Genomic DNA, 47,365 nt, shown 5'->3' with positions numbered 1-47,365 from the left:
GGCGGCTGGGCCTCGACCTACCTGATCGACCAGTCCAAGACCCGCCTGGAGCGCCTGGGCTTCTTCAAGGAAGTCAACGTCGAGACCCCGGCCGTGCCGGGCACCGACGACCAGGTCGACGTCAACTACAGCGTCGAGGAGCAGGCCTCCGGCTCGATCACCGCCAGCGTCGGCTTCGCCCAGAGCGCCGGCCTGATCCTCGGTGGTTCGATCAGCCAGAGCAACTTCCTCGGTAGTGGTAACAAGGTGTCGATCGGTCTGACCCGGTCGGAATACCAGACCCGCTACAACTTCGGCTTCGTTGATCCCTACTTCACCGCCGACGGCGTGAGCCTGGGCTACAACGCCTTCTACCGCAGCACCAACTACGACGACCTCGACGTCGACGTGGCCAGCTACGCGGTGGACAGCCTCGGTGCCGGCGTCAGCCTCGGCTACCCGATCAGCGAGACGTCGCGCCTGACCTACGGCCTGACCGTGCAGCAGGACAAGATCAAGACCGGCCGCTACACCGTCGACGAGATCTTCGACTTCCTCGAGAATGAAGGCGATAACTTCCTCAACTTCAAGGCTTCGATCGGCTGGTCCGAATCGACCCTGAACAAAGGTGTGCTGGCGACCCGTGGTCATTCCCAGAGCCTGACCCTGGAAACCACCGTGCCGGGCAGCGACCTGTCCTTCTACAAGCTCGACTACCGTGGCCAGTTGTTCAAGCCGCTGAGCCAGGACTACACCCTGCGCCTGCATACCGAACTGGGCTATGGTGATGGCTTTGGTAGTACTTCGGGCCTGCCGTTCTACGAGAACTACTACGCGGGTGGTTTCAACTCGGTACGTGGCTTCAAGGACAGCAGCCTGGGGCCGCGCAGTACGCCGAGCCGTGGTGCAGCAGTGACCGGCAACCAAGGTACTGTCGCCGACCCGGACCAGGATCCGCTGCCGTTCGGTGGCAACGTGCTGGTGCAAGGTGGCGTCGAACTGCTGTTCCCGCTGCCGTTCGTCAAGGACCAGCGCTCCCTGCGGACCTCGGTGTTCTGGGACGTGGGTAACGTGTTCGACACCAATTGCGGCAGCAAGCCGGATTGCGAGAAGGTCGGCTTCTCGGGCATGGCCAGTTCGGTCGGCCTGGGTGTCACCTGGATCACGGCCCTGGGCCCGTTGAGCTTCAGCCTGGCGATGCCGGTGAAGAAGCCGGACGATGCCGATACTCAGGTGTTCCAATTCTCTCTGGGCCAGACCTTCTAAGGTCGGCCCCTGCTCAACGACAACGGTTTATCCAGGAGTGCATCGTGCGTAAATTGGCTCAACTGGCCGTAGTGGCCGCGGCGCTGGTCGCCACCCCGGCGTTCGCCGAAATGAAGGTCGCCGTGCTGAACTATCAGATGGCCCTGCTCGAATCCGATGCGGCCAAGAAGTACGCCGTGGATGCCGAGAAGAAGTTCGGCCCGCAGCTGACCAAGCTCAAGTCCCTGGAAAGCAGCGCCAAAGGCATCCAGGACCGCCTGATCAAGGGTGGCGACAAGATGCAGCAGCCGGAGCGTGAACGCCTCGAGCTCGAATTCAAGCAGAAGGCCCGCGACTTCCAGTTCCAGTCCAAGGAGCTGAACGAAGCCAAGGCCGTGGCCGACCGCGACATGCTCAAGCAGCTGAAGCCGAAGCTCGATGGCGCCGTCGAGGAAGTGATCAAGAAGGGCGGTTACGACCTGGTTCTCGAGCGTGGCGCGGTCATCGATGTCAAGCCTCAGTACGACATCACCCGCCAGGTCATCGAGCGCATGAACCAAGCCCGTTGATATGACCGTGACCATGACGCTCGGCCAGCTGGCCGAGGCCCTCGGGGCCACTCTACAAGGTCCCGAGGCGCTGCAGATTACCGGTCTGGCCACCTTGCAGGAGGCCGGCCCCGGTCAATTGAGCTTCCTCGCCAACCCGCAGTATCGCAAGTACCTGGATAGCTGCCAGGCTGCTGCGGTGCTGCTCAAGGCTGCGGATGCCGAAGGCTTTGCCGGCAATGCCCTGATCGTGGCCGACCCGTACCTGGCCTACGCACGCATCTCCCACCTGTTCGACCCCAAACCCAAGGCTGTGGCGGGCATACATCCCAGCGCCGTGGTGGCGGAAGACGCCCAGGTCGATGCCAGCGCCAGCATCGGGCCGTTCGCGGTCATCGAAAGCGGTGCGCGCATTGGCGCCAACGCCAGCGTCGGCGCGCATTGCTTCATCGGTGCGCGTTGCGTGATCGGCGAGGGTGGCTGGCTGGCGCCGCGGGTGACGTTGTATCACGACGTTACCATCGGCAAGCGCGTGGTCATCCAGTCCGGTGCGGTGATCGGCGGCGAGGGCTTCGGCTTCGCCAACGAGAAAGGCGTCTGGCGCAAGATCGCGCAGATCGGCGGCGTCACCATTGGTGATGACGTGGAAATCGGTGTCAACACTGCCGTTGACCGTGGCGCCCTGTCCGATACCCGGATCGGCGACGGGGTCAAGCTCGACAACCAGATCCAGATCGCCCATAACGTGCAGATCGGTGACCACACGGCCATGGCTGCCTGTGTCGGCATCTCCGGCAGCACGCGCATCGGCAAGCATTGCATGCTGGCAGGTGGCGTTGGCCTGGTGGGCCACATCGATATCTGCGATAACGTATTCATCTCCGGCATGACCATGGTGACCCGTTCGATCACCGAACCAGGGTCGTATTCATCCGGTACCGCCATGCAGCCCCTGGCTGACTGGCGCAAGAGCGCTGCGCGTATCCGCCAGCTGGATGACATGGCCAAGCGTCTCCAGCAGCTGGAAAAACGTGTCGATACCGTGACCTCAGGTGGCCTGCCGACATCAGAAGGCTGATACCATTTCCTGAGCGAGAGTGAACAGTCGCTAGCTGGCTCCTCTTTGGATTGCAAAAGGAGCGTGTGGTCAGCACCTGCGCTCCCTATTCTTATTACAGGCTTCCCCCCGAAATGATGGACATCAACGAGATTCGCGAATACCTGCCTCACCGCTACCCGTTCCTGCTGGTAGACCGTGTGACGGATCTGGACTTCGAGGCCCAGAGCATTCGTGCCTATAAGAATGTCAGCATCAACGAGCCGTTCTTCAACGGCCATTTCCCGGCGCATCCGATCATGCCGGGCGTCCTGATCATCGAAGCCATGGCCCAGGCGGCTGGCATCCTCGGTTTCAAGATGCTCGACGCCAAGCCGGCCGATGGCACCCTGTACTACTTCGTCGGCTCCGACAAGCTGCGCTTCCGCCAGCCGGTGCTGCCTGGCGATCAGCTGGTGCTGGAAGCCAAGTTCCTCAGCCGCAAGAGCATGATCTGGAAGTTCGAGTGCCGTGCGCTGGTTGACGGCAAGCCGGTCTGCTCGGCCGAAATCACCTGCGCGGAACGCTCCCTGTGAGTTCGATTGACCCACGGGCGATCATCGATCCTTCGGCCAGGCTGGCCGACGGCGTCGAAGTCGGCCCGTGGTCGATCATCGGCCCCGACGTCGAGATCGGCGAGGGGACCATCATCGGCCCCCATGTTGTGCTCAAGGGCCCGACCCGGATTGGCAGGCACAATCGCATCTACCAGTTTTCCTCGATCGGCGAGGATACCCCTGACCTCAAGTACAAGGGTGAGCCGACGCGGCTGGTGATCGGTGATCACAACGTGATCCGCGAGGGTGTGACCATCCACCGCGGCACCATCCAGGATCGCTCGGAAACCACCTTGGGCGACCACAACCTGATCATGGCCTATGCCCACATCGGCCACGACAGCGTGATTGGCAACCATTGCATCCTGGTCAACAACACCGCGCTGGCCGGGCACGTGCATGTCGGCGACTGGGCGATCCTGTCCGGTTTCACCCTGGTGCACCAGTACTGCCACATCGGCGCGCATGCGTTTTCCGGCATGGGCACCGCCATCGGCAAGGACGTGCCGGCGTTCGTCACCGTGTTCGGCAGCCCGGCCGAAGCCCGCAGCATGAACTTCGAGGGCATGCGCCGCCGTGGCTTCAGCGATGAAGTGATCCGCGAGCTGCGTCGTTCCTACAAGATCGTCTACCGTCAGGGCCTGACCGTGGAAGAAGCGATCAAGGAGCTCGACGAGCTGGCCAGCCAGCATCCAGAGGTCGAGCTGTTCCGCCAGTCGATCGCGAACTCCGCCCGCGGCATCACCCGCTGACATGGCCCAGCTTTGCGTAGCCCTGGTCGCGGGTGAGGCCAGCGGCGACATTCTCGGTTCCGGCCTGATGCGCGCCCTCAAGGCGCGCCATCCCGATGTGCGTTTCATCGGTGTCGGCGGCCCGCTGATGGAAGCCGAGGGTCTGCAGTCGTACTTCCCCATGGAGCGCCTGGCGGTCATGGGCCTGGTCGAGGTGCTGGGGCGTCTGCGCGAATTGCTCAAGCGGCGCAAGGAACTGATCCAGACCCTGATCGCGGAAAAGCCCGATGTGTTCATCGGCATCGACGCGCCTGATTTCACCCTCAACATCGAACTGAAGCTGCGTCAGGCCGGGATCAAGACCGTGCACTACGTCAGCCCGTCGGTCTGGGCCTGGCGCCAGAAGCGCGTGCTGAAGATCCGTGAAGGCTGCGACCTGATGCTTACCCTGCTGCCGTTCGAGGCGCGTTTCTACGAAGAGCAGGGAGTACCGGTGCGCTTTGTCGGCCACCCGCTGGCCGACACTATTCCCCTGGACGCCGATCGCCAGGCCGCACGCCGCGAGCTGGGCCTGGGCGACGGGCCGGTGGTGGCGTTGATGCCGGGCAGCCGCGGTGGCGAGGTCGGGCGCCTGGGGGCGCTGTTCCTCGATACTGCCCAGCGCCTGTGCGCTCAACTGCCAGGTGTGCGCTTCGTGCTGCCATGTGCCAATGCGGCGCGGCGTGCCCAGCTCGAGCAGATGCTCGCCGGGCGCGACCTGCCGCTGACCTTGCTCGACGGCCAATCGCACCAGGCCCTGGCGGCCTGTGACGCAGTGCTGATCGCCTCCGGCACCGCCACCCTGGAGGCGCTGTTGTACAAGCGCCCCATGGTGGTGGCCTACCGCCTGGCTCCGCTGACCTACTGGATTCTCAAGCGCCTGGTGAAAAGCCCCTACGTGTCGTTGCCCAATTTGCTGGCCCAGCGCGAACTGGTGCCCGAGCTGCTGCAGGACGCCGCTACCAGCGAAGCCCTGGCGCAGGCCCTGTTGCCGCTGGTCGCCGACGGCGCCCGGCAGACCGAGCGTTTCGACGAGATTCACCGTACCTTGCGCCGCGATGCCTCCAACCAGGCGGCCGACGCGGTGCTGGCCTTGCTCAAGGACCACTGAAATGCAGATTGGACTGGACTTCAACCTGGTCGAGGACCTGGTCGCCGGTGTCGACGAGGTCGGTCGCGGCCCGCTGTGCGGCGCCGTGGTCACGGCGGCGGTGATCCTCGACCCGGCGCGGCCGATCCTTGGCCTGAACGACTCGAAGAAACTCACCGAAGCCAAGCGCGAAGCGCTGTTCGACGAGATCTGCGAAAAGGCCCTGAGCTTCTGCATCGCCCGTGCCGAGGTCGAGGAAATCGACCGCCTGAACATCCTGCAGGCCACCATGCTGGCCATGCAGCGCGCGGTGGAAGGTTTGCACGTGACCCCGAAGCTGGCCCTGATCGACGGTAACCGCTGCCCGAAACTGGCGGTGCCGGCGGCACCGGTGGTCAAGGGCGACAGCCAGGTGCCGGCCATCGCCGCCGCATCGATCCTGGCCAAGGTCACCCGCGACCGGGAGATGAGCGCGTTCGAGCTGATCTACCCAGGCTACGGGATCGGCGGGCACAAGGGGTACCCGACGCCGGTGCACCTCGAGGCCCTGGCGCGGCTCGGGCCTACGCCCATCCATCGGCGCTCGTTCGCGCCGGTGCGCGCGGCTTGGGAAGCCCGTCTGGGCGTTACCGATTCGCTGATCTGAGGTATGGGGCCGCCTTGCGGCCCAATCGCTTGTGTAGGAGCGGCTTCAGCCGCGAACACCGGCAGAGCCGGTGCCATCCACCGCGTCGCCTGGTTCGCGGCTAAAGCCGCTCCTACAGAGATCCGGTTGCAAAACCGCCCGTAAAACCCCCACGCAATTACGCTACAATCCCGCCCTTGTCGTTCAGCACTGCTACAGGACTTTCCATGTCGGTTCCCTTCGTTCACCTGCGCGTCCACTCCGAATTCTCGCTGGTCGACGGCCTGGTGCGGATCAAGCCGCTGGCCAAGGCGCTGGCGGGCATGAACATGCCAGCGGTGGCGATCACCGACCAGAGCAACATGTGCTCCCTGGTGAAGTTCTACAAGACCGCCATGGGTGCCGGGATCAAGCCGATCTGCGGTGCCGACCTGTGGCTGGCCGCTGCCGACCCGGAGGCACCGCTGTCGCGCATCTGCTTCCTGGCCATGGACCCCAAGGGTTATCGCAACCTCACCGAGCTGATCTCGCGTGGCTGGACCGACGGCCAGCGCAACGGCCTGGTGATCCTCCAGCGTGAGTGGATCGCCCCCGCCAGCGAAGGCCTGATCGCCCTGTCCGCCGGCAAGGAAGGCGATATCGGCATGGCCCTGCTGAACGGTCGCGAGGATGAAGCCCAAGCGCTGCTGCGCGACTGGATGGGCATGTTCCCCGAGCGCTTCTACGTCGAAGTGCAACGCACCAACCGTGCCGGTGACGAGGAGTACGTGCACGCCGCCGTGGCCCTGGCCGACCAGCTCGGCGCGCCACTGGTCGCCACCAACGACGTGCGTTTCATCAAGCAGTCCGACTTCGACGCCCATGAAACCCGCGTGTGCATCGGCGAGGGCTGGACCCTCGACGACCCGCGCCGCCCGCGTGGCTACAGCGACCAGCAATACCTGAAGTCGGCCGAGGAAATGGCCGAGCTGTTCAGCGACCTGCCCGACGCCATCGCCAACACCGTCGAGATCGCCAAGCGCTGCAACATCCAGGTGCAACTGGGCAAGTACTTCCTGCCCGATTTCCCCACGCCCAACGGCATGGGCATCGACGACTACCTGCGCCACGTGTCCCACGAAGGCCTGGAAGAGCGCCTGGCGGTGCTCTGGCCAAAGGAGACCACGCCCAATTACGAAGAGAAGCGCCAGGTCTACCTGGACCGCCTGAAGTTCGAGCTGGACATCATCATCCAGATGGGCTTCCCCGGTTACTTCCTGATCGTCATGGACTTCATCAAGTGGGCCAAGAACAACGACGTGCCGGTCGGCCCGGGCCGGGGTTCGGGTGCCGGCTCGCTGGTGGCCTACGTGCTGAAGATCACCGACCTCGACCCGCTGGCCTACGACCTGCTGTTCGAGCGCTTCCTCAACCCTGAACGTATTTCCATGCCCGACTTCGACGTCGACTTCTGCATGGACGGCCGCGACCGGGTGATCGACTACGTGGCCGAAGCCTACGGGCGCAACGCGGTGAGCCAGATCATCACCTTCGGCACCATGGCCGCCAAGGCGGTGGTGCGCGACGTGGCGCGGGTGCAGGGCAAGTCCTACGGCCTGGCCGACCGCCTGTCGAAGATGATCCCGTTCGAAGTGGGCATGACCCTGGACAAGGCCTTCGAGCAGGAAGAGATCCTGCGCGACTTCCTCAAGGGCGACGAAGACGCCCGCGAGATCTGGGACATGGCGCTCAAGCTCGAAGGCGTCACCCGCGGTACCGGCAAGCACGCCGGTGGCGTGGTGATCGCCCCGACCAAGCTCACCGACTTCTCGCCGATCGCCTGTGACGAAGAGGGCGGCGGCCTGGTGACCCAGTTCGACAAGGATGACGTCGAGGCGGCGGGCCTGGTGAAGTTCGACTTCCTCGGCCTGCGTACCTTGACCATCATCAAGTGGGCGATGGAGATCATCAACCGCGAGCAGGCCAAGCAGAACCTGCCCGATCTCAACATCGACTTCATCCCGCTGGACGACCGCAAGACCTACGAGCTGTTGCAGAAGGCCGAGACCACGGCGGTGTTCCAGCTCGAATCCCGCGGCATGAAGGAGCTGATCAAGAAGCTCAAGCCCGACTGCCTGGAAGACCTCATCGCACTGGTGGCACTGTTCCGCCCAGGCCCGCTGCAGTCGGGCATGGTGGATGACTTCATCAACCGCAAGCACGGCCGCGCCGAGCTGGCCTACCCGCATTCGGACTACCAGTACGAAGGCCTCAAGCCGGTGCTGGCACCGACCTACGGCATCATCCTGTACCAGGAACAGGTGATGCAGATTGCCCAGGTGATGGCGGGCTACACCCTCGGCGGCGCCGACATGCTGCGTCGAGCCATGGGTAAGAAAAAGCCCGAGGAGATGGCCAAGCAGCGCGGTGGCTTCATCGAAGGTTGCGTTGCCAACAATATCGATGCGGATCTGGCCGGTAACATCTTCGACCTGGTAGAGAAGTTCGCGGGTTACGGCTTCAACAAATCCCACTCCGCTGCCTATGGCCTGGTGTCGTACCAGACCGCGTGGCTTAAGACACACCACCCGGCACCGTTCATGGCTGCGGTACTCTCGGCGGATATGCACAACACCGACAAGGTGGTGGTGCTGGTCGAGGAAGTGCGCAGCATGAAGCTGCGCCTCGATGCGCCGGACGTGAACTTCTCCGACTTCAAGTTCACCGTGAACAACGACGGCCGTATCGTCTACGGCCTTGGTGCGATCAAGGGTGTCGGCGAAGGCCCGGTGGAGGCCATCGTCGAGGCGCGTGCCCAGGGTGGCCCGTTCAAGGACCTGTTCGACTTCTGCGAGCGCATCGACCTCAAACGGGTCAACAAACGTACCCTCGACGCCCTGATCCGCAGTGGTGCGCTGGACCGCCTGGGCCCGCACTTCCATGACGAGATCAAGGCCTACCAGGCCAACATCGACATCAACCGCGCAACCTTGCTTTCGGCCCTTGCCGAGGCGATCAAGGCGGCCGAGCAGGCCGCCCACACCGCCGACAGTGGTCACGTCGACCTGTTCGGGGGCATGTTCGACGCTGCGGATGTCGACGTCTACGCCAACCACCGCAAGGTGCGCGAGCTGACCCTCAAGGAGCGTCTCAAAGGCGAGAAGGACACCCTGGGCCTGTACCTCACCGGCCACCCGATCGACGAGTACGAGACCGAGATCCGCCGTTTCGCCCGCCAGCGCATCATCGACCTCAAGCCGTCGCGCGAGACCCAGACCATCGCCGGGATGATCATCGCCATGCGGGTGATGAAGAACAAGAAGGGCGACAAGATGGGCTTCGTCACCCTGGACGACCGCTCAGGGCGCATCGAAGCCTCGTTGTTCGCCGATGCCTATATCGCGGCACAGTCCTTGCTGCAAGCCGATGCCATGGTGGTGGTCGAGGGCGAGGTCAGCAACGACGACTTCTCCGGTGGCCTGCGCCTGCGGGTCAAGCAGGTGATGACCATGGAGGATGCGCGCACCAAGCTGGCCGAAAGCCTGCGCCTGAGGGTCGCCCATGAAGCACTCAAGGGCGACCGGCTGAAGTGGCTGGGCGAGCTGATCACCCGTCACCGCGGCGCCTGCCCGATCACCCTGGAGTACACCGGCAGCGACGCCAAGGCCATGCTGCAGTTCGGCGAGCAGTGGGCGATCGACCCGGCAGATGGGCTGATTCAGGCGCTGCGTGACCAGTTCGGGCGTGAGAACGTCTTCCTGCAATATCGTTGAATCGACGAAATTTAATCTCGACCTATATGCGCCTGATCCCTTAAGGTAGGGCGCCAAACGGATCAACCGGCCGGCCGCCTGGCCGTAGACCCAAGACGGATGACTATGAACCCGAATTTTCTCGATTTCGAACAGCCGATTGCCGACCTGCAAGCCAAGATCGAAGGCCTGCGCCTGGTAGGCAACGACAACTCGCTGAACATCAGCGATGAAATTGCCCGTCTGCAAGACAAGAGCAACACCCTGACCGAAAGCATCTTCGGCAACCTGACCAGCTGGCAGATCGCCCGTCTGGCCCGTCATCCACGTCGTCCATACACCCTGGACTACCTGGAGCACATCTTCACCGAATTCGAAGAGTTGCACGGCGACCGTCACTTCTCCGACGACGCCGCCATCGTCGGTGGTACTGCGCGCCTGGACGGCAAGCCGGTCATGGTCATCGGCCACCAGAAGGGCCGTGAAGTGCGCGAGAAGGTCCGCCGCAATTTCGGCATGCCGCGCCCCGAGGGCTACCGCAAGGCCTGCCGCCTGATGGAAATGGCCGAGCGCTTCAAGATGCCGATCCTGACCTTCATCGACACCCCGGGCGCCTACCCGGGCATCGACGCCGAAGAGCGCAACCAGAGCGAGGCGATCGCCTGGAACCTGCGCGTGATGGCGCGCCTGAAGACCCCGATCATCGCCACCGTGATCGGTGAGGGTGGTTCGGGCGGCGCACTGGCCATTGGCGTGTGCGACCAGCTGAACATGCTGCAGTACTCCACCTACTCGGTGATCTCGCCGGAAGGCTGCGCCTCGATCCTGTGGAAGACTGCCGACAAGGCTGCCGATGCCGCGGAAGCGATGGGCATCACCGCCGAGCGCCTGAAGAGCCTGAACATCGTCGACAAGGTCATCCCGGAGCCGCTGGGCGGCGCTCACCGTGACCCGGCCAAGATGTCCGAAAGCATCCGCGCCGACCTGGTGCAGCAACTGGACATGCTCGGCAAGCTCGACAACGACGCGCTGCTGGCCCGTCGTTACGACCGCCTGATGAGCTACGGCCTCTGATAGGTCCCGGGGCCGTCCTGCGGCCCCGGTGTTTCATGGCACCGGCTTCGCCGGTGTTCGCGGGTAAACCCGCTCCCACAGGAACCGCGCCGAACCGAAAGGCAGCGCAATACCTGTGGGAGCGGGTTTGCCCGCGAATGCATTCTTGAAATGGGCGAGGGTCCGATGATCAACCTCACTCCCTGGCTCAACGCCCCCACCTGGTACATCGCCTTCTCCGGCGGCCTCGACTCCACCGTCCTCCTGCACCTGCTGGCCAACCACGCCCGCAACCACCCATCCCCGCCACTGCGCGCGCTGCATGTTCACCACGGCCTGCAATCCGCCGCCGACGCCTGGCCTGGTCATTGCCAAGCCATTTGCGATCAGCTCGGTATCGAACTCCAGGTCATCCATGTTCAGGTCGCTTCCGGTGCAAGCCTGGAACAAGCTGCCCGAGAGGCCCGCTACGCCGCCTTCGCGCAGGTCCTCGGCCCCGGCGACATCCTGTTCACCGCCCAGCACCGCGACGACCAGGCCGAAACCTTGCTCTTGCGTCTGCTGCGTGGTGCCGGCCTGCGCGGCCTGGCGGCGATGCCTTCGCGGCGGCCGCTGGGGCAGGGCAGCCTGGCCAGGCCATTGCTGGGCATCGCGCGCGAGCAGTTGCACGACTACGCCACTGGCAATGGGCTGGCGTGGATCGACGATCCTTCAAACGCCGATAGCGTCTTCGACCGCAACTACCTGCGCGCCGAGGTGTTCCCCCCTTTGCAGCGGCGCTGGCCGCAGGCAACCCAGAACTTCGCCCGCTGCGCCGAGCATCTGGGCGAGGCGCTTGGCTTGCTCGATGAACTGGCGTCGAGCGATCTGGCCTCGGCCGGGGAGGGCGCTGCGCCTGCCTGGGGTGGCCTGGACTCACTGGACCTGAGCGTGCTCGCCGGGCTGTCGCCGGCCCGCCAGCGCAATGCCCTGCGACACTGGCTCGGCAGCCGAACCCGCCTGCCGGATACTCGCCACTGGGCAGGCTGGGCGGACCTGCGCGAGGCTGCCGTGGATGCGCAGCCCGTCTGGCGGCTTGCCGACGGTCGGTTGGTGCGCAGCCATGGCCGCATCTGGTGGTTGAGTGGCGACTGGCTGCAGCAACCCACGGGCGAGCATGCCTGGGTCGACCCGGGTGTGGCGCTGGCGTTGCCGGCCAATGGCAGCGTGCGTCTTGATGTCGCCGGGCCGCTCGGGCCACTGCACGTCGCCTACCGCCAGGGCGGCGAAGTACTGGAGATCCCGGGCCGCGGCCGGCGCGACCTCAAGCGCCTGCTCAACGAGCTGCACGTCCCGCACTTCGTGCGCCCGCGCCTGCCGCTGCTGTATTGCGGCGAACGCCTGCTGGCGGTGGCCAACCTGCCCGAACTGGCGCAGGCGAATTGCCAGTTGCATTGGCAACCGCCGACGAACGCGCAAGGTTTGAGCTGAAGGGTACATTCCGGTAGACTACCCTCCCTTCTTGATACAACTTCTGTGGCTTCCCCGGAAACACAGCAGTTGCCGATTACCAAGCAGTTTTTTGCTGGGCTGATTCTGGAAATGACGAGCGAGCTCCATGCCGGGGATGCCCCCGGTCTGTACAGACGCGGCAGTTTTTCGAGATGCACTGTGATTGACGCGGGTGATCGGGGGCTTCGGCCTTCCTTCGCTTTCTCCGGCGGCGCTGGCCGCCTTAACGCAGACTTCTAGGGTTTTTCATGACGCGCTACATATTCGTCACGGGCGGTGTTGTTTCTTCATTGGGGAAAGGCATTGCCTCGGCTTCCCTGGCGGCCATCCTGGAAGCGCGGGGCCTGAAGGTCACCATGCTCAAGCTGGATCCGTACATCAACGTCGATCCGGGCACCATGAGCCCGTTCCAGCACGGTGAAGTGTTCGTCACCCACGATGGCGCCGAGACCGACCTCGACCTGGGTCACTACGAGCGGTTCATCCGCACCACCATGACCCAGAACAACAACTTCACCACCGGCCGCATCTACGAGCACGTGCTGCGCAAGGAGCGTCGTGGTGACTACCTGGGCGCGACCATCCAGGTCATCCCGCACATCACCGACGAGATCAAGCGTCGCATCATCAAGGGCGCCGGCGATGCCGACGTGGCCCTGGTGGAAATCGGCGGTACCGTGGGCGACATCGAGTCGCAGCCGTTCCTCGAGGCGATCCGTCAGTTGCGTGTCGAAGTGGGCTCCAAGCGCGCCATGCTGATGCACCTGACCCTGGTCCCGTACATCGCCACCGCTGGCGAAACCAAGACCAAGCCGACCCAGCACTCGGTCAAGGAACTGCGCTCGATCGGCCTGCAGCCGGACGTGCTGATCTGCCGCTCCGACCACCCGGTCGATGCCTCGTCGCGCCGCAAGATCGCACTGTTCACCAACGTCGAAGAGCGTGCGGTCATTTCGCTGGAAGACGTCGACACCATCTACAAGATCCCAGGTGTACTGCACGCCCAGGGCCTGGACGACTTCGTCGTCGAGCGCTTCGGCCTGCAGTGCAACAGCGCCGACCTGTCCGAGTGGGACAAGGTGGTGGACGCCAAGCTCAACCCTGAGCAGGAAGTCACCATCGCCATGGTCGGCAAGTACATGGAACTGCTGGACGCGTACAAGTCGCTGATCGAAGCGATGAGCCACGCCGGCATCACCAACCGCACCAAGGTCAACCTGCGCTACATCGATTCCGAAGACATCGAGAACCAGGGCACCAGCCTGCTCGAAGGCGCCGACGCGATCCTGGTGCCGGGCGGTTTCGGCCTGCGCGGCGTGGAAGGCAAGATCACCGCGGTGCAGTACGCCCGTGAGAACAAGGTGCCGTACCTGGGCATCTGCCTGGGCATGCAGGTGGCCGTGATCGAGTTCGCCCGTAACGTGATGGGCTGGAAAGACGCCAACTCCACCGAGTTCGACCGCAACAGCGGCCACCCGGTAGTCGGCCTGATCACCGAGTGGGCCGATGCCACCGGTGCCGTCGAGACCCGTACCGAAGCCTCCGACCTGGGCGGCACCATGCGCCTGGGCGCGCAGGACTGCCAGCTGGCTGCCGGTTCCAAGGTTCACGACTGCTATGGCAAGGACATCATCACCGAGCGTCACCGCCACCGTTATGAAGTGAACAACAACCTGCTGCCGCAACTGGTCGATGGCGGCCTGGTGGTTTCCGGTCGTTCCGAGGACGGCGCGCTGGTCGAAGTGGTCGAGGCCAAGGATCACCCATGGTTCGTTGCCTGCCAGTTCCACCCGGAGTTCACCTCCACCCCGCGTGACGGTCACCCGCTGTTCAGCGGCTTCGTCAAGGCGGCCCTGGCCCAGAAGAACAAGGCCTGATTTTTTCAGGTCTTTGATGAGTTTTCCGACGGTTAAAACCGCGCAAGGCTCATTTCTCGGGTAAAGTACGCCCCAATCTGCCCCTGACCGCTCGGTCAGGGGCTGCTTTTGCCAGGCCTGCCTGCTGCATCCCCGCCCGGTGAAAGGCAAGAATTCCCTAAAGCTGCGTTGTTTTCGTCAATTCTGGAGTGCTTACAACAATGGCAAAAATCGTCGACATCAAAGGTCGTGAAGTTCTCGATTCGCGTGGCAACCCCACCGTGGAAGCCGATGTACTGCTCGACAACGGCATCATCGGCAGCGCTTGCGCGCCGTCCGGTGCTTCCACCGGCTCGCGCGAAGCGCTGGAGCTGCGTGATGGCGACAAGAGCCGTTACCTGGGCAAGGGCGTGCTGAAGGCCGTCGCCAACATCAACGGCCCGATCCGCGAGCTGCTGCTGGGCAAGGATCCTTCGGACCAGAAGGCTCTGGACCGCGCCATGATCGAACTGGACGGCACCGAGAACAAGGCCAAGCTGGGCGCCAACGCCATCCTGGCCGTGTCCCTGGCTGCTGCCAAGGCCGCCGCCCAGGACCAGGACCTGCCGCTGTACGCGCACATCGCCAACCTCAACGGCACCCCGGGCCAGTACTCGATGCCGGTTCCGATGATGAACATCATCAACGGTGGCGAGCACGCCGACAACAACGTCGACATCCAGGAGTTCATGGTGCAGCCGGTTGGCGCCAAGACCTTCTCCGATGGCCTGCGCATGGGCACCGAGATCTTCCACCACCTCAAAGCCGTGCTCAAGGCCCGTGGCCTGAACACCGCCGTCGGTGACGAAGGTGGTTTCGCCCCTAACCTGGCTTCCAACGAAGACGCCCTGGGCGCCATCGCCGAAGCCGTGGAAAAAGCCGGCTACAAGCTGGGCACCGACGTGACCCTGGCCCTGGACTGCGCGGCTTCCGAGTTCTACGAAGACGGCAAGTACAACCTGTCCGGTGAAGGCAAGTCGTTCGACGCCGAAGGCTTCGCCGATTACCTGAAAGGCCTGACCGAGCGCTTCCCGATCATCTCGATCGAAGACGGCCTGGACGAGTCCGACTGGGCCGGCTGGAAAATCCTGACCGACAAGATCGGTGAGAAGGTACAGCTGGTCGGCGACGACCTGTTCGTGACCAACACCAAGATCCTCAAGGAAGGCATCGAGAAGGGCATCGGTAACTCGATCCTGATCAAGTTCAACCAGATCGGCTCGCTGACCGAAACCCTGGAAGCCATCCAGATGGCCAAGGCTGCCGGCTACACCGCAGTGATCTCGCACCGCTCCGGTGAAACCGAAGACTCGACCATTGCCGACCTGGCCGTGGGTACCGCTGCCGGCCAGATCAAGACCGGCTCGCTGTGCCGCTCCGACCGCGTCTCGAAGTACAACCAACTGCTGCGCATCGAAGAGCAACTGGGTGCCAAAGCGGTTTACCGTGGTCGTGCCGAGTTTCGCGGCTAAGCAAGAGATGGTAAAAAGACAGCAGCCGAGGCTGTCGGGCCTTTAGTACTGAACTTTCGTACTGAATCCTCCGACGCTTCATGCGGGTTTCTGTCGACGAAGCCTGGCCTCGGCCAGGCTTCGTGCTATATGACGCCCGAGTGCGGTCTTTAACCTGGATACCTTGATGCGCAGTCCCTATTGGTTGTTCCTTGTCCTGCTCCTGCTGCTCGGTGGCCTGCAGTACCGCCTTTGGGTGGGTAACGGCAGCCTGGCGCAAGTGACCGAGCTCAAGCAGCAGATCGACGAACAGCATGCCGAGAACGAACGGCTGCTGGAGCGTAACCGCGTGCTCGATGCCGAGGTGCTGGAGCTGAAGAAAGGTATGGAGACCGTCGAAGAACGGGCTCGTCATGAACTGGGAATGGTCAAAGAGGGCGAAACCCTCTTCCAGCTGCCGCAAAAATGATTGAAACGCTACCGGCCTTCTGGGCCGTGATTCCTGCTGCGGGCGTGGGTGCCCGCATGGCTGCCGACCGCCCCAAGCAATACCTGGAGCTGGCCGGGCAGACGATTCTCGAGCATAGCCTCGACTGTTTTCTTGGCCACCCTGCGCTCAAGGGCGTGGTGGTCAGCGTTGCCGAAGATGACCCTTACTGGCCGGCCCTGCATTGCGCCAGCGACCCACGCATCCAGCGTGCGCCGGGTGGTGAAGAGCGTGCCGACTCGGTGCTCAATGCCTTGCTGATGCTGCATGCCCGGGGCGCGGCGGACAGCGACTGGGTGCTGGTGCACGATGCCGCGCGGCCGAACCTGGCACGCAGTGACCTGGACAAATTGTTGTCGGAACTGGCCGATGATCCGGTCGGTGGGCTGCTGGCAGTGCCTGCGCGTGACACGCTCAAGCGGGCCGATGCCCAGGGTCGCGTCGCGGCGACGGTGGATCGCAGCACCATCTGGCAGGCGTACACGCCGCAGATGTTCCGCCTGGGGGCGTTGCACCGGGCGCTCGCCGAGTGTCTGGTGTCGGATGTGGTGGTGACCGATGAAGCCTCGGCCATCGAATGGTCGGGGCAGGCGCCGCGGCTAGTCGAAGGGCGCAGTGACAATATCAAAGTCACCCGGCCCGAAGACCTGGAGTGGTTGCGCCAACGCTGGGCGGGGCGGCGTTGATATCCTGTGCCTGCCTCTTCGCGGGTAAACCCGCTCCCACAGGATTTGCACCGGTCGTGAGGTCTGTGCTGTCCCTGTGGGAGCGGGTTTACCCGCGAAGAGGCCGTTAGCGCCGGCACATCAACCCTGCCTGTACTCCGGCAACCCCGCCAACCCTTCCTTCAGATAATCCACCAGCCGGCGAACCTTGGGCGACAGATGCCGCTGCTGCGGATACAACGCCCACACCGCCGTGTTCGGCGGCTGGTGCCCCTCCAGCAACGACACCAGCGCGCCGCTGTGCAAGTGCTCGAGCACGTAGTAGTCCGGCAACTGGCACAGGCCGATCCCCTGCAACGCCGCATCCAGCACCGCCTGGCCACTGTTGCAGCGCCAGTTGCCCTGCACCCGCTGGCTGATCTCGCGGCCATCCTGCTGCAATGCCCACAGGTCCGAACTGCCGATCAGGCAGTTGTGCCGGGCCAGTTCCGACAAGCTGTGCGGTCGCCCGTAGCGTTCAAGGTAAGCGGGTGAGGCGCACAGGTACATGCGCCGCGGTGCCAGGCGGGTGGCCACCAGCCGCGAGTCGGCAAGCCTGCCCAGGCGGATCGCCAGGTCCATGCCTTCATGCAGCAGGTCGAGTGTGCTGTTGCTCAGCTCCACCTCCACCCGCAGCTGCGGGTACAGCGCCATGAAGCGCGTCACCAGCGGCACGATGAAGCGCTCGCCGTAGGCCACCGCGCAGGTCATGCGCAGCAGCCCCTTGGGCTCGCTGGCCAGGTCGCCCATGGCCCGCAGCGCCTCCTCGCGGCCGTCCTGCAGGCGCTGGCAATGCTGCAGGAAGGTCTGCCCGGCCTCGCTCAGGGCCACCCGCCGGGTGCTGCGGTACAGCAGGCGGGTCTGCAGGCGCTCTTCCAGGCGGGCGATCTGCCGGCTGATATGCGACGACGACACACCCAGGCGCTCGGCTGCCGCGGTGAACTGGCCCATTTCTGCCACGGCGACGAATTCGTCGATGCCTTCCCAGCGGCTGCTCATGGATTATCCCTGTGTGGCAATAATGTTTTGACTTTGCCCGGATTATTCACCAAAAGCGCCTGCTTTACACTGGGGCACTGAATCGATCTTCTTTCTGGAGTCCCTTTGATGATCAAGTCCCGTGCCGCCGTCGCCTTCGAGGCCAAGAAACCCCTGGAAATCGTCGAAGTCGACGTGGCCATGCCCAAGGCCGGCGAAGTGCTGCTGCGCGTGGTCGCCAGCGGTGTCTGCCACACCGACGCCTACACCCTGTCGGGTGCCGACCCGGAAGGCATCTTCCCGTCGATCCTCGGCCATGAAGGCGGGGCGATCGTCGAGGCGGTGGGCGAGGGCGTCACCTCGGTGGCCGTCGGTGACCACGTGATCCCGCTGTACACCCCGGAGTGCGGCAAGTGCAAATTCTGCCTCTCGGGCAAGACCAACCTGTGCCAGGCCATCCGTGCCACCCAGGGCAAGGGCCTGATGCCGGACGGCACCACGCGCTTCTCTTACAAGGGCCAGCAGCTGTTCCACTACATGGGCACCTCGACCTTCTCCGAGTACACCGTGCTGCCGGAAATCTCCGTGGCCAAGATCCAGAAGGAAGCGCCGCTGGAAAAGGTCTGCCTGCTCGGTTGCGGCGTCACCACCGGTATCGGTGCGGTGCTCAACACCGCCAAGGTCAAGCCGGGTGACACCGTGGCCATCTTCGGCCTCGGCGGCATCGGCCTGTCGGCGGTGATCGGTGCGGTCAAGGCCAAGGCCTCGCGCATCATCGCCATCGACATCAACCCGGCCAAGTTCGAGATTGCCCGCCAGCTGGGCGCCACCGACTGCATCAACCCGAAAGACTACGACCGCCCGATCCAGGAAGTGATCGTCGACCTCACCGACGGCGGCGTGGACTTCTCCTTCGAGTGCATCGGCAACGTGCAACTGATGCGCGCGGCCCTGGAATGCTGCCACAAGGGCTGGGGCGAGTCGGTGATCATCGGCGTTGCCGGTGCCGGCCAGGAAATCGCTACCCGTCCGTTCCAGCTGGTGACCGGCCGCGTCTGGCGCGGGTCGGCGTTCGGCGGCGTGCGTGGCCGCAGCGAGCTGCCGAGCTACGTGGAAATGTCCGAGAAGGGCGAGATTCCGCTGGATACCTTCATCACCCACACCATGGGCCTCGAAGACATCAACAAGGCCTTCGACCTGATGCACGAAGGCAAGAGCATCCGCAGCGTGATCCACTTCTGAGGTCAGCCATGAGCCTGGATAACATCTCCTGCCAGAAGAGCTTCGGCGGCTGGCACAAGCGTTACCGGCATCACTCCAGGGTGCTGGGCTGCGACATGGTGTTCGCCGTCTACCTGCCGCCGCAGGCCGAGCAGGGCGAGAAGCTGCCGGTGCTGTACTGGCTCAGCGGCCTCACCTGCACCGACGAGAACTTCATGCAGAAGGCCGGCGCCCAGCGCCTGGCCGCCGAACTCGGGCTGATCATCGTCGCCCCCGACACCAGCCCGCGTGGCGAGCAGGTGCCGGGCGATCCTGAGGGTGCCTACGACTTCGGCCTCGGCGCCGGTTTCTACCTGAACGCCACCCAGCAACCCTGGGCCCAGCACTACCGCATGCACGACTATGTGGTGCAGGAGCTGCCGGCACTGATCGAGGCGCACTTCCCGGCGTCCGAGCAGCGCAGCATCAGCGGCCACTCCATGGGCGGCCACGGCGCGCTGGTGTGCGCCTTGCGCAACCCGGGGCGCTACCGCTCGGTGTCGGCGTTCTCGCCGATCAGCAACCCGATGGACTGCCCGTGGGGCGAGAAGGCCTTCAGCCGCTACCTGGGTGAAGACCGTGCGCGTTGGCGCGAGTGGGATGCCAGTGTGCTGCTGGCCGAGACCCCGGCCGGCGAGTGTCCGCCCTTGCTGGTGGACCAGGGCGACCGCGACGACTTCCTCGAGAAGCAGCTCAAGCCCGAGGCGCTGGAGCAGGCCGCACGCAAGGGCGGCCATGCCCTGACCCTGCGCCTGCAGCCTGGCTACGACCACAGCTACTACTTCATCGCCAGCTTCATCGACGAGCACCTGCGCCATCATGCGATGGCACTGGGGCGGGTGTAACGGCCTGGTCCAAAAGCCGCCAAAGCGCCTGCAAAGCAGGTAGAATCACGCCCTGACTCAATCAGGGCGTTTTTCTATGCGTATTGGCCACGGCTACGATGTGCACCGTTTCTGCGACGGTGATTTCATTACCCTGGGTGGGGTGCGTATCCCCCACAAATACGGCCTCCTGGCCCATTCCGATGGTGACGTGCTGCTGCACGCCCTGAGCGATGCCCTGCTCGGCGCCGCCGCGCTGGGTGACATCGGCAAGCACTTCCCCGACACCGACCCGCAGTTCAAGGGGGCCGACAGCCGCGTGCTGCTGCGGCACGTGGTCGCGGTGGTCCGCGCCAAGGGCTGGAAGGTCGGCAACGTCGACGCCACCATCGTCGCCCAGGCGCCGAAAATGGCCCCGCACATCGAAACCATGCGCCAGCTGATCGCCGAAGACCTGCAGGTCGAGCTCGACCAGGTCAACGTCAAGGCCACCACCACCGAAAAACTGGGCTTCTGCGGCCGCGAGGAGGGCATCGCCGTGCATTCGGTCGCCCTGTTGCTGCCAGCATGACCGAACTGGAACTGCTGGGCCCGCGCGCATCGGGCGAATCCCTCGGCACTGCCGTGCTCAAGGCCGTGGCCGAAGACTTCCAGGTCGATGAGGTCCTCGACATCCCGCTGTCCGGCCAGGGCGAGCACCTGTGGCTGTGGGTGGAGAAGCGCGACCTCAACACCGAGGAAGCCGCCCGCCGCCTGGCCCGTGCTGCCGGGGTGCCGGTGCGCAGCATCAGCTACGCCGGCCTCAAGGACCGCCAGGCCCTTACGCGCCAGTGGTTCAGCCTGCACCTGCCGGGCAAGGCCGACCCTGACCTGTCGCGTGCCGAAGACCAGACCCTGCGGGTGCTCAAGCAGGTGCGCCACCAGCGCAAGCTGCAGCGTGGCGCCCATTCGGCCAACGGTTTCACCTTGCGCCTGACCGCCCTGGCCGCCGACCGCCAGGCCCTGGATGCGCGCCTTGCAGCGCTCAAGCAGCACGGCGTGCCCAACTACTTTGGCGGCCAGCGCTTCGGTTTCGCCGGCGGCAACGTCCACGATGCCCAGGACTGGGCGGCGCGCAAGGCCCTGCCGGAGCAGCGCAACACGCGTTCGCGGCTGCTCTCGGCGGCACGCAGTTATGTGTTCAACCAGCTGCTGGCGGCCCGCGTGGCCGATGGCAGCTGGCAACGTGCGCAGGTCGGCGACCTGTTGGCGTTCACTGACAGTCGTAGCTTTTTTCCTGCAGGTGAGCAGGAATGTTCGGATCCACGCCTGGCGATTCTGGACCTGCATCCGACCGGCCCGATGTGGGGCGAAGGCCCGTCGCCCGCCGCCGGCGCCACCGGTGCGCTGGAAACGGCCATCGCCGAGCGCCATCCAGCGCTGTGCCAATGGCTGGCCCTGGCGGGCATGGATCACGAACGGCGCATCCTCCGGCTCCCTATTGGCGGCCTGACGTGGCATTATCCCGAGCCTGATATCCTGCAACTGGAATTCGTCCTTCCGGCCGGATGCTTCGCCACCGTGGTGGTGCGCGAACTCGTCGATCTGGTGCCGGCAGGGCAGACGGACAGCCCATGCGTATTCTGATTTCGAATGACGACGGTGTTACGGCACCTGGCCTCGCCGCGCTCCACGGTGCGCTGGCGGATTATGCCGAGTGCGTGGTGATCGCCCCGGACCAAGACAAGAGCGGCGCCGGCAGTTCGCTGACGCTGGACCGGCCGCTGCATCCGCAGGCCCTGCCCAACGGCTTCATCGGCCTCAACGGCACGCCGACCGACTGCGTGCACCTGGGGCTCAACGGCCTGTTGCCGGAGCCTGTGGACCTGGTGGTGTCGGGTATCAACCTGGGTGCCAACCTGGGTGATGACGTGATCTATTCCGGCACGGTGGGCGCCGCGCTCGAGGGCCGCTTCCTGGGCGGCACCTCGCTGGCGTTCTCGTTGGTGTCGCGCCTGCCCGACAACCTGCCGGCGGCGGCCCATGTCGCCCGCCGCCTGGTGGAAGCGCTGCCGCGCCTGCAGCTGCCGCCGCGCACGGTGCTCAACGTCAACATCCCCAACCTGCCGCTGGAGCGCATCCGTGGCATCCAGCTGACCCGCCTGGGGCACCGGGCGCGGGCGGCGGCGCCGAGCAAGGTGGTCAACCCGCGGGGCAAGGAAGGCTACTGGATCGCCGCCGCCGGTGACGTCGAGGACGGCGGGCCGGGCACCGATTTCCACGCGGTGATGCAGGGCTACGTGTCGATCACGCCGTTGCAGCTCGACCGCACCTTCAACGACGCCTTCGAGCAGCTCGACGGCTGGCTGGAGGGCCTGCTCTGATGCGCGACCAGGACGATCTGCAGCGCCGGGGCGGTATCGGCATGACCTCGCAGCGCACCCGCGAGCGGCTGATCCAGCGCCTGAGCGAGGAAGGCGTTGCCAACCCCAAGGTACTCGACGTGATTCGTCGCACGCCGCGCCACCTGTTCGTCGACGAGGCGCTGGCGCACCGTGCCTATGAAGACACGGCGCTGCCGATCGGGCACAACCAGACCATCTCCCAGCCGTTCATGGTGGCGCACATGAGCGAGCTGCTGCTGGAGGCCGGGCCGCTGGACAAGGTGCTGGAGATCGGCACCGGCTCCGGCTACCAGACGGCGATCCTGGCCCAGTTGGTGGAGCGGGTGTTCTCGGTGGAGCGGATCAAGGTCCTGCAGGACCGCGCCAAGGAGCGGTTGGTCGAGCTAAACCTGCGCAACGTGGTATTCCGCTGGGGTGACGGTTGCGATGGCTGGCAGGCGCTGGCACCGTACAACGGCATCATCGTCACCGCGGTGGCTGCGGAAGTGCCGCAGGCGCTGCTCGACCAGCTGGCGCCTGGCGGTCGCATGGTGATCCCGGTGGGCCCGGCGGGTGAGGTGCAGCAACTGATGCTGATCGTGCGCGAGGAGCATGGCTTCTCTCGGCGCGTGCTCGGCGCGGTGCGTTTCGTGCCATTGCTCAACGGCCCGTTGGCCTGAGCCACCAGGAATATTTGCGCCGGCAACGAATTCTTCGGCGGCGGCCCTGTCTATCTGGCGGGGCCTGAACCCTGCCAATGCCGTATGGCTTGGTTATAATTGCAACAATATTGCATATCGTCTTATGGTTTTTCGAGGGGAGCGCGGGTGGGGCACACAGTCATTCGGCAGCGCAAGGATCGGTCGGTGTTCAAGTTTCTGGTGATCGCACTGGCCATGGGCACCCTGCTGACTGGCTGCTCGAGCACCGGCTCGAGCGGCGCGCGCGTGGTCGACCGCAACAATGCCGCGCCCAAGCGGCCGACCGTGACCTCCGGCCAGTACGTCGTCAAGCCGGGTGACACGCTGTTCTCCATCGCCTTCCGCTACGGCTGGGACTACAAGGAGCTGGCCGCGCGCAACGGTATCCCTGCCCCGTACACCATCCGCCCGGGCCAGGCCATCCGCTTCAACAGCGGCTCGACCGGCAGTACCACGGTGGTCTCCAGCCCGTCTTCCTCGAGCAAGACCACGGTCATTCGTCGCCCGGTTGGCGCGCCTATCACGCCTCCGGCAAACGGCGGAAAACCGACGCCAACAACCCCCGCCGCGCCTGCCACGGCGGTTACCACGGTGCCCGCCGCAGAGCGGGCCGTGGGTGGTTGGACGTGGCCGGCCAACGGCGTGCTGATTGGTAAATTCGCTTCAAACGGTAGTTTGAATAAAGGCATTGATATCGCCGGTGATTTGGGACAGCCTGTTTTTGCTGCGTCTGATGGTGCGGTGGTCTACGCCGGGAGTGGCTTGCGGGGCTACGGCGAGCTGATCATCATCAAGCACAGCGATACCTACGTCAGTGCCTACGGTCACAACCGCAGGCTGTTGGTTCGGGAGGGGCAGCAGGTCAAGGCAGGGCAGTCGATTGCTGAAATGGGGTCCACGGGCACTGATCGGGTGAAGCTGCATTTCGAGATTCGCCGCCAGGGCAAACCCGTCGATCCGCTCCAGTTCCTGCCACGCCGTTGATCGTTGTACCCGGCCTGTTCCTGTGATGTAGAGGGGACAGGCTCCAGCGATGCCAGGGAACCAGGTGCCGCTCGAGTCTGAGTTCGAACTCAGCAAAGGACTATAACAATGGCTCTCAATAAAGAAGCGCCGGAGTTTGACATCGACGATGACGTCCTCCTGATGGAGACGGGCATCGTTTTGGAAACGGATGTGGTGTCAGACGAACCTGCTGTATCTTCGGTTCGGACGAGGGCCAAGTCGGGCTCATCGCTCAAGCAACACAAGTACATCGATTACAGCCGGGCGCTCGATGCCACCCAGCTGTATCTCAACGAGATCGGATTCTCGCCTCTGCTTTCGCCGGAAGAGGAAGTCCATTTTGCGCGCCTGTCGCAAAAGGGCGACCCTGCCGGCCGCAAGCGCATGATCGAAAGCAACCTGCGCCTGGTTGTGAAGATTGCCCGTCGCTATGTGAACCGCGGCTTGTCGCTGCTCGACCTGATCGAGGAAGGCAACCTGGGGTTGATCCGCGCGGTCGAGAAATTCGACCCGGAGCGCGGCTTCCGCTTCTCGACCTATGCGACCTGGTGGATCCGCCAGACCATCGAGCGGGCGATCATGAACCAGACCCGCACCATCCGCCTGCCTATCCACGTGGTCAAGGAGCTCAACGTCTACCTGCGCGCTGCGCGGGAGCTGACCCAGAAGCTCGATCACGAACCCTCGCCGGAAGAAATCGCCACCCTGCTGGAAAAGCCGGTCGCCGAGGTCAAGCGCATGCTCGGCCTGAACGAGCGGGTGTCTTCGGTGGACGTGTCGCTGGGCCCGGACTCGGACAAGACCCTGCTCGACACCCTGACCGACGACCGCCCGACCGACCCGTGCGAACTGCTGCAGGACGATGACCTGTCGCAGAGCATCGACCAGTGGCTGGGCGAGCTCACAGACAAGCAGCGCGAGGTGGTGGTACGTCGCTTTGGCCTGCGTGGGCATGAGAGCAGCACCCTGGAGGATGTTGGCCTGGAGATCGGCCTGACCCGCGAGCGGGTACGGCAGATCCAGGTAGAAGGGCTCAAGCGCCTGCGCGAGATCCTCGAGAAGAACGGGTTGTCCAGCGAGTCGCTGTTCCAGTAAGCCTGGCTGTACCGTTTGCCCAGCGCCCCGATGACCTCGGGGCGCTTTTGTTTGTGCCATCCGTGCAATTCTGTGCCGGCCTCTTCGCGGGTAAACCCGCTCCCACAGGTACAGCACCGCTCTTGAGCCTTCCATCAAGCCTGTGGGAGCGGGTAAACCGGCTCCCACAGGTACAGCACCGCTCTGGAGCCTTCCATCAAGCCTGTGGGAGCGGGTAAACCGGCTCCCACAGGTACAGCACCGCTCTTGAGACTTCCATCAAACCTGTGGGAGCGGGTAAACCGGCTCCCACAGGTACAGCACCGCTCTTGAGCCTTCCATCAAGCCTGTGGGAGCGGGTAAACCGGCTCCCACAGGTACAGCACCGCTCTGGAGCCCTCCATCAAGCCTGTGGGAGCGGGTTTACCCGCGAAGAGGCCAGGGCAGGAGAGTGAAAAACTGGAGGCAGACAAGGTGTATGACGCTACCCCAGATGCATAGCGTGTAAGCCTTTGCTTACTCGTTCTGTAAGCTATCCGTGTAACCAGCAGTAAATCAATGTCGTTTTCACCTACTGCAAAATCATAACTAGCTGAAATCAAAGAATTTTCTAGATGTGTGGAAGTGTGTCCCCGGTAATATCTTGAGAGATCTCGCAGTTGCCCGCCTCAGGGAAATCGCTAGTATTCGAACTGTGCACACGGACATGCACAGGCTTTCAGGAAGAAGGCCAGGGACGTCGCAAGAAGCGATTTCATTAAGGACGATGTTTGGGACAAGCAGGGACTACGGAAAAAAATGTGGGCGGGTCAAACCGCCCCTTTTTTTTGCCTGGCAGAAACGAAAAAAGGCCCTCGCGGGCCTTTTTCGTTTCCGGTGCGCTTAGCGCTCCAGGTCGGCAATCTTGCCGGTCTTGCCGTCCCACTCTTCAGCGTCCGGCAGGGCGTCCTTACGCTCGGTGATGTTCGGCCAGATTTCTGCCAGCTCGGCGTTGAGCTCGATGAAGTTCTCCATGCCGGCTGGAATCTCGTCTTCCGAGAAGATCGCCTGGGCCGGGCACTCAGGCTCGCACAGGGCGCAGTCGATGCACTCGTCCGGGTGAATCACCAGGAAGTTCGGGCCTTCGTAGAAGCAGTCCACCGGACAGACTTCCACGCAGTCGGTGTATTTGCATTTGATGCAGTTGTCGGTGACGACGAAGGTCATTTCTAGTTCTCTCCTCAGGCGACGGCGGCGGCCCTTCCTCTCGGGGCCGCGCGGTTTACGGGCATGTGGCTGCAGGCCAGGCTAATAACCTGCAGCACCAGCAAACCGCGGCGGATTCTATCAGCTTGTAGTGGGCGCCGTTATAACAGGTTCTTTAGTTGATATAGCATTTCGATAGCTTGACGCGGGGTCATGTCGTCCAGGTCCAGCTTGCCCAGCTTCTCGATGGCCGGGTGTGGCAGGCTGGCGAACAGGTCGCTCTGGTGCGGGACATGCGGCTCATCCTTGGCCTTCTGCACCACCGGCTGCTCATGTGGCAGGCTGGTGGTCTCCAGACGGGCCAGGTGTTCACGGGCGCGCAGGATCACCGGCTGTGGCACGCCGGCCAGCTGGGCTACCGCCAGGCCATAGCTCTGGCTGGCGGGGCCAGGCAGCACGTGGTGCAGGAAGACGATGCGCTCGTTGTGCTCGGTGGCGTTCAGGTGCACGTTGGCCACCAGCGGTTCACTCTCCGGCAGCACGGTCAGCTCGAAGTAGTGGGTGGCGAACAGCGTGTAGGCACGCAGGTTGGCCAGGCGCTCGGCGGCGGCCCAGGCCAGCGACAGGCCGTCGAAGGTGCTGGTGCCGCGGCCGACCTCGTCCATCAGCACCAGGCTGCGGTCGGTGGCGTTGTGCAGGATGTTGGCGGTTTCGCTCATCTCGACCATGAAGGTCGAACGCCCGCCGGCCAGGTCGTCGCTGGAGCCGATACGGGTGAAGATACGGTCGACCAGCGACAGCTCGCAACTGGCCGCCGGCACGAAGCTGCCGATGTGCGCCATCAGCACGATCAGTGCGGTCTGGCGCATGTAGGTGGATTTACCGCCCATGTTAGGGCCGGTGATGATCAGCATGCGCGTGCTGTTGTCCAGGCCCAGGTCGTTGGCCACGAACGGCGTGGTCAGCACCTGCTCGACCACCGGGTGGCGACCCTGCTCGATGCGCAGGCACGGCTCTTCGACGAAGCGCGGGCAGTTCAGGTCGAGGTTCAGCGCGCGCTCGGCGAGGTTGCTCAGCACGTCGATCTCGGCCAGCGCGGCGGCGCTGTCCTGCAGCGGGGCAAGGTGGCTGATCAGGGTTTCCAGCAGCGCGTCGTAGAGCATCTTCTCGCGCGCCAGGGCGCGGCTCTTGGCCGACAGCGCCTTGTCCTCGAAGGCTTTCAGCTCCGGGGTGATGAAGCGTTCGGCGCCCTTGAGGGTCTGGCGGCGGATGTAGTCGCCTGGCGCCTGTTCGGCCTGCCTGGTCGGCAGTTCGATGAAGTAGCCGTGCACGCGGTTGTAGCCGACCTTGAGGTTGGCAAGGCCGGTGCGGGCCTTCTCGCGGGCTTCCAGGTCGATGAGGAACTGGCCGGCGTTCTCGCTGATCGCCAGCAGCTCGTCGAGCTCGTTGTCGTAGCCGGCCTTGAGCACGCCGCCGTCACGGATCACCGCTGGCGGGTTGTCGATGACCGCCCGCTCCAGCAGGCTGGCCAGCTCCGGGTAGGTGCCGGTGATGGCGGCCAGGCGCGCCAGGTGCGGGGCTTCCAGCTCGGCCATGGCGTTCTGCAGCTCGGGCAGGGCGCCGAGCGCATCGCGCAGGCGTGCCAGGTCACGCGGGCGGGCATTGCGCAGGCCGATACGGGCGAGGATCCGCTCGATATCGCCGATTTCCTTGAGCTGCGGCTGCAGTTTCTCGAAGCGGTAGCTGTCGAGCAGGCAGCGGATCGAGTCCTGGCGTGCCTGCAGCGTCTTCGGATCACGCAGCGGGCGGTTCAGCCAGCGGCTCAGCAGGCGGCTGGCCATGGCGGTCTGGCAGCGGTCGATCACCGACTGCAGGGTATTGTCGCGCCCGCCGGCCAGGTTGATGTCCAGCTCCAGGTTGCGGCGGCTGGCGCCATCGAGGATCACCGTGTCGTCCAGGCGCTCGTGGCGCAGGCTGCGCAGGTGCGGCAGGGCGGTACGCTGGGTTTCCTTGGCGTAGGTCAGCAGGCAGCCGGCGGCGCCGATCGCCAGGGTCAGCTTGTCGCAGCCGAAGCCCTTGAGGTCCTTGGTCGCGAACTGCTGGCACAGGGCCTTGCGCGCCGAGTCTCGGTCGAAGTCCCAAGGGGCACGACGGCGGGCGCCCGGGCGCTTCTCGGCCGGCAGGTCACGCGGCCAGTCGTCGGGGATCAGCAGTTCGACCGGGTTCAGGCGCTCGAGCTCGGCCAGCAGGTTTTCCCAGCCCTTGATTTCCTGCACGCTGAAGTTGCCGCTGGTGATGTCCAGCACGGCCAGGCCGAACAGGCGCTCGTCGCCGAGCAGCGCGGCGATCAGGTTGTCGCGGCGCTCGTCCAGCAACGCCTCGTCACTGACCGTGCCCGGGGTGATGATCCGCACCACCTGGCGCTCCACCGGGCCCTTGCTGGTGGCCGGGTCGCCGATCTGCTCGCAGATCACCACCGACTCGCCGAGCTTGACCAGCTTGGCCAGGTAACCTTCCAGCGAATGGAACGGAATCCCGCACATGGGGATCGACTGGCCGGCCGACTGACCGCGCGCGGTCAGGGTGATATCCAGCAGTTTCGCGGCTTTTTTCGCATCTTCGTAGAAGATTTCGTAGAAGTCGCCCATGCGGTAGAACATCAGCTGGTCCGGGTGCTGGTTTTTCAGCTTCCAGTACTGCTGCATCATCGGGGTGTGTGCGGAAAGATCAGACATTCAGGGCCTTACAGCGGGTGATCTGGTTGGCGATTGTGAAACCGGCAATGGTACAGGCTTTTTCACCGAGATGCAGGCGCAGGCCATGGGCCAGTCAGGTGCATTGCATTTCTGCGCAAGGCCCTGCATTATGCATTTTATGCAAAAGCGCAACGTAGCCTCCGTACTCAAAGAACTGCTCGACCGCCACGGCCTGTCCCCGACGGAGCTGTACCGGCGCACGGGCGTCCCGCAATCCACCTTGTCGCGGATCCTCAGCGAAAAGATCGTCGACCCTTCCGACAAGCATGTGTCGAAAATCGCCGAGTACTTCGGCGTGAGCACCGAACAGCTGCGCGGCCGTGCCGAACTCGGCGAGCCGCGGGCAGCCGCGTTGCCAGCGGCGGTGCCTGTGCATGGCCACGCCAACCTGGGCGACATCAGCCTGTGGGACGATGAAACCCCCGTCGAGGACGACGAGGTCTCGGTTCCTTTCCTTCGCGAGGTCGAATTGGCAGCTGGATCAGGAAGATTCGTCATCGAAGAAAGCGAGCGCGCCTGCCTGCGTTTCGGCAAGCGCAGCCTGCGCCACAACGGCGTGCAGTTCGATCAGGCCAAGTGTGTGACCGTGCGCGGCAACAGCATGTTGCCAGTGCTGCGTGACGGCGCGACGGTCGGGGTCAACACCGGCAAGTGCTCGATCGGCGACATCATCGATGGTGACCTCTATGCCATCAACCACAACGGCCAGCTGCGGGTGAAGCAGGTCTATCGCCTGCCTACCGGCATCCGCCTGCGCAGTTTCAACCGCGACGAGCACCCTGACGAGGACTACAGCTTCCAGCAGATGCAGGACGAGCAGATCAGCCTGCTTGGGCATGTGTTCTGGTGGGGTATGTACGCCCGCTGATCATCGCCTTCCACAAGAAACCCGCTTCGGCGGGTTTTTTTTCGTCTGCAGAAAAGCCCTACAAGCCAGGCCGTGCATAGCTCTCATGCATTTAAGCAAATTCAGGCGCATAGAAATTTGAAGAAATGCATTGACTGCATATGCACTGATGCATAACCTGTGTCTCAAGCCGGACGGAAACCGGTTGTTACACAGGCAGCGATGGACAGGCCTCAACTGTCCAGAGGGTTGGCAACTGGCCCGGGTGTGCAGCGTAAAGCACCACGATCAGTTATCCGGCGGGCAGGCAGCCGCGGTCGGAGTCACCAATTTGAAGCGGAACCGCATGGCGTCACCAGTCGTGGCCGGCGGTTCGACAACGCATTACTGAAAAGCCTGCAAGGCGGGCTTTTTGGAATGCCGAGTTCAACAACCACTGCCTGCCGGCCAATGCCGGCAGGCATCACTACAGGAGACAGGACAGTGACGAACGAGCAACAGACGTTGCTGGAAATGCCGCTCTGGCTGGTAATCGTCCTGGCATTGCTGGGCGGCCTGAGCGGCGAGATGTGGCGAGCCGACAAGGCCGGCGCCCGGGGCTGGTCGCTGCTGCGGCGACTGGTATTGCGCTCTGGCGCCTGCATGGTCTGCGGGGTATCGACGGTCATGCTGCTGTATGCCGGCGGCCTGTCGATCTGGGCGGCCAGTGCATTTGGCTGCCTGACCGCGGTGGGCGGCGCCGACGTCGCCATGCGCCTTTATGAGCGATGGGCGATCAAGCGCCTGGGCTTGCGTGAAAGTGCCCAGGCCGATGAGCGATAAGGAGGATAAACATGAGCGAACTGGCCATTTTGCATTCAGCCGTGACCGCAACCATTCGTGAGGCAATGCCGGATCTGGCATCAGTCGATGCCTACGCCACTGTAGGCAGCGCCCCTGAGCGCCCGGCCTTGCGCCACGGCATCGTCCAGATGACCGCCGACGCCGCACCGCGTGACGGCCGCTCGGTGCTGGTCGCCACCTTCGAGGCCGACATCACCGCCGACAGCGCCAACCCCGAAGCGCGCCTGCAAGGCAGCCTGCTGGCCGCGCAACTGATGGACCTGCTGCGCCAGCAGCACTGGGCGCTGGACTTCGTCGAAGCCAGCCGCAATGTGCAGGCGCAGTTCGAAGGCAGCGCCTGGACCGTGCGCTGGGACCAGCCGGTGCTGCTCGGCGAGCCGCGCTGGAACTGGCCGGACCAGCCTCCCGGCAGCCTTGTGCTGGGCTTCGCCCCCGACACCGGCCTGGGCAACGAAGCGCATTACATTGCCCCCGAGGACCTGGCATGAGCTACATCAGCGCCATGCATGACCGCATGCTGGCGTGCCTGCTCATTCCCTGTCGGGTGGTGGCCGTGGACCTCGCCGCCGCCCGTGTGCGGGTGTCCGATGGCAGTGGCTGGACCAGCGCCTGGCTGCGCTGGCATGCCCAGGCCGCAGGCAAGGCCCGGCACTGGCGGGCACCGAGCCTGGGCGAGCAGGGCGTGTTGCTCAGCCCCAGCGGCGAGCCGGCCCAGGGCACCTTCATCCCCGGCCTTTATGGCAATGCCGGCAGCGCGGCGGACAACCGCGACCACGTCGAGGTCTGGCGTTTCGACGACGGCGGCTCGCTCAGCTACGACTGGCAGGCCAGCCACTACGACATCCAGCTGCCCGGCGGCAGCGCCACCATCACCGTCGGCGCCAGCACGGTGCAAGTCAGCGACAGTGCGATCAGCCTGCAGGCGGCGGCGATCAAGCTCACCGGCAATGTCAGCGTCGAGGGCCCGTTGCAGGTCAGCGGTGACATCAACGGGGGCGGGCGGATCATCGATACCGCCGGCAACACCGCCAACCACAAACACTGAACCAGGCCCGCCGATGCGGGCCTTTTCACACCCGGAGAATGCCATGCAAACCTATCAACGGAGCGCGGCCAGGGGAGGTGCGCCATGATCGGCATGGACCGCCGCACCGGCCAGCCACTGGCCGGCATCGATCACCTGCGCCAGTCCATCGAAGACATCCTCACCACGCCACTGGGCAGCAGGCGCATGCGCCCTGAATACGGCAGCCAGTTGCGCCGTTTCGTCGACCTGCCGGTCAACGAAGGCTGGAAGAGCGCCGTACAGGCCGAGGTGGCACGTGCCCTGGGCCGCTGGGAGCCGCGCCTGCAGCTCGAACGGGTCAAGGTCGTCGCCGTGCTCGACGGCCAGGTCAGCCTGGCCCTGAGCGGCCGTTATCTGGGCGACGACGCCTTGGTGGAGGTGAGCGTATGAGCCAGGTCGACCTGTCGAAACTGCCCGCCCCGCAACTGCTCGAAGACCTCGACTACGAAGCCCTCTACCAGGCCGACCTGGAGACCTTCCGCGAATACCTGGGCGACGGCTGGACCGCCAACCTGGAAAGCGACCCGGTCACCAAGCTGCTGGAGGTCGGCGCCTACCGCAAGCTGCTCAACCGCGCCCGCATCAACGATGCGGCCAAGGCACTGCTGCTGGGCTACGCCGAAGGCAGCGACCTCGACCAGCTGGCCGCCAACGTCAGCCTGCAGCGCCTGGTGATCCAGGCCGAGGACCTGGCCAGCGTGCCGCCCATCGAAGCCCTGCTGGAAGCCGACGACGCCCTGCGCGAGCGGGTGCAACTGGTCTACGAAGGCCTGACCACCGCCGGCCCGCGCAACAGCTACATCCTGCATGCCCGCAACGCTTCGGGGCAGGTGGCTGACGCCACCGCCGAAAGCCCGTCGCCGGCGGTGGTGGATGTGACCGTGCTGAGCCTGGAGGGTGATGGCAGCGCCAGCGACGAGCTGCTGGCGCAGGTGGCGGCCTACCTCAACGACGACGACATCCGCCCGGTCGCCGACCGCGTCGTGGTGCGCAGCGCCGAAGTACTGCCATACCGCATCGACGCCGTGCTGCACCTGGCCGACAGCGGCCCCGAGTACGAGGCGATCCTCGCCGAGTGCCAGCGCCGCCTGGAAGCCTGGATCAACCCGCGGCGGCGGCTGGGCGTGGAGGTGGCCCGCTCCGGCATCGATGCGCAGCTGCATATCGATGGCGTCAGCCGGGTCGAGGTAAGCGATTGGGCCGACATCCGTCCGAACAAGGCCCAGGCGGCCTGGTGCAGCGGCTTCACCCTGACCAGAGGGGGCTGACGACATGCACAGCCTCTTGCCGCTCAACCGCACACCGCTGGAGCGGGCCATCGAAGTGGCGGCCGATGAAGACCTCAAGGTCAGCCTGCGCCAGCTCTACAACCCGGATACCTGCCCGGCGCATCTGCTTTATCAGCTGGCCTGGGCGTGGTCGGTGGACCGTTGGGATCCATCCTGGTCGGAGGAGGTCCGCCGCTCGGTCATCCGGTCTGCATTTTTCGTGCATGCCTACAAGGGCACCCTCGGCGCGCTGCGTCGAGTGGTCGAGCCCTTCGGCTACCTCATCGAAGTGAATGAATGGTGGCAGGTTGAGCCCCTGGGCGTTCCTGGCACCTTCTCCCTCAAGGTGGGCGTTTCCGAATCCGGCATCAGTGAAGAAACCTATGAAGAACTGGTGCGGCTGATCGATGACGCGAGGCCCGTCTCCCGACAACTGCTGGCCCTGGATATCAGCCTCGAGGCGCGGGTGCCGGCTTACCAGGCGGTGCCTGTGTTCGAAGGCGAACTGCTGGAGGTCTACCCCTGGGAGGCCGCAGACATCGAGGTCAAGGTGGGGGCTTACAGCCTGCTTGCCGATCACACACAAGACTTACTGGACATTTACCTGAATGGCTAACTCAACCACGCAATTCGGCGGTTTCCTGACCAACGTGGGCACCGCCCAGCAGGCCAACAGTGCCATGCTGGGGCTGCCCTGGAACATCACCCACATGCTCATCGGGGATGCGGGCGGCGAGCCGTCGCAAGCCCCGGACCCGGTACCCAAACCGACTCAGACTTCTCTGGTTCGCCAGGTCTATCGGGCCCAACTCAATGCGCTGTATCAATCGCCCGCCGACCCGGCTGTGCTGGTGGCGGAGCTGGTGCTGCCGCCGGAAACCGGCGGTTGGTGGATTCGCGAACTCGCCCTGGAGGACGCCGCTGGCAACTTCGTCGCGGTAGCCTCGCCGGCGCCGAGCTACAAACCGCTGCTGGTGCAGGGCAGTGGCCGCACCCAGACCATTCGCATGCACGTGGTGTTCGGCAACATCGCCAACATCACCCTGAAAGTCGACCCGAGCATCGTGCTGGCCACCCGGGACTATGTGGACAAGGCCCGTGAAGCGGCAGAGCTGTATGCACGCAATCAGCTCAAGGCGCATGTAGATGCAGCCAACCCGCATACCCAGTACCTGCGCCGTGCGGATGTGGCCAAGGATTCGGGGCCGCTGACCTGGCTCGGGGCAGCTGCGGGTACTGACAATGCCTTGCTGTTATCCCTCAAGAGCAGCGAGGCAACGCTGGATGCCTACAAGGCGGGGCAGCGATTCCAGTTTCTGGCAAGTGTTGCCAACACCGGAGCGGTGACCGCGAAAGTTGGTAACCTGGCTGCGGTTTCGGTCAAGAAGTCTGGCGGTAGCGGCGTGGTCGACTTGAGCGCCGGCGATCTGCAGGCGGGTGTGCTGTACACGCTTGTTCACGATGGGGCCAGCTTCCAGGTGGAAGGTGGACTGGGTGGGAACTCGTTACCGGTTGGGGCGATCCTGCCGTTTCCGGTAAATGCTATTCCGCCGGGTTTCATGGAGCTGGATGGCAGCACCAAGAGCGCAGCGACCTACCCAGACCTGTCTGCGTACCTGGGCACTGCCTACAACAATGGCAACGAACCTGCGGGTTATTTCCGCCTTCCTGACTATCGTGGGGAGTTTTTGCGTGGCTGGGACCATGGACGCGGAGTAGACGCCGGTCGGGAGATTGGCAGCAGTCAGGTCGAGGCGCTGAAGTCGCACCGACACGAGAAGCTCAATGTTGACGTAACAGGCGTCAAGTACGGTATTGGATCAGGCTCCGCGAGTGGAGGCGCGACAGGCGGCTTTTATGTAACTGTGGAGAACACTGGGCTGGACGCCGGTTACCCAGGTATCAATACCGGTGCGTTCGGTGGTTCTGAAACCCGCCCTCGCAACATGACGGTGGTGTGGTGTATCAAAGCCTGGAACGCACCAGTGAATGAAGGCCACATCGATGTGGCTGCATTAGTCGAGGAACTAGCGGCGTTAAACTCGTCCACGCCTGTTGGCGCGATCATGTCGTTCCCGAAAACTCAGGTGCCTGCGGGTTTTCTTGAATTGGATGGAAGTGTACAGAGCAAGACAGCCTACCCGGATTTGTACGAGTACCTGGGCACCGCATACAACAAGGGTGACGAAGCAACGGGCTACTTCCGCCTCCCTGATTACCGAGGCGAGTTCCTACGCGGATGGGACCACGGGCGAGGGATCGACGCAGGTCGTACCCTGGGTAGTAGTCAGCTAGGACAGAACGAAGCCCACACTCACACCTATTCACGTGTTCCAGTGTTCGGAAATACCTCCGGTACTGTTGGAAGTGGTCTCGTTGCGGATAACGGCACCCAGGCTGCAACCGCGCAATACAGCAATTACCTCAACGCCTCAGGCGGTAATGAAGCGCGTCCGCGCAATATGGCTGTGATGTGGTGTATCAAAGCCTGGAATACTCCTGTCAATCAGGGGCAGGTAGACGTTGCCGCGCTCATTGCCGAGTTGGATGCTCTCCGCTCATCTACGCCGGTCGGTGCGGTTACTCCGTTCCCGAAAGCGCAGGTGCCTGTTGGTTACCTTGAACTGGATGGAAGTGTCCAGAGCAGTGCTGCCTATCCCGATCTGTCGGCGTATCTCGGTACCACTTACAACAAAGGCGATGAGCCGACAGGTTATTTCAGGCTTCCAGACTATCGCGGCGAATTCCTGCGGGGTTGGGATCACGGGCGCGGCGTCGATTCGGGTCGAACTATAGGTAGCTGGGCCGCAGACTCTCTGCTCGACCACTACCACACAGTGTTATCAGCTGAGGCTGGCACTGCAAAAATGCCGTTCGAGGCCAATGTGGCCGGAAGTGCTACAACGAACCTTGGCGCAACAGGAAGAGCTACAGGCAGCTCTGTTCTCATGGCGACACTTGGGTCGAATGTGTTCGCCCCAGCAGCAGCCAAAGGGGGCACGGAAACCCGCCCGCGCAGCCTTGCCGTAATGTGGTGCATCAAGGCTTGGAGCGCGCCCGTCAACCAAGGCGTGGCAGACGTGGCTGGCTTGGCACCACTGGCGGCACAAGCAACAGAGACTCGGCTAGGCACTGCGAAGATCGCTACTCAATCAGTAACTGATGCGGGTGCTGATAACACCTCATTCGTGACGCCGAAGAAACTGCGCTTCGGCCTGTCGATGCAATTGGCGTCGAACGGCTATATCTGCCTGCCAAGCTGGCTGGGAGGTTTGGTCTTCCAGTGGGGCGCGGCACCTTGTGCGGCAAGCGCGACGACCACAACGAACTTCCCTATCGCCTTCCCCAACACCTGCCTTGCAGCAGTGCTTACGGGTTATCAGAATTCCGGCAACCAGCAGGCCTATGCAACGATTAACGGCCGTACGCGTACGTCCTTCTCCTGGAACGGTTTTCTCGGTACGGGCGGGCAGGTACCAAATCTGGCCAGCACAGCGGGGGCTGTCCAGGCGTGGTACTTCGCAGTCGGCAACTGATCAGGAATAATTCAAATGTTCTACTCGCCCTCTGAAAATACCTGCTACTCACCTGATCTGCGTGAGCGCTACATCAAGGCCGGAACTTGGCCGGCCGATGCCGTAGAGCTTTCGCAAGAGCTGTTTGCCTCCGTGGTTTCGCAAAGACCAGCGGACAAGCTCATGCAGCCTGGCGCTGACGGTCTTCCTGAACTGGTCGACTTCCCAGCGGCCGACTCTGGCCAGATCCTTACCAAGGAGCGCACTTGGCGCGATGCCAAGCTAGCAGAAGTGGTGTGGCTGCGTGACCGCCATCGCGATCAGCTGGAAATCGGTAGTGACACGACGCTGACCGCTGAGCAGTTCAATGCACTGCTCGTCTTCATGCAGGCCCTGCGCGACTGGCCCCAGTCCGACGCCTTCCCTGACGTTTCGCAGCGCCCGGCCCCTCCCGTCTGGCTCGCAGAACAAACTCGATAACGCCCCGCACCGCCGGGGCGTTTTTCTTCCTCTTCAACACCCTTCCAGGCCCTGCACCCGCAGGGCCTTTTCACACCCGAACCCGGAGTAAACCTACATGAGTGGATTCTTCCACGGCGTCACCGTAACCAACGTCGACACCGGAGCCCGCAACATCTCTCTGCCGTCTTCGTCGATCATCGGCCTGGTCGACACCTTCACCGAAGGCGCTGGCGCCACGGCCAAGGCCAACGACCTGGTGCTGATCACCAGCGAACGTGAAGCCGTCGCCGCCTTCGGCGAAAACGCCGCCATCACCAAGGCCTGCCGCGCCATCTACACCCGGGCCAAGGCGGTCATCGTCGCCTGCGGCGTGGCCAGGCTCGACGACGCCGCCGAGCAGACCGCGGCAATCATCGGCACCGTGCAGGCCGACGGCAAGCGCACCGGCCTGCAGGCGCTGCTCGACGGCAAGAGCCGTTTCAACGCTCAGCCGCGCCTGCTGGCCGCGCCGCGCCACAGCGCCACCCAGGCGGTCGGCACCGCGCTGGTGGCCCTGGCCGACAAGCTGCGCGCCATCGCCATCATCGACGGCCCCAACACCACCGATGAAGCGGCCCTGGACTACGCCAAGGACTTCGGCGCCAAGCGCGCCTTCCTGGTCGACCCGGGCGTGCAGTACTTCGACAGCGGCGAAGAAGCCACCGTCGACGCGCCCGGCTCGGCCTGGGTCGCCGGCCTGTTCGCCTGGACCGACAGCGAGTACGGCTTCTGGGCCTCGCCGTCGAACAAGGAGTTCGTCGGCATCACCGGCACCACCCGCCCGGTGGAGTTCCTCGATGGCGACGACAGCTGCCGCGCCAACCTGCTGAACAACGCCAACATCGCCACCATCATCCGCGACGACGGCTTCCGCCTGTGGGGCAACCGCACCCTGTCCAGCGACCCGAAATGGGCCTTCGTCACCCGCGTGCGGACCATGGACATCGTCATGGACGCGATCCTCTACGGCCACAAATGGGCCGTCGACCGCTCCATCACCGCCACCTACGTCAAGGACGTCACCGAAGGCCTGCAGGCCTTCATGCGCGACCTGAAGAACCAGGGCGCGATCATCAACTTCGAGGTCTTCGCCGACACGGAGCTGAACACTGCCAGCCAGCTGGAGCAGGGCAAGGTGTACTGGAACATCCGCTTCACCGACGTGCCGCCTGCCGAAAACCCCAATTTCCGCGTTGAAGTCACCAACCAGTGGCTGACCGAAGTCCTCGATTCCGCTGCTTAAGGAGCACATTTACATGGCAATGATTCCCGAAACCCTGGCCAACCTGAACCTGTTCGTCGACGGCGTCAGCTTCCAGGGCGATGTCCCCAGCCTGACCCTGCCCAAACTCACCCTGAAGATGGAAGAACACCGCCCCGGCGGCATGGACATGCCGGTCGAGATGGACCTGGGCATGGAGAAGCAGGAAGCGGCCTTCAGCACCACCGGCGTGCGCCGCGAAGCGTTGAAGTTCTTCGGCCTGGCCGATGGCAGCGGCTTCAACGGCACCTTCCGCGGCGCCTTCAAGGGCCTCAAGGGCGCGATCACCCCGGTGGTGGTGACCCTGCGCGGCACCCTCAAGGAAATCGACATGGGCGACTGGAAGTCCGGCGACAAGGCCGAGATCAAGCACAGCGTCGGCCTGAGCTACTACAAGCTGGAAGTCGATGGCCGCCTGGTCTACGAGATCGATGCCCTGGGCATGAAGCGCGTGATCGATGGCGTCGACCAACTGGCCGCCCAGCGCGCCGCGCTCGGCTTGTAAGGAGGGCAGCATGGCTCAAGCGAAAAAGCAGCCGCAGTGGCTGACCCTGAGTGCCGACCGCGTCACCGTGCGCCTGTCACGCAGCAGCGAGGCGAACGGCGTGCAGGTCGACAGCCTGTCGCTGCGTGCGCCGACCGTGCGCGATATCCGCAATGCCCAGGCCGGTGGCGACGTCGACGACGAGCAGCGCGAACTGAACCTGTTCGCGTCGCTGGCCGAGGTCGGCATCAAGGACCTCGAAGGCCTCGCCCTGAAGGACTATGGCCGCCTGCAAAGCGGCTACTTTCGCCTGGTGCAGGACGACGAACTTTGACCCGGCCCGGCAGAAGGCCGCCGCCAGGCGGCTGGCCAAGGAGCTGAACTTTTCCGCGAGCGACATCATGACCATGGCGTACAGCGACATGGTCTGGTGGCTCGCGCCGTGACAAGGAGGAACCTATGGCGAACACACAGGTGTTCACCCTCGGGCTCGGCGTCACCGCCATCAACCCCTTGGGCCAGGCCATCGACCTGCTGCGCCGGAATGTCGAAGGCCTGCGCAGGCAGGCCGACGGCACCCGGTTCGGCCGGCTGATCGGCGAGGTGATCGGCCTGGGGTTGGCGCTCGGCAAGGTACGCCAGGTCGAGCGCGAGCTGGCGCTGGACCAGGATCAGCAGCACGAAGAGCAGATTGCCCGGCTGGCAGATGAGGGCGATGCGGTCGAACGTTTGCGTCAGCACTACCTGACGCTGGATCGGGTGATTGCCGGGTTGGCGCGCCTAAAGCCGCTACCTGGCCAGATGACGGTCAATGTCTTTCAGCAATGGCAGGCTGCCGTGCAAGGGCAAGGAGTAGCCGCACCAGGCAAGGTGCAGGCACCCGCGAAGGAGCCCACGCCGCAGGCCGATGGCAACCCGCTGGCCTCCGCCAAAGGCATTGCCATGGCTGCAGGAGGGCTTGGCACATTGGGCCTTGGGGCTGCTTCCGTTCACGCCTACCGCAAACAGTCGCCGGAGAAAAAGCGAGCGATACGCGAGCGTGGGCTGAAGGAATGGCGGGAAAACCGTGCCGAGACCTTGGGCAAGGTCGCCAAGGCCGTGATCACCGGCGAGGACGGTGAAGAGGTGGCGCGCGGTACCGGCGCAGCCCTCGGCGATGTCGGCGGTCGTGTACTGGGCTCGATGGCGGCGATGCTGTTCAGAGGCAAAGGTAAAGCGCTAGGCAGTGCTCTCGGTACAGCGGCAGGCGCAGGCAAAAAAGGACGGAGGGCAGGCAGGAACAAGTACGGATCCAAGAACCAGCGCACAGCCCAAGCCAAATCGCAGCGAGCGGCCGCAAAGAAGCAGGCGGCGCAAAAGGACGAAGAGAACAAGCAGGACGAGGCCAGGCAAGAGCGTTGGGCCAGAACGGGCGGCGTGATTGGCGAGGCCGTGGGGGACAGGGCCGGAGGCGAGCTTTTCAACTGGCTCGCGGAGGATGAGGCGCCCGCGTCGCAAGACAGCGATGAAGCGCCAATGGCCGAGCAACAATCCGAACCCCAGGCTGTGCCGGCGTTGCCCTCGATCGGCACAGGCAAGTCGCTGCCAGCGGCCGGTAAATTGTTCAAGCGTGTCCCGGTGGCCGCGGTGCTCGATACCACGCTGCAGTTGGTCGACACCTACCAGAGCGAAGGTACGCCCGCAGAGAAGCTGGAAGGTTATGGCCAGGCTGTGGGTGGGTTGGGCGGTACCTTGGCCGGGACTTCGGCAGGGTGGGTCGGTGGCGCCGCAGCAGGGGCCATGATCGGTTCGGTGGTGCCTGGCATCGGCACTGCGATCGGTGCCGCCGTCGGTGGCGTGCTGGGGAGCTTGGGCGGTGGCGCATTGGGTGGCATGGCGGGTGAATTCGCCGGTGGCTGGTTCGGCAAAGCCGTGGCTTCCGTCACCGGTAACGATGCGCCTGGGGCAACCCCGGACGCAGAGCGTTCACCGGCCCAGGCAGCCCGTCCTGCGGACAACCCGGCACAGCAGTCACAGGCTGTCGTACCGCCGGTGGTCAACCAGCAATTCACCTTCACCGCCAACATGCCGGTGACCTTCAACAACAGCCTCGACGACCCGACCACCCTGCAACAACTGGAAGCCATCGCCCGGCGCATGCTCGACGACCTGATGCGTCAGGCGCGCTCGGTGCAGATGGCCGATCAACCGCAACCCTGAGGAGGACCCATGACCTACCTGGAACAGTTGCAAGGCGGCTTGCATGCACTGGTCAAGGCGGGCGAGGCGGGGCGTCGGCGTGCCGACGCCATGCTCGACCCGATGAACCAGGCGGTCGGCCACGCCAAGCAGGCGGCCGCCGAACTCGAAGCCCTGCCATGGATCGGCACGGACATCGGCAAGCGCCTGCAACGCACGATGCGCGCCATCGATTCGGCCAAGCAGCGCGTCGACAAGGTGATCGCCAAGTACGACCAGGCCCTGGAGGTGGTGCGCAAGGTGCGTGACCAGGCCGACGCCTTTGCCGAACACCTGGGCAAGGCCGGCGCGGCCATTCGCCAGGTGATCGGCGATGTGAAGGCGGTGGGGCAGGGCGTGCTGTCGACCTTTGGCTTCGCCCCCGAGGCGACGCCGGCAGCGGAGGCGATCAAGCCGTTCCCGCACCTGCTGGTGCTGCAACCCTTGAAGGCCAACGCCGCGCCTTACTACTTCAACCTCGACACCGCCGCCTTCGACCAGTTGCGCCGGCAGACGCGTTTCCGCTGGGCCGGACAGGAGCGCCTGAGCCGGGAAAACGCCCAGCAGGCGGTCAGCCTGGGTGAAGAAACCATCAGCATCCACGGTGCGATCTTTCCCGGTTTCAAAGGCGGCCTCGGACAGTTGCAGGCGCTGCGCGGGATTGGCCGCCAACTGCTGCCGCTGTCGCTGACCACCGGTTACGGCGAGGTGCTCGGCACCTGGTGCCTGACCAGCATCGAGGAAGACCAGGGCGCCTTGCTGGCCGGCGGCATTCCACGCAAACAAGGCTTTTCACTGGAGTTCGTAAGCTATGGACAAGACCTGCAAAACGTCTGAGGGCGACCTGCTCGACACCCTCTGCCACCACTATTACGGGCACCTCGACGGCAGCGTCGAGGCGGTGCTGCAGGCCAACCAGGGGCTGGCCGACGAGGCCCAGCCGTTGCGCAGCGGGGTGAGGATCCGTTTGCCGACGCTGGCGCTGGCGCCGGCCAATGTCGTCCAGCTGTGGGACTGATGCCATGCAACCGATCTTTCGCATCCAGGCCGACGGCCAGGACATCACCGCACTGATCAACGACCGCCTGTTGCTGCTGCGCACCACCGACAAGCCGGGCATGGAGTCGGACGACTTCGAACTGCGCATCGACGCCCGTGACGGCGTCCTGGCGCTGCCCGCGCGCGGTGCGTTGATCGAGGTTCATCTGGGTTACGCCGGCCAGCCGTTGACTCGGTTGGGGCGCTATACCGTGGATGAGGTCGAGCTGTCCGGCCCGCCCGACACCTTGGTGATCCGTGGCAAGGCCAGCGACCTGCGTGGCACCGGCCGGAGCATCCGCAGCGGCAGCTGGGAGGCCGTGCCGCTGCAGCGCATCGTCGCCGACATCGGTGCCCGCAATGGCTGGCAGGCGATCTGCCCGGTGCTGACCCAGGTACCGCGGGTCGATCAGTACAACGAATCGGATTTCAACTTCATCACCCGCCTGGCCCTGCAGTACGACAGCACCGCCAAGCTCGCCAACGGCCAGTTGCTGGTGCTGCCGCGCCAGGGCGGGCAGAGCGCCAGCGGCAAACCCCTGGATGTGGTCGGCATTGCCCGCCGCGATGTCAGCCAGTGGCACTTCCGGCTGGACGACAAATCCGCGCGCAAGGCCGTGCGCACCCGCCACCAGGACAGCGCCAGTGGCGAGCTGAAGACGGTCGAGCTGGCCAACGACGAGGCGGCGGACGGCCAGCGGCCGGTGCACACCGACCGCCATCTGTACCCCAATCGCGCCGCCGCCGAGCAGGCGGCCAGGGCGCGCCTGGCCAGCTTCAACCGCAGCACCGCCCATGTGCGCCTCGAACTGCCCGGGCGCACCGACCTGTTCGCCGAGCGCAGCATCGAGCTGCAGGGTTTTGTCGATGGCCTGGACGGCCAGTACCAGATCGATTCGGTGGAGCAGGTGTTCACCGCTTCGGGCTGGCGCACCACGGTGCAAGGCAACGGTGGCAAGGCGGGCAAGGTCAAGGCCAAGGGCGCGGCGCCGCGCCGTCAGGCTGCGGTCAAGGCTTGAGGGCGCGCAAGCGAAGAAACAAGGAAGGAGGACGGACATGCTCAGCGAAACACAACTGCTACAGATTCTGCCCAACGCCCGCCCCGTCGCGGGCGTTTTTCTGGCTGCACTGAATGTCACGCTGCCGCGCTGGGAGATCGACAACCCCAAGCGCGTGGCGGCATTTCTCGCCCAGGCCGGCCACGAGTCCGGCCAGTTCCGTCATGTGAAGGAACTGGGCAACGACCGCTACCTGGCGCGCTACGACACCGGCAGCCTGGCCATTCGCCTGGGCAATACCCCCGTGGCCGATGGTGATGGCCAGCTGTATTGCGGGCGCGGCCTGATCCAGGTCACCGGGCGCAACAACTACCAGGCCTGCAGCCGTGCGCTGTTCGGTGACGAACGCCTGCTGGCGCAGCCACAACTGCTTGAGCAACCGCGCTGGGCCTGCGAATCGGCAGCCTGGTTCTGGCATTCGCGAGGGCTCAACGCCCTGGCCGACCGGGGCGAGTTCAACCGCATCACCCGCCATATCAATGGGGGGCTGAACGGGTTGGAAGATCGCCTGAGGCTCTGGGCGCGGGCGCGTGAGGTGCTGTGTTGAACCGATGGCAAGCGGGGCTGGGCGTGTTTGTCCTGGTGTTGTCCGTGGCGTTGGCCTGGCAGGTCCAGGGCTGGCGCTACGGGCGACAGTTGGCGCAACAGGCCCAGGTGCAGGCCGATGCCACGGCGGCACGGCTGCTTGCCGAGCGTGGGCAGCGGCAAGCCGTGGAGCAGCGCCTGGAGGAAAGTGAAACCCGTCATTTCAAGGAGCTTACCGATGCGCAACAGGCTCAGGCTCGCCTGCGTGATCGCCTCGCTACTGCCGATCTGCGCCTGTCGGTCCTGGTCGAGCGCGACAGCGCCTGCGCCGCAGTGCCTGCCGCCACCGGCGCCGGCGGCGTGGATCATGCAACCGTACGCGCCCGACTTGAGCCGGCGCATGCTCGACGAATTATCGCCATCACCGATGAAGGGGACCGGGGGTTGATTGCGTTGCGGGCTTGTCAGGATTATGTGCGAGGGGGGCGCGGGGGGCTTTGAGATGTGCATGCCTTGGGGGTTTTGGCGCCTGGCAGATCGAGCGCCGCCCGCGCGGCGCATCGCGAGCAAGCTCGCTCCTACGTTTGTTTCGGGCCAATGTTTCCTGTGAGGTTTGCGCGCGGATGCCTAGGCGCATTACGCAATATCACGTCGTGCCGACAAGGCGGTCGCGCGCGCCTGTCACAGGCGTTACTGGCCCGAAACAGACGTAGGAGCGAGCTTGCTCGCGATGCGCCGCGCGGGCGGCGCTCGATCTCCCACGCGCTGCAAAGCCCAAGGCATGCACCCGCCTGTTCCACATCCCCCCCAAATGCTACGGTGTCCCCATCCCCCAAGGAGTACCCCATGGACCCGATCACCGTTCTCTCCACCCGCCTGGGCGAACACCTGCGCCGCTTCAATGCCCAGGTAACCACCGCCGAGTCCTGCACCGGCGGCGGCATCGCCGAGGCCATTACCCGCGTGCCCGGCAGCTCGGCCTGGTTCGAGGCCGGTTACGTGACCTACTCCAACGCCCAGAAAACCCGCCAGTTGAAGGTACCCGAGGCGCTGTTCGCCGAGGTCGGTGCGGTCAGCCAGGAAGTGGTCGAGGCCATGGTCCGCGGTGCCCAGGCCGCCAGCGGTGCGCGCTTTGCCGTGGCGGTCAGTGGCGTGGCCGGGCCCGACGGTGGCTCGCCAGCCAAACCAGTGGGCACCGTATGGCTGGCCTGGGCCGATGGCAGCCACGTGAGCAGCGAGCGTCGGCACTTCGACGGCGACCGCGAAGCCGTGCGCCGACAGACGGTGATCGCCGCGTTAGACGGCTTGTTACAGCTTGGCGCCGAGTAAATCGACGACAGGGGTTTGCTCGCGCGCTTGCCTGTGGAATAATACTGGCTACTTATACAGGTATTCCGGCCGTCAGGGCCAAGTCGAACACGTGAGGATTTCAATGGACGACAACAAGAAGCGCGCCTTGGCTGCGGCCCTGGGTCAAATCGAACGCCAATTCGGCAAAGGCGCGGTCATGCGCATGGGCGACCATGAGCGCCAAGGCATCCCGGCCATCTCCACCGGCTCCCTGGGCCTGGACATCGCTCTCGGCATTGGCGGTCTGCCTAAAGGCCGTATCGTCGAAATCTACGGTCCGGAATCGTCGGGTAAGACTACGCTGACCCTATCGGTCATCGCCGAAGCCCAGAAGAACGGCGCCACCTGCGCCTTCGTCGACGCCGAACACGCCCTCGACCCTGAATACGCCGGCAAGCTGGGCGTCAACGTCGACGACCTGCTGGTCTCGCAGCCGGACACCGGCGAACAGGCCCTGGAAATCACCGACATGCTGGTGCGCTCCAACGCCGTTGACGTGATCATCGTCGACTCCGTGGCAGCCCTGGTGCCGAAGGCCGAGATCGAAGGCGAAATGGGCGACATGCACGTCGGCCTGCAAGCCCGTCTGATGTCCCAGGCCCTGCGCAAGATCACCGGTAACATCAAGAACGCCAACTGCCTGGTCATCTTCATCAACCAGATCCGCATGAAGATCGGCGTGATGTTCGGTAGCCCGGAAACCACCACCGGTGGTAACGCCCTGAAGTTCTACGCCTCGGTGCGTCTGGACATCCGCCGTACCGGCGCGGTCAAGGAAGGCGACGAGGTGGTCGGCAGCGAAACCCGCGTCAAGATCGTCAAGAACAAGGTTTCGCCACCGTTCCGTCAGGCCGAGTTCCAGATCCTCTACGGCAAAGGTATCTACCGCAACGGCGAAATCATCGACCTGGGCGTGTCCCAGGGCCTGGTGGAGAAGTCCGGTGCCTGGTACGCCTACCAGGGTAACAAGATCGGCCAGGGCAAGGCCAACGCGGCCAAGTACCTGCACGAGAACCCAGCGATTGGTGCCGAGATCGAGAAGCAGATTCGCGAGAAGCTGCTCAAGGCCGGTGCTGTTGCCGAAGCCGGCAAGGCCGCTGCCGCTGAAGCCGATGCCGATGACATGGCTGACGCCGACACCGGTTATTGATCGCTGCTGGCATGTCCGTGGTACTCGACACCCCCGTCGCCGTCAGGCGGACAGCCATGGACCTGCTCGCACGCCGCGAGCATGGTCGTGTCGAGCTGACGCGCAAGTTGCGTCAGCGCGGCGCTCCGGATGAACTGATCGAGCCTGCGCTTGATCGGCTCGCCGAAGAGGGGTTGTTGAGCGAAGCCCGCTATCTCGAAAGCTTCATCCGTTACCGTTCCAGTGCTGGATACGGCCCCGCGCGCATTCGCGAGGAGCTTGGCCAGCGAGGCCTGAACCGAAGCGACATCGACCAGGCCCTGCGCGAGAGTGAAGTGAATTGGTCGGAGTTGTTGCAGGATACCTGGCAACGCAAGTTCGCCGGGCAGCGCCCGCAAGATCCCCGAAGCCGTGCCCAACAAACCCGCTTCCTTGCCTACCGCGGCTTTCCCCTGGACATGATCGGCCGCCTGCTCAGTGGCCGGGATCTCGACGACTACTGATCAGGCAACATCGTCGTGTAGGAGCGGCCTTGTGTCGCGAAAGGGGTGCGTAGCGCCCCCAGTAGTTTCAGCGTTCCTACTGACATTGCTGGGGGCGCTACGCGCCCCTTTCGCGACACAAGGCCGCTCCTACAGGCGATTACGTCCTGCAGCGATCAACTGACCTTCAGCGCCTCCCGTGCCCGCTGAGTAGTGTGCATCGGCTCCGGCTTGGCCCAGTTTTCCGGCAGGTTGATGAAGTCCACCAACTCCCGCAACCGCCCCTGATCACGGCCATTGAAAGCAAATGTCAAACGCGTCAGGTGGCTGAAGTTACCCACCTCGTGCTCGGCTCCGCTGTCGACATGCTGGTGATACCGGCCGCTCAGGCGCAAGTCGGCAAACCCCTCCTGGACGTCCTGCAGCGCCGCTTCGCTGAGCCGGTGATGCATGCGGATCACGAACTGGTTCTTGAGCCAGCGGCTGGAGTGGTAGTTGCTGTAGAACTGGTTGATCTCCTCCACTGCCTCGTCGGCGCTGTGCACCAGGCGCAGCAGTTTCATGTCGCTGGGCAGGATGTAGCGGTTTTCTTCCAGTTGCCGGCTGATGAAGTCCAGGCAATCCTGCCAGAACCTGCCACCGGGGGAGTCCAGCAGCACCACGGGCACCAGCGGGCTCTTGCCGGTCTGGATCAGCGTCAGCACTTCCAGCGCTTCATCGAGGGTGCCGAAACCGCCGGGGCAAAGCACCAGGGCGTCGGCTTCCTTGACGAAGAACAGCTTGCGGATGAAGAAAAAGTGGAAGGGCAGCAACCTGTCGGTGCCGTCTACCGTGGCATTGGCGTGCTGCTCGAAGGGCAGGGTGATGTTGAACCCCAGGCTGTGATCGCTGCCGGCACCTTCGTGGGCGGCGG

At 64.3% G+C, this 47,365-nt stretch carries 47 protein-coding genes (1 of these 47 running past the window's edge); 43 read left to right on the top strand and 4 right to left on the bottom strand.

What is annotated here, in order from left to right; translation table 11 throughout:
* The 14 genes from bamA to ispD all read left to right on the top strand — a co-directional run.
* Positions 1–1,245 (top strand): outer membrane protein assembly factor BamA (bamA, locus tag ACIP21_RS16625; RefSeq protein ID WP_400689478.1); only part of this gene is annotated, 1,245 nt, incomplete at its 5' end.
* A gap of 44 nt (positions 1,246–1,289) precedes the next feature.
* Positions 1,290–1,793, top strand: a complete 504-nt coding sequence (locus tag ACIP21_RS16620) for an OmpH family outer membrane protein (protein WP_313644677.1) — start codon at positions 1,290–1,292, stop codon at positions 1,791–1,793.
* Position 1,794: 1 nt separating this feature from the next.
* Entirely contained in the window at positions 1,795–2,850 is a 1,056-nt protein-coding gene (lpxD, locus tag ACIP21_RS16615) for a UDP-3-O-(3-hydroxymyristoyl)glucosamine N-acyltransferase (RefSeq protein ID WP_400689475.1), read from the top strand.
* A gap of 113 nt (positions 2,851–2,963) precedes the next feature.
* Positions 2,964–3,404 (top strand): 3-hydroxyacyl-ACP dehydratase FabZ, encoded by a 441-nt coding sequence (fabZ, locus tag ACIP21_RS16610; RefSeq protein WP_003252314.1) that lies wholly within the window; start codon positions 2,964–2,966, stop codon positions 3,402–3,404.
* Positions 3,401–4,177 carry an acyl-ACP--UDP-N-acetylglucosamine O-acyltransferase gene (gene lpxA / locus ACIP21_RS16605; protein WP_400689472.1) on the top strand — a complete coding sequence of 259 codons (777 nt, stop codon included), beginning with the start codon at positions 3,401–3,403 and terminating at the stop codon, positions 4,175–4,177. Before fabZ ends, lpxA begins: the two co-directional genes overlap by 4 nt.
* Before the next feature lies 1 nt (position 4,178).
* On the top strand, positions 4,179–5,306 hold the full coding sequence (lpxB, locus tag ACIP21_RS16600) for a lipid-A-disaccharide synthase (RefSeq protein WP_400689470.1): 1,128 nt from the start codon (positions 4,179–4,181) through the stop codon (positions 5,304–5,306).
* Between the two features lies 1 nt (position 5,307).
* Entirely contained in the window at positions 5,308–5,931 is a 624-nt protein-coding gene (gene rnhB, locus ACIP21_RS16595) for a ribonuclease HII (protein ID WP_400689467.1), read from the top strand.
* Positions 5,932–6,137: 206 nt separating this feature from the next.
* Entirely contained in the window at positions 6,138–9,662 is a 3,525-nt protein-coding gene (gene dnaE, locus ACIP21_RS16590; RefSeq protein WP_400689464.1) for a DNA polymerase III subunit alpha, read from the top strand.
* A 105-nt stretch (positions 9,663–9,767) separates the two neighbouring features.
* Positions 9,768–10,715 (top strand): acetyl-CoA carboxylase carboxyl transferase subunit alpha, encoded by a 948-nt coding sequence (accA, locus tag ACIP21_RS16585; RefSeq protein WP_400689462.1) that lies wholly within the window; start codon positions 9,768–9,770, stop codon positions 10,713–10,715.
* 165 nt (positions 10,716–10,880) lie between these two features.
* Positions 10,881–12,164 carry a tRNA lysidine(34) synthetase TilS gene (gene tilS, locus ACIP21_RS16580; protein WP_400689459.1) on the top strand — a complete coding sequence of 428 codons (1,284 nt, stop codon included), beginning with the start codon at positions 10,881–10,883 and terminating at the stop codon, positions 12,162–12,164.
* Positions 12,165–12,433: 269 nt separating this feature from the next.
* Positions 12,434–14,062 (top strand): CTP synthase, encoded by a 1,629-nt coding sequence (locus ACIP21_RS16575; protein WP_079229451.1) that lies wholly within the window; start codon positions 12,434–12,436, stop codon positions 14,060–14,062.
* A 200-nt stretch (positions 14,063–14,262) separates the two neighbouring features.
* A complete protein-coding gene (eno, locus tag ACIP21_RS16570) occupies positions 14,263–15,552 on the top strand; it encodes a phosphopyruvate hydratase (protein ID WP_400689457.1) in 1,290 nt (429 codons plus the stop codon).
* A 166-nt stretch (positions 15,553–15,718) separates the two neighbouring features.
* Positions 15,719–16,000 carry a cell division protein FtsB gene (gene ftsB, locus ACIP21_RS16565; RefSeq protein ID WP_008099637.1) on the top strand — a complete coding sequence of 94 codons (282 nt, stop codon included), beginning with the start codon at positions 15,719–15,721 and terminating at the stop codon, positions 15,998–16,000.
* On the top strand, positions 15,997–16,704 hold the full coding sequence (ispD, locus tag ACIP21_RS16560; protein ID WP_400689455.1) for a 2-C-methyl-D-erythritol 4-phosphate cytidylyltransferase: 708 nt from the start codon (positions 15,997–15,999) through the stop codon (positions 16,702–16,704). The genes ftsB and ispD overlap by 4 nt, the downstream gene beginning before the upstream one ends.
* 120 nt (positions 16,705–16,824) lie before the next feature.
* Here the strand turns inward: ispD and ACIP21_RS16555 are convergent, their stop codons facing one another.
* The gene (locus ACIP21_RS16555; protein ID WP_400689452.1) at positions 16,825–17,721 is read right to left on the bottom strand and encodes a LysR substrate-binding domain-containing protein; all 897 of its coding nucleotides are present in this window, start codon (positions 17,719–17,721) and stop codon (positions 16,825–16,827) included.
* 108 nt (positions 17,722–17,829) lie between these two features.
* Between ACIP21_RS16555 and ACIP21_RS16550 the strand changes: the two genes are divergently transcribed.
* The 8 genes from ACIP21_RS16550 to rpoS all read left to right on the top strand — a co-directional run bounded on the left by ACIP21_RS16550 (position 17,830) and on the right by rpoS (position 24,948).
* Positions 17,830–18,942, top strand: coding sequence for an S-(hydroxymethyl)glutathione dehydrogenase/class III alcohol dehydrogenase (locus ACIP21_RS16550; RefSeq protein ID WP_016712915.1), 1,113 nt, complete (start codon positions 17,830–17,832; stop codon positions 18,940–18,942).
* Positions 18,943–18,950: 8 nt separating this feature from the next.
* Positions 18,951–19,805 carry an S-formylglutathione hydrolase gene (gene fghA, locus ACIP21_RS16545; RefSeq protein ID WP_400689449.1) on the top strand — a complete coding sequence of 285 codons (855 nt, stop codon included), beginning with the start codon at positions 18,951–18,953 and terminating at the stop codon, positions 19,803–19,805.
* A gap of 76 nt (positions 19,806–19,881) precedes the next feature.
* Positions 19,882–20,355 carry a 2-C-methyl-D-erythritol 2,4-cyclodiphosphate synthase gene (gene ispF, locus ACIP21_RS16540; RefSeq protein WP_400689446.1) on the top strand — a complete coding sequence of 158 codons (474 nt, stop codon included), beginning with the start codon at positions 19,882–19,884 and terminating at the stop codon, positions 20,353–20,355.
* A complete protein-coding gene (truD, locus tag ACIP21_RS16535; RefSeq protein WP_400689444.1) occupies positions 20,352–21,410 on the top strand; it encodes a tRNA pseudouridine(13) synthase TruD in 1,059 nt (352 codons plus the stop codon). Before ispF ends, truD begins: the two co-directional genes overlap by 4 nt.
* A complete protein-coding gene (gene surE, locus ACIP21_RS16530) occupies positions 21,398–22,147 on the top strand; it encodes a 5'/3'-nucleotidase SurE (RefSeq protein WP_400689441.1) in 750 nt (249 codons plus the stop codon). Before truD ends, surE begins: the two co-directional genes overlap by 13 nt.
* A 41-nt stretch (positions 22,148–22,188) precedes the next feature.
* The gene (locus ACIP21_RS16525) at positions 22,189–22,827 is read left to right on the top strand and encodes a protein-L-isoaspartate(D-aspartate) O-methyltransferase (RefSeq protein WP_400689505.1); all 639 of its coding nucleotides are present in this window, start codon (positions 22,189–22,191) and stop codon (positions 22,825–22,827) included.
* Positions 22,828–22,974: 147 nt separating this feature from the next.
* Entirely contained in the window at positions 22,975–23,832 is an 858-nt protein-coding gene (locus ACIP21_RS16520; RefSeq protein WP_400689438.1) for a peptidoglycan DD-metalloendopeptidase family protein, read from the top strand.
* Positions 23,833–23,940: 108 nt separating this feature from the next.
* Entirely contained in the window at positions 23,941–24,948 is a 1,008-nt protein-coding gene (gene rpoS / locus ACIP21_RS16515) for an RNA polymerase sigma factor RpoS (protein ID WP_400689435.1), read from the top strand.
* 861 nt (positions 24,949–25,809) lie between these two features.
* Here the strand turns inward: rpoS and fdxA are convergent.
* Positions 25,810–26,133 (bottom strand): ferredoxin FdxA, encoded by a 324-nt coding sequence (gene fdxA, locus ACIP21_RS16510; protein WP_051097441.1) that lies wholly within the window; start codon positions 26,131–26,133, stop codon positions 25,810–25,812.
* Between the two features lie 140 nt (positions 26,134–26,273).
* Entirely contained in the window at positions 26,274–28,847 is a 2,574-nt protein-coding gene (mutS, locus tag ACIP21_RS16505; RefSeq protein WP_400689432.1) for a DNA mismatch repair protein MutS, read from the bottom strand.
* A 130-nt stretch (positions 28,848–28,977) separates the two neighbouring features.
* Here mutS and ACIP21_RS16500 point away from each other — a divergent pair, with 130 nt between their 5' ends.
* From ACIP21_RS16500 to recX, 21 genes are all read left to right on the top strand, one after another.
* Positions 28,978–29,736 carry a S24 family peptidase gene (locus tag ACIP21_RS16500; RefSeq protein ID WP_400689429.1) on the top strand — a complete coding sequence of 253 codons (759 nt, stop codon included), beginning with the start codon at positions 28,978–28,980 and terminating at the stop codon, positions 29,734–29,736.
* A 462-nt stretch (positions 29,737–30,198) separates the two neighbouring features.
* Complete coding sequence (locus ACIP21_RS16495; protein WP_400689427.1) at positions 30,199–30,537, top strand: phage holin family protein; 339 nt, start codon at positions 30,199–30,201, stop codon at positions 30,535–30,537.
* An 11-nt stretch (positions 30,538–30,548) separates the two neighbouring features.
* Complete coding sequence (locus ACIP21_RS16490; RefSeq protein WP_400689424.1) at positions 30,549–31,046, top strand: hypothetical protein; 498 nt, start codon at positions 30,549–30,551, stop codon at positions 31,044–31,046.
* Positions 31,043–31,603 carry a phage baseplate assembly protein V gene (locus tag ACIP21_RS16485; protein WP_400689422.1) on the top strand — a complete coding sequence of 187 codons (561 nt, stop codon included), beginning with the start codon at positions 31,043–31,045 and terminating at the stop codon, positions 31,601–31,603. The genes ACIP21_RS16490 and ACIP21_RS16485 overlap by 4 nt, the downstream gene beginning before the upstream one ends.
* 84 nt (positions 31,604–31,687) lie before the next feature.
* Positions 31,688–32,014: a GPW/gp25 family protein gene (locus ACIP21_RS16480; RefSeq protein ID WP_400689419.1), complete on the top strand. Its 327-nt coding sequence runs from the start codon at positions 31,688–31,690 to the stop codon at positions 32,012–32,014.
* Positions 32,011–32,892 (top strand): baseplate J/gp47 family protein, encoded by an 882-nt coding sequence (locus tag ACIP21_RS16475; RefSeq protein WP_400689417.1) that lies wholly within the window; start codon positions 32,011–32,013, stop codon positions 32,890–32,892. Before ACIP21_RS16480 ends, ACIP21_RS16475 begins: the two co-directional genes overlap by 4 nt.
* Before the next feature lie 4 nt (positions 32,893–32,896).
* The gene (locus tag ACIP21_RS16470; RefSeq protein WP_400689414.1) at positions 32,897–33,508 is read left to right on the top strand and encodes a phage tail protein I; all 612 of its coding nucleotides are present in this window, start codon (positions 32,897–32,899) and stop codon (positions 33,506–33,508) included.
* Positions 33,501–36,428, top strand: a complete 2,928-nt coding sequence (locus ACIP21_RS16465) for a tail fiber protein (protein WP_400689412.1) — start codon at positions 33,501–33,503, stop codon at positions 36,426–36,428. Before ACIP21_RS16470 ends, ACIP21_RS16465 begins: the two co-directional genes overlap by 8 nt.
* A 15-nt stretch (positions 36,429–36,443) precedes the next feature.
* A complete protein-coding gene (locus tag ACIP21_RS16460) occupies positions 36,444–36,887 on the top strand; it encodes a phage tail assembly chaperone (RefSeq protein ID WP_400689409.1) in 444 nt (147 codons plus the stop codon).
* Positions 36,888–36,984: 97 nt separating this feature from the next.
* Positions 36,985–38,151, top strand: a complete 1,167-nt coding sequence (locus ACIP21_RS16455; RefSeq protein WP_400689406.1) for a phage tail sheath subtilisin-like domain-containing protein — start codon at positions 36,985–36,987, stop codon at positions 38,149–38,151.
* Positions 38,152–38,164: 13 nt separating this feature from the next.
* Positions 38,165–38,674, top strand: coding sequence for a phage major tail tube protein (locus ACIP21_RS16450; protein WP_400689403.1), 510 nt, complete (start codon positions 38,165–38,167; stop codon positions 38,672–38,674).
* Between the two features lie 10 nt (positions 38,675–38,684).
* On the top strand, positions 38,685–38,987 hold the full coding sequence (locus ACIP21_RS16445) for a phage tail assembly protein (protein ID WP_400689400.1): 303 nt from the start codon (positions 38,685–38,687) through the stop codon (positions 38,985–38,987).
* A 125-nt stretch (positions 38,988–39,112) separates the two neighbouring features.
* Complete coding sequence (locus ACIP21_RS16440; protein WP_400689397.1) at positions 39,113–40,852, top strand: hypothetical protein; 1,740 nt, start codon at positions 39,113–39,115, stop codon at positions 40,850–40,852.
* Positions 40,853–40,861: 9 nt separating this feature from the next.
* On the top strand, positions 40,862–41,707 hold the full coding sequence (locus tag ACIP21_RS16435) for a phage tail protein (RefSeq protein ID WP_400689394.1): 846 nt from the start codon (positions 40,862–40,864) through the stop codon (positions 41,705–41,707).
* Complete coding sequence (locus tag ACIP21_RS16430; RefSeq protein WP_400689392.1) at positions 41,682–41,888, top strand: tail protein X; 207 nt, start codon at positions 41,682–41,684, stop codon at positions 41,886–41,888. Before ACIP21_RS16435 ends, ACIP21_RS16430 begins: the two co-directional genes overlap by 26 nt.
* Positions 41,889–41,892: 4 nt before the next feature.
* Positions 41,893–42,927 (top strand): phage late control D family protein, encoded by a 1,035-nt coding sequence (locus ACIP21_RS16425; protein ID WP_400689389.1) that lies wholly within the window; start codon positions 41,893–41,895, stop codon positions 42,925–42,927.
* A 37-nt stretch (positions 42,928–42,964) separates the two neighbouring features.
* The gene (locus ACIP21_RS16420; protein ID WP_400689387.1) at positions 42,965–43,513 is read left to right on the top strand and encodes a glycoside hydrolase family 19 protein; all 549 of its coding nucleotides are present in this window, start codon (positions 42,965–42,967) and stop codon (positions 43,511–43,513) included.
* A complete protein-coding gene (locus tag ACIP21_RS16415) occupies positions 43,507–43,992 on the top strand; it encodes a lysis system i-spanin subunit Rz (RefSeq protein WP_400689384.1) in 486 nt (161 codons plus the stop codon). Before ACIP21_RS16420 ends, ACIP21_RS16415 begins: the two co-directional genes overlap by 7 nt.
* Positions 43,993–44,337: 345 nt before the next feature.
* On the top strand, positions 44,338–44,820 hold the full coding sequence (locus tag ACIP21_RS16410) for a CinA family protein (RefSeq protein WP_400689381.1): 483 nt from the start codon (positions 44,338–44,340) through the stop codon (positions 44,818–44,820).
* Positions 44,821–44,923: 103 nt separating this feature from the next.
* A complete protein-coding gene (gene recA, locus ACIP21_RS16405; protein ID WP_400689379.1) occupies positions 44,924–45,991 on the top strand; it encodes a recombinase RecA in 1,068 nt (355 codons plus the stop codon).
* Between the two features lie 11 nt (positions 45,992–46,002).
* Positions 46,003–46,473 (top strand): recombination regulator RecX, encoded by a 471-nt coding sequence (recX, locus tag ACIP21_RS16400; RefSeq protein ID WP_400689376.1) that lies wholly within the window; start codon positions 46,003–46,005, stop codon positions 46,471–46,473.
* A 155-nt stretch (positions 46,474–46,628) separates the two neighbouring features.
* Here recX and ACIP21_RS16395 read toward each other — a convergent pair whose 3' ends face one another.
* Positions 46,629–47,365: the 3' portion of an LOG family protein gene (locus ACIP21_RS16395; protein WP_400689373.1), read on the bottom strand. Its footprint extends 382 nt past the window's final position; only the last 737 of its 1,119 coding nucleotides appear in the window; the start codon falls outside the window, past its right edge; its stop codon occupies positions 46,629–46,631.

The sequence above is a fragment of the Pseudomonas sp. NPDC089401 genome, from assembly GCF_044749485.1.
GTDB lineage: Bacteria > Pseudomonadota > Gammaproteobacteria > Pseudomonadales > Pseudomonadaceae > Aquipseudomonas.
Note: the sequence above shows the minus strand (reverse complement) of the source record. Positions and strands in the feature narration are given on the sequence as shown.

Bases quoted from the DNA above. Each gene is read 5' to 3' on its own strand.
- ispD (WP_400689455.1), top strand. From the start codon at position 15,997: ATGATTGAAACGCTACCGGCCTTCTGGGCCGTGATTCCTGCTGCGGGC.
- lpxB (WP_400689470.1), top strand. From the start codon at position 4,179: ATGGCCCAGCTTTGCGTAGCCCTGGTCGCGGGTGAGGCCAGCGGCGAC.
- lpxD (WP_400689475.1), top strand. From the start codon at position 1,795: ATGACCGTGACCATGACGCTCGGCCAGCTGGCCGAGGCCCTCGGGGCC.
- ACIP21_RS16450 (WP_400689403.1), top strand. From the start codon at position 38,165: ATGGCAATGATTCCCGAAACCCTGGCCAACCTGAACCTGTTCGTCGAC.
- fdxA (WP_051097441.1), bottom strand. From the start codon at position 26,133: ATGACCTTCGTCGTCACCGACAACTGCATCAAATGCAAATACACCGAC.
- surE (WP_400689441.1), top strand. From the start codon at position 21,398: ATGCGTATTCTGATTTCGAATGACGACGGTGTTACGGCACCTGGCCTC.
- ACIP21_RS16470 (WP_400689414.1), top strand. From the start codon at position 32,897: ATGCACAGCCTCTTGCCGCTCAACCGCACACCGCTGGAGCGGGCCATC.
- recA (WP_400689379.1), top strand. From the start codon at position 44,924: ATGGACGACAACAAGAAGCGCGCCTTGGCTGCGGCCCTGGGTCAAATC.
- ACIP21_RS16455 (WP_400689406.1), top strand. From the start codon at position 36,985: ATGAGTGGATTCTTCCACGGCGTCACCGTAACCAACGTCGACACCGGA.
- ACIP21_RS16420 (WP_400689387.1), top strand. From the start codon at position 42,965: ATGCTCAGCGAAACACAACTGCTACAGATTCTGCCCAACGCCCGCCCC.
- ACIP21_RS16445 (WP_400689400.1), top strand. From the start codon at position 38,685: ATGGCTCAAGCGAAAAAGCAGCCGCAGTGGCTGACCCTGAGTGCCGAC.
- truD (WP_400689444.1), top strand. From the start codon at position 20,352: ATGACCGAACTGGAACTGCTGGGCCCGCGCGCATCGGGCGAATCCCTC.
- dnaE (WP_400689464.1), top strand. From the start codon at position 6,138: ATGTCGGTTCCCTTCGTTCACCTGCGCGTCCACTCCGAATTCTCGCTG.
- ispF (WP_400689446.1), top strand. From the start codon at position 19,882: ATGCGTATTGGCCACGGCTACGATGTGCACCGTTTCTGCGACGGTGAT.
- eno (WP_400689457.1), top strand. From the start codon at position 14,263: ATGGCAAAAATCGTCGACATCAAAGGTCGTGAAGTTCTCGATTCGCGT.
- ACIP21_RS16460 (WP_400689409.1), top strand. From the start codon at position 36,444: ATGTTCTACTCGCCCTCTGAAAATACCTGCTACTCACCTGATCTGCGT.
- ACIP21_RS16480 (WP_400689419.1), top strand. From the start codon at position 31,688: ATGATCGGCATGGACCGCCGCACCGGCCAGCCACTGGCCGGCATCGAT.
- ACIP21_RS16425 (WP_400689389.1), top strand. From the start codon at position 41,893: ATGCAACCGATCTTTCGCATCCAGGCCGACGGCCAGGACATCACCGCA.
- recX (WP_400689376.1), top strand. From the start codon at position 46,003: ATGTCCGTGGTACTCGACACCCCCGTCGCCGTCAGGCGGACAGCCATG.
- ACIP21_RS16555 (WP_400689452.1), bottom strand. From the start codon at position 17,721: ATGAGCAGCCGCTGGGAAGGCATCGACGAATTCGTCGCCGTGGCAGAA.
- ACIP21_RS16490 (WP_400689424.1), top strand. From the start codon at position 30,549: ATGAGCGAACTGGCCATTTTGCATTCAGCCGTGACCGCAACCATTCGT.
- accA (WP_400689462.1), top strand. From the start codon at position 9,768: ATGAACCCGAATTTTCTCGATTTCGAACAGCCGATTGCCGACCTGCAA.
- ACIP21_RS16550 (WP_016712915.1), top strand. From the start codon at position 17,830: ATGATCAAGTCCCGTGCCGCCGTCGCCTTCGAGGCCAAGAAACCCCTG.
- ACIP21_RS16575 (WP_079229451.1), top strand. From the start codon at position 12,434: ATGACGCGCTACATATTCGTCACGGGCGGTGTTGTTTCTTCATTGGGG.
- ACIP21_RS16435 (WP_400689394.1), top strand. From the start codon at position 40,862: ATGACCTACCTGGAACAGTTGCAAGGCGGCTTGCATGCACTGGTCAAG.
- ACIP21_RS16525 (WP_400689505.1), top strand. From the start codon at position 22,189: ATGACCTCGCAGCGCACCCGCGAGCGGCTGATCCAGCGCCTGAGCGAG.
- rpoS (WP_400689435.1), top strand. From the start codon at position 23,941: ATGGCTCTCAATAAAGAAGCGCCGGAGTTTGACATCGACGATGACGTC.
- fabZ (WP_003252314.1), top strand. From the start codon at position 2,964: ATGATGGACATCAACGAGATTCGCGAATACCTGCCTCACCGCTACCCG.
- fghA (WP_400689449.1), top strand. From the start codon at position 18,951: ATGAGCCTGGATAACATCTCCTGCCAGAAGAGCTTCGGCGGCTGGCAC.
- ACIP21_RS16485 (WP_400689422.1), top strand. From the start codon at position 31,043: ATGAGCTACATCAGCGCCATGCATGACCGCATGCTGGCGTGCCTGCTC.
- ACIP21_RS16465 (WP_400689412.1), top strand. From the start codon at position 33,501: ATGGCTAACTCAACCACGCAATTCGGCGGTTTCCTGACCAACGTGGGC.
- ftsB (WP_008099637.1), top strand. From the start codon at position 15,719: ATGCGCAGTCCCTATTGGTTGTTCCTTGTCCTGCTCCTGCTGCTCGGT.
- ACIP21_RS16410 (WP_400689381.1), top strand. From the start codon at position 44,338: ATGGACCCGATCACCGTTCTCTCCACCCGCCTGGGCGAACACCTGCGC.
- ACIP21_RS16500 (WP_400689429.1), top strand. From the start codon at position 28,978: ATGCATTTTATGCAAAAGCGCAACGTAGCCTCCGTACTCAAAGAACTG.
- ACIP21_RS16475 (WP_400689417.1), top strand. From the start codon at position 32,011: ATGAGCCAGGTCGACCTGTCGAAACTGCCCGCCCCGCAACTGCTCGAA.
- ACIP21_RS16440 (WP_400689397.1), top strand. From the start codon at position 39,113: ATGGCGAACACACAGGTGTTCACCCTCGGGCTCGGCGTCACCGCCATC.
- ACIP21_RS16430 (WP_400689392.1), top strand. From the start codon at position 41,682: ATGGACAAGACCTGCAAAACGTCTGAGGGCGACCTGCTCGACACCCTC.
- tilS (WP_400689459.1), top strand. From the start codon at position 10,881: ATGATCAACCTCACTCCCTGGCTCAACGCCCCCACCTGGTACATCGCC.
- mutS (WP_400689432.1), bottom strand. From the start codon at position 28,847: ATGTCTGATCTTTCCGCACACACCCCGATGATGCAGCAGTACTGGAAG.
- rnhB (WP_400689467.1), top strand. From the start codon at position 5,308: ATGCAGATTGGACTGGACTTCAACCTGGTCGAGGACCTGGTCGCCGGT.